This window comes from Caballeronia sp. LZ034LL, assembly GCF_031451215.1.
Taxonomy (GTDB): domain Bacteria; phylum Pseudomonadota; class Gammaproteobacteria; order Burkholderiales; family Burkholderiaceae; genus Caballeronia.
Map to the genome: position 1 here is coordinate 1,688,591 of NZ_JARUXR010000001.1, position 57,224 is coordinate 1,745,814.

Annotated in this window: 50 protein-coding genes and 1 other RNA gene (2 of these 51 running past the window's edge); 17 read left to right on the forward strand and 34 right to left on the reverse strand. The window is 65.6% G+C overall.

Features of this window, described 5'->3' with window-relative positions:
* From hflK to ndk, 11 genes are all read right to left on the reverse strand, one after another.
* Positions 1 to 475, reverse strand: the 5' end (the start) of a protein-coding gene (gene hflK / locus QCE83_RS07750) for an FtsH protease activity modulator HflK (protein WP_309808488.1). The gene continues 917 nt to the left of window position 1, outside the view; the window shows 475 of its 1,392 coding nt (coding positions 1–475); the start codon lies at positions 473 to 475; its stop codon lies off the left edge, out of view.
* A 59-nt stretch (positions 476 to 534) separates the two neighbouring features.
* Positions 535 to 1,863 (reverse strand): GTPase HflX, encoded by a 1,329-nt coding sequence (gene hflX, locus QCE83_RS07755; protein WP_309808489.1) that lies wholly within the window; start codon positions 1,861 to 1,863, stop codon positions 535 to 537.
* A gap of 85 nt (positions 1,864 to 1,948) precedes the next feature.
* Complete coding sequence (gene hfq, locus QCE83_RS07760; protein WP_035930711.1) at positions 1,949 to 2,185, reverse strand: RNA chaperone Hfq; 237 nt, start codon at positions 2,183 to 2,185, stop codon at positions 1,949 to 1,951.
* 232 nt (positions 2,186 to 2,417) lie between these two features.
* On the reverse strand, positions 2,418 to 3,758 hold the full coding sequence (gene der / locus QCE83_RS07765) for a ribosome biogenesis GTPase Der (protein WP_309808491.1): 1,341 nt from the start codon (positions 3,756 to 3,758) through the stop codon (positions 2,418 to 2,420).
* 388 nt (positions 3,759 to 4,146) lie between these two features.
* On the reverse strand, positions 4,147 to 5,292 hold the full coding sequence (gene bamB / locus QCE83_RS07770) for an outer membrane protein assembly factor BamB (protein WP_309808492.1): 1,146 nt from the start codon (positions 5,290 to 5,292) through the stop codon (positions 4,147 to 4,149).
* A 123-nt stretch (positions 5,293 to 5,415) separates the two neighbouring features.
* Positions 5,416 to 6,045, reverse strand: a complete 630-nt coding sequence (locus QCE83_RS07775; RefSeq protein ID WP_309808493.1) for a tetratricopeptide repeat protein — start codon at positions 6,043 to 6,045, stop codon at positions 5,416 to 5,418.
* A 113-nt stretch (positions 6,046 to 6,158) separates the two neighbouring features.
* Complete coding sequence (gene hisS, locus QCE83_RS07780; protein ID WP_309808494.1) at positions 6,159 to 7,508, reverse strand: histidine--tRNA ligase; 1,350 nt, start codon at positions 7,506 to 7,508, stop codon at positions 6,159 to 6,161.
* A gap of 6 nt (positions 7,509 to 7,514) precedes the next feature.
* Complete coding sequence (gene ispG / locus QCE83_RS07785; protein ID WP_309808495.1) at positions 7,515 to 8,843, reverse strand: flavodoxin-dependent (E)-4-hydroxy-3-methylbut-2-enyl-diphosphate synthase; 1,329 nt, start codon at positions 8,841 to 8,843, stop codon at positions 7,515 to 7,517.
* A 142-nt stretch (positions 8,844 to 8,985) separates the two neighbouring features.
* Complete coding sequence (locus QCE83_RS07790; protein WP_309808497.1) at positions 8,986 to 10,113, reverse strand: helix-turn-helix domain-containing protein; 1,128 nt, start codon at positions 10,111 to 10,113, stop codon at positions 8,986 to 8,988.
* 194 nt (positions 10,114 to 10,307) lie between these two features.
* Complete coding sequence (rlmN, locus tag QCE83_RS07795) at positions 10,308 to 11,447, reverse strand: 23S rRNA (adenine(2503)-C(2))-methyltransferase RlmN (protein WP_309808498.1); 1,140 nt, start codon at positions 11,445 to 11,447, stop codon at positions 10,308 to 10,310.
* A gap of 151 nt (positions 11,448 to 11,598) precedes the next feature.
* Positions 11,599 to 12,024: a nucleoside-diphosphate kinase gene (gene ndk / locus QCE83_RS07800; RefSeq protein WP_309808499.1), complete on the reverse strand. Its 426-nt coding sequence runs from the start codon at positions 12,022 to 12,024 to the stop codon at positions 11,599 to 11,601.
* 341 nt (positions 12,025 to 12,365) lie between these two features.
* Here ndk and QCE83_RS07805 point away from each other — a divergent pair, with 341 nt between their 5' ends.
* Positions 12,366 to 13,064, forward strand: a complete 699-nt coding sequence (locus QCE83_RS07805; protein ID WP_309808500.1) for a Bax inhibitor-1/YccA family protein — start codon at positions 12,366 to 12,368, stop codon at positions 13,062 to 13,064.
* An 82-nt stretch (positions 13,065 to 13,146) separates the two neighbouring features.
* Here QCE83_RS07805 and rlmD read toward each other — a convergent pair whose 3' ends face one another.
* The 6 genes from rlmD to surE all read right to left on the reverse strand — a co-directional run bounded on the left by rlmD (position 13,147) and on the right by surE (position 19,363).
* On the reverse strand, positions 13,147 to 14,472 hold the full coding sequence (gene rlmD / locus QCE83_RS07810; RefSeq protein ID WP_404984749.1) for a 23S rRNA (uracil(1939)-C(5))-methyltransferase RlmD: 1,326 nt from the start codon (positions 14,470 to 14,472) through the stop codon (positions 13,147 to 13,149).
* 150 nt (positions 14,473 to 14,622) lie between these two features.
* Complete coding sequence (locus QCE83_RS07815) at positions 14,623 to 15,399, reverse strand: 3'-5' exonuclease (protein ID WP_309808503.1); 777 nt, start codon at positions 15,397 to 15,399, stop codon at positions 14,623 to 14,625.
* A gap of 42 nt (positions 15,400 to 15,441) precedes the next feature.
* The gene (gene rpoS, locus QCE83_RS07820) at positions 15,442 to 16,551 is read right to left on the reverse strand and encodes an RNA polymerase sigma factor RpoS (protein WP_309808504.1); all 1,110 of its coding nucleotides are present in this window, start codon (positions 16,549 to 16,551) and stop codon (positions 15,442 to 15,444) included.
* A 12-nt stretch (positions 16,552 to 16,563) separates the two neighbouring features.
* Positions 16,564 to 17,544: a peptidoglycan DD-metalloendopeptidase family protein gene (locus tag QCE83_RS07825; RefSeq protein WP_309811532.1), complete on the reverse strand. Its 981-nt coding sequence runs from the start codon at positions 17,542 to 17,544 to the stop codon at positions 16,564 to 16,566.
* 5 nt (positions 17,545 to 17,549) lie between these two features.
* Entirely contained in the window at positions 17,550 to 18,635 is a 1,086-nt protein-coding gene (locus tag QCE83_RS07830; RefSeq protein WP_309808505.1) for a protein-L-isoaspartate(D-aspartate) O-methyltransferase, read from the reverse strand.
* The gene (gene surE, locus QCE83_RS07835; protein WP_309808506.1) at positions 18,605 to 19,363 is read right to left on the reverse strand and encodes a 5'/3'-nucleotidase SurE; all 759 of its coding nucleotides are present in this window, start codon (positions 19,361 to 19,363) and stop codon (positions 18,605 to 18,607) included. Before surE ends, QCE83_RS07830 begins: the two co-directional genes overlap by 31 nt.
* 102 nt (positions 19,364 to 19,465) lie before the next feature.
* Here surE and QCE83_RS07840 point away from each other — a divergent pair, with 102 nt between their 5' ends.
* The gene (locus QCE83_RS07840) at positions 19,466 to 20,440 is read left to right on the forward strand and encodes an NADPH:quinone oxidoreductase family protein (RefSeq protein ID WP_309808507.1); all 975 of its coding nucleotides are present in this window, start codon (positions 19,466 to 19,468) and stop codon (positions 20,438 to 20,440) included.
* A gap of 19 nt (positions 20,441 to 20,459) precedes the next feature.
* On the opposite strand, the gene QCE83_RS07845 is transcribed toward QCE83_RS07840, so the two are convergent.
* The 10 genes from QCE83_RS07845 to ffs form a co-directional block, all read right to left on the reverse strand.
* A complete protein-coding gene (locus QCE83_RS07845) occupies positions 20,460 to 21,431 on the reverse strand; it encodes a glycosyltransferase family 9 protein (RefSeq protein ID WP_309808508.1) in 972 nt (323 codons plus the stop codon).
* 288 nt (positions 21,432 to 21,719) lie between these two features.
* Entirely contained in the window at positions 21,720 to 22,544 is an 825-nt protein-coding gene (locus QCE83_RS07850; RefSeq protein ID WP_309808509.1) for an ABC transporter permease, read from the reverse strand.
* 12 nt (positions 22,545 to 22,556) lie between these two features.
* Entirely contained in the window at positions 22,557 to 23,387 is an 831-nt protein-coding gene (locus QCE83_RS07855; RefSeq protein WP_309808510.1) for an ABC transporter ATP-binding protein, read from the reverse strand.
* Between the two features lie 3 nt (positions 23,388 to 23,390).
* On the reverse strand, positions 23,391 to 24,428 hold the full coding sequence (locus tag QCE83_RS07860; protein ID WP_309808511.1) for an ABC transporter substrate-binding protein: 1,038 nt from the start codon (positions 24,426 to 24,428) through the stop codon (positions 23,391 to 23,393).
* Positions 24,429 to 24,489: 61 nt separating this feature from the next.
* Entirely contained in the window at positions 24,490 to 25,695 is a 1,206-nt protein-coding gene (locus tag QCE83_RS07865) for a CaiB/BaiF CoA-transferase family protein (protein ID WP_309808512.1), read from the reverse strand.
* Positions 25,696 to 25,727: 32 nt separating this feature from the next.
* On the reverse strand, positions 25,728 to 25,952 hold the full coding sequence (locus tag QCE83_RS07870; protein WP_309808513.1) for a DUF1653 domain-containing protein: 225 nt from the start codon (positions 25,950 to 25,952) through the stop codon (positions 25,728 to 25,730).
* Between the two features lie 13 nt (positions 25,953 to 25,965).
* Entirely contained in the window at positions 25,966 to 26,562 is a 597-nt protein-coding gene (recR, locus tag QCE83_RS07875; RefSeq protein ID WP_309808514.1) for a recombination mediator RecR, read from the reverse strand.
* 41 nt (positions 26,563 to 26,603) lie between these two features.
* A complete protein-coding gene (locus QCE83_RS07880) occupies positions 26,604 to 26,930 on the reverse strand; it encodes a YbaB/EbfC family nucleoid-associated protein (RefSeq protein WP_014191628.1) in 327 nt (108 codons plus the stop codon).
* Between the two features lie 90 nt (positions 26,931 to 27,020).
* On the reverse strand, positions 27,021 to 29,366 hold the full coding sequence (gene dnaX, locus QCE83_RS07885; protein WP_309808515.1) for a DNA polymerase III subunit gamma/tau: 2,346 nt from the start codon (positions 29,364 to 29,366) through the stop codon (positions 27,021 to 27,023).
* Positions 29,367 to 29,519: 153 nt separating this feature from the next.
* An RNA gene (gene ffs / locus QCE83_RS07890) (signal recognition particle sRNA small type) lies at positions 29,520 to 29,618 on the reverse strand.
* 354 nt (positions 29,619 to 29,972) lie between these two features.
* On the opposite strand from ffs, the gene trxA reads away from it, so the two are divergent.
* From trxA to QCE83_RS07940, 10 genes are all read left to right on the forward strand, one after another.
* Complete coding sequence (gene trxA / locus QCE83_RS07895) at positions 29,973 to 30,299, forward strand: thioredoxin TrxA (protein ID WP_008349330.1); 327 nt, start codon at positions 29,973 to 29,975, stop codon at positions 30,297 to 30,299.
* 260 nt (positions 30,300 to 30,559) lie between these two features.
* Positions 30,560 to 31,825: a transcription termination factor Rho gene (rho, locus tag QCE83_RS07900; RefSeq protein ID WP_309808516.1), complete on the forward strand. Its 1,266-nt coding sequence runs from the start codon at positions 30,560 to 30,562 to the stop codon at positions 31,823 to 31,825.
* A gap of 131 nt (positions 31,826 to 31,956) precedes the next feature.
* On the forward strand, positions 31,957 to 32,793 hold the full coding sequence (locus QCE83_RS07905) for a zinc-dependent peptidase (protein ID WP_309808517.1): 837 nt from the start codon (positions 31,957 to 31,959) through the stop codon (positions 32,791 to 32,793).
* Between the two features lie 148 nt (positions 32,794 to 32,941).
* On the forward strand, positions 32,942 to 33,196 hold the full coding sequence (locus QCE83_RS07910; protein ID WP_050452857.1) for a type B 50S ribosomal protein L31: 255 nt from the start codon (positions 32,942 to 32,944) through the stop codon (positions 33,194 to 33,196).
* A gap of 263 nt (positions 33,197 to 33,459) precedes the next feature.
* On the forward strand, positions 33,460 to 35,223 hold the full coding sequence (locus QCE83_RS07915; RefSeq protein WP_309808518.1) for a glycosyltransferase family 39 protein: 1,764 nt from the start codon (positions 33,460 to 33,462) through the stop codon (positions 35,221 to 35,223).
* Positions 35,224 to 35,263: 40 nt separating this feature from the next.
* Positions 35,264 to 36,625: an MATE family efflux transporter gene (locus tag QCE83_RS07920; protein ID WP_309811534.1), complete on the forward strand. Its 1,362-nt coding sequence runs from the start codon at positions 35,264 to 35,266 to the stop codon at positions 36,623 to 36,625.
* A gap of 101 nt (positions 36,626 to 36,726) precedes the next feature.
* Positions 36,727 to 42,708: an MG2 domain-containing protein gene (locus tag QCE83_RS07925; protein WP_309808519.1), complete on the forward strand. Its 5,982-nt coding sequence runs from the start codon at positions 36,727 to 36,729 to the stop codon at positions 42,706 to 42,708.
* Between the two features lie 4 nt (positions 42,709 to 42,712).
* Positions 42,713 to 44,959, forward strand: coding sequence for a penicillin-binding protein 1C (pbpC, locus tag QCE83_RS07930; RefSeq protein WP_309808521.1), 2,247 nt, complete (start codon positions 42,713 to 42,715; stop codon positions 44,957 to 44,959).
* Between the two features lie 143 nt (positions 44,960 to 45,102).
* Positions 45,103 to 45,672 (forward strand): helix-hairpin-helix domain-containing protein, encoded by a 570-nt coding sequence (locus tag QCE83_RS07935; protein ID WP_309808522.1) that lies wholly within the window; start codon positions 45,103 to 45,105, stop codon positions 45,670 to 45,672.
* Between the two features lie 8 nt (positions 45,673 to 45,680).
* The gene (locus QCE83_RS07940; protein ID WP_404984302.1) at positions 45,681 to 46,322 is read left to right on the forward strand and encodes a YidB family protein; all 642 of its coding nucleotides are present in this window, start codon (positions 45,681 to 45,683) and stop codon (positions 46,320 to 46,322) included.
* Positions 46,323 to 46,354: 32 nt separating this feature from the next.
* On the opposite strand, the gene QCE83_RS07945 is transcribed toward QCE83_RS07940, so the two are convergent.
* The 4 genes from QCE83_RS07945 to QCE83_RS07960 form a co-directional block, all read right to left on the reverse strand.
* Positions 46,355 to 47,713 (reverse strand): HipA domain-containing protein, encoded by a 1,359-nt coding sequence (locus tag QCE83_RS07945; protein WP_309808524.1) that lies wholly within the window; start codon positions 47,711 to 47,713, stop codon positions 46,355 to 46,357.
* A complete protein-coding gene (locus QCE83_RS07950) occupies positions 47,710 to 48,006 on the reverse strand; it encodes a helix-turn-helix domain-containing protein (protein WP_309811538.1) in 297 nt (98 codons plus the stop codon). Before QCE83_RS07950 ends, QCE83_RS07945 begins: the two co-directional genes overlap by 4 nt.
* Before the next feature lie 212 nt (positions 48,007 to 48,218).
* Positions 48,219 to 50,816: an ATP-dependent chaperone ClpB gene (gene clpB, locus QCE83_RS07955; protein ID WP_309808525.1), complete on the reverse strand. Its 2,598-nt coding sequence runs from the start codon at positions 50,814 to 50,816 to the stop codon at positions 48,219 to 48,221.
* Positions 50,817 to 50,958: 142 nt separating this feature from the next.
* Entirely contained in the window at positions 50,959 to 51,465 is a 507-nt protein-coding gene (locus QCE83_RS07960) for an Rrf2 family transcriptional regulator (RefSeq protein WP_309808526.1), read from the reverse strand.
* Between the two features lie 318 nt (positions 51,466 to 51,783).
* On the opposite strand from QCE83_RS07960, the gene QCE83_RS07965 reads away from it, so the two are divergent.
* Positions 51,784 to 52,350, forward strand: a complete 567-nt coding sequence (locus QCE83_RS07965; protein WP_404984305.1) for a group III truncated hemoglobin — start codon at positions 51,784 to 51,786, stop codon at positions 52,348 to 52,350.
* Positions 52,351 to 52,365: 15 nt separating this feature from the next.
* Here QCE83_RS07965 and moaE read toward each other — a convergent pair whose 3' ends face one another.
* The 3 genes from moaE to glp are packed head-to-tail and all read right to left on the reverse strand — an operon-like array spanning position 52,366 to position 54,363.
* Positions 52,366 to 52,830 carry a molybdopterin synthase catalytic subunit MoaE gene (moaE, locus tag QCE83_RS07970; RefSeq protein WP_309811542.1) on the reverse strand — a complete coding sequence of 155 codons (465 nt, stop codon included), beginning with the start codon at positions 52,828 to 52,830 and terminating at the stop codon, positions 52,366 to 52,368.
* Positions 52,831 to 52,843: 13 nt separating this feature from the next.
* Complete coding sequence (moaD, locus tag QCE83_RS07975) at positions 52,844 to 53,101, reverse strand: molybdopterin converting factor subunit 1 (protein ID WP_309808528.1); 258 nt, start codon at positions 53,099 to 53,101, stop codon at positions 52,844 to 52,846.
* Between the two features lie 14 nt (positions 53,102 to 53,115).
* The gene (gene glp, locus QCE83_RS07980; protein ID WP_309811545.1) at positions 53,116 to 54,363 is read right to left on the reverse strand and encodes a gephyrin-like molybdotransferase Glp; all 1,248 of its coding nucleotides are present in this window, start codon (positions 54,361 to 54,363) and stop codon (positions 53,116 to 53,118) included.
* A gap of 283 nt (positions 54,364 to 54,646) precedes the next feature.
* On the opposite strand from glp, the gene QCE83_RS07985 reads away from it, so the two are divergent.
* From QCE83_RS07985 to QCE83_RS08000, 4 genes are all read left to right on the forward strand, one after another.
* On the forward strand, positions 54,647 to 55,192 hold the full coding sequence (locus QCE83_RS07985; RefSeq protein ID WP_309808529.1) for an NUDIX hydrolase: 546 nt from the start codon (positions 54,647 to 54,649) through the stop codon (positions 55,190 to 55,192).
* Between the two features lie 50 nt (positions 55,193 to 55,242).
* Entirely contained in the window at positions 55,243 to 55,974 is a 732-nt protein-coding gene (gene aat, locus QCE83_RS07990) for a leucyl/phenylalanyl-tRNA--protein transferase (RefSeq protein ID WP_309808530.1), read from the forward strand.
* Positions 55,975 to 56,122: 148 nt separating this feature from the next.
* Positions 56,123 to 56,950 (forward strand): arginyltransferase, encoded by an 828-nt coding sequence (locus QCE83_RS07995; protein WP_309808531.1) that lies wholly within the window; start codon positions 56,123 to 56,125, stop codon positions 56,948 to 56,950.
* Between the two features lie 77 nt (positions 56,951 to 57,027).
* Positions 57,028 to 57,224 carry the 5' end (the start) of a quinone-dependent dihydroorotate dehydrogenase gene (locus QCE83_RS08000; RefSeq protein ID WP_309808532.1) on the forward strand. Its footprint extends 826 nt past the window's final position, so 197 of the gene's 1,023 nt are visible here — the first part of the coding sequence; the start codon lies at positions 57,028 to 57,030; its stop codon lies off the right edge, out of view.

Sequence of the window (57,224 nt, forward strand, 5' to 3'; positions counted from 1 at the left end):
CGCGGCCCACTTCCACCGAGCGGATCTGCGAGGTATCGACGATTTCGTTCGACTGGAACGGATACGGCAGGCGCCAGTGAATGCCCTGCTGAACCGTCTGGCGATATTGGCCGAACTGCGACACGACGCCGACATGACCGTCCTGCACGACGAACACGCCGCTGCCGAGATAGATGGCGATCAGCACGCCGATGACGATGCCCAGCCCGATCTTGCTGCCGCGGCCGTTCTCGCGCGGCGCGCCGCCGTTGCCGGGCTTGCGGCCGAACAGGCCGGCCAGGCGCCGGTTGAAGTCGCGCCACATTTCGTCGAGGTCGGGCGGACCGTCGTCCTTGCCGTTCGGACGCTTGCCGTCCTGCGGACGCTTCGTGTCGTTCTTCACGCCATTGCCGTCGCCCCGCCCCCAGCGCGGATCGTTGATCGAAAAGACGGCAGGGCTGGCTTGCCGGTTAGTCCGCTCGTTGTAGTCGTTCACTCAGTGATTCACCATTAGACAGCCGGGTCGATTCCGGGCCGGTTCCATTCCGATGCGGATCACTGTCCGTGTTCGGGAACCGTGTGGTCGTCACGTTGATCGGCAGGCCGCTGGTCGCCGGGCTGCGCGTTCGTGTCGTGTGTGGCGTTTGACCCGGACTGCGTGGATTGCGTTGCTTCGGACTTTGCTGCGGACCTGGCTTCAGACGCCGCCTTGAAGCTCGCACCGGATTCCGCTTCGGATTCTTCCTGCGCGTCCGGGAATTCCGCGAGCACACTGGGAAGGCCCGCTTCCGTTTCCCCGGTCTCCGCGGCGGCAATTTCCGCGATTGCGGCGCGCAGTGCATCGAGTCCCTGACCCGTGCGCGCACTCAAGAAAACGCGCGAAATATTACCATACTCGTCCCTTTCGACCGCCTCGCCGCGGGCCGCGAGCTCCGGCACGGCGTCGATCTTGTTGAAGACGAGAATCTGGCGGATTTCGTCCGCGCCGATGCCGCGCAGCACTTCGTTGACCTGGTCGATCTGATCGAGCCGCACCGCGCTCGAGGCATCGACGACATGCAGCAGCAAGTCTGCGTGAATGGTTTCCTCGAGCGTCGCGCGGAACGCCGCGACCAGCTGGTGGGGCAATTCGCGAATGAAGCCGACCGTGTCCGACACGACCACGTGCCCCGCTTCCTCGCCGAGATACACGCGGCGCGACGTGGTGTCGAGCGTGGCGAAGAGCTGGTCGGCGGCGTAGGCCTGGGCCTTCGTGAGCGCGTTGAAGAGCGTGGACTTGCCCGCATTGGTATAGCCGACGAGCGACACCGACATGGTCCGGTTGCGCACGCGCTGGCGACGCTGCGTGCCATGCTGGCGACGCAGTTTCTCGAGCCGCGCCTTGAGCGCTTTGATGCGCTCGCCGATCAGGCGGCGGTCGGTTTCGAGCTGGGTTTCGCCGGGGCCGCGCAGGCCGATACCGCCTTTCTGGCGCTCGAGGTGAGTCCAGGCGCGAATCAGGCGCGTGGACAAATACTGGAGTTGCGCGAGTTCGACCTGCAGCTTGCCTTCATGGCTGCGGGCGCGTTGCGCGAAGATATCGAGAATGAGGCTGGTGCGGTCCACCACGCGGCGGTTCAACGCGACTTCGAGATTGCGTTGCTGCGCGGGCGCGAGGGCGTGATTAAAAATGACGAGTTCGACGTCGTTCGCTTCGCACTGCAGACGCAGTTCTTCGACCTTGCCGCTGCCGATGAACATCTTGGCATCGGGACTCGAACGGCGGCCGGTGAGCGTGACGGCGGGATGAGCGCCCGCACTTTGTGCGAGCAGACTGAGTTCTTCAAGACTGGCTTCGAAATCGATTTTGCCGAAGTCGATGCCGACAAGCGCTGCGTTGATCAAATTGATATGTTTAATTTTTGAAGCGACCGGCGAGTTGCTTAATATTGAATATTCAAATGGCAATACGCGCCGGTCGCAACATGGTTTAGGACGTTTCGGCGTCCGGGTGGAAATTCACCGGGCGGGCCGGCACGACCGTGGAAATGGCGTGCTTGTAGACCATCTGGGTGACCGTATTTCGGAGCAACACGACATACTGGTCGAAGGATTCGATGTTGCCTTGGAGCTTGATGCCGTTCACCAGATAGATGGAAACCGGCACGTGCTCTTTACGCAGTGCGTTCAAAAACGGGTCTTGTAACAATTGCCCTTTGTTGCTCATAGCAAACTCCGTATATTTTTTTGCAGGTTGGAAGTATTGTGGACGAAGAAAAAGAGATCCGCCGACAATCGCTACACTATAGCTGATTTTCGCTGATTGACGTTTCGGCGCCAGTCGGCCAAAAGGCCAGCAACGCACCGTGCAGCGGGGCTTTCAGCCAGGTTCGCAGACGTCCCGGCAGCAGCCTTGAAACCTCGCCGCCAACGCCGGAACGCCCACTTTCACGCGGCTCTCATTCCTTGTCCGCGTAAGGGTTTCGACTCGATCGAAACTCTATGCGAAGTGGAGTGCCCACCAGCCCGAAAGTTTCCCGGAAGCGCCCTTCCAGATAACGTTTATAGGTATCCGTGATCGCGTCGAGCGCGTTGCCGTGCACGACGATGATCGGCGGATTCTGTCCGCCCTGATGCGCATAGCGCAGCTTGGGACGGACCGGGCCGCGCCGTCGCGGCTGCTGGAATTCGACTGCGTCGATGAGGGCGCGCGTGAGCTTCGGTGTCGGCAGCTTTGCCATTGCCGCGGCATAGGCTTCGTCGACCGATTTCAGCAGCCCGCCGATGCCCGTCTTCTCCAGCGCCGAAACGTAATGGAATTTAGCAAAGTCCAGAAACTTGAGCTTGCGCGTCAGGTCGGCCTTGGTGCGCTCGCGCACATGTGAATCCAGCCCGTCCCACTTGTTCACGCCCACCACCAGCGCGCGGCCCTGCTCCACCACGAAGCCCGCGATGTGCGCGTCCTGCTCGGAGATATCCTGCTGCGCATCGAGCAGCAGGATCACGACATTCGCATCCGAGATGGACTGCAAGGTCTTCACGACCGAGAACTTCTCGATGGCTTCGAACACCTTGCCGCGCCGGCGCAGGCCCGCCGTGTCGATCAGTGTGTACTTGCGGCCCTGGCGCTCGAAATCGACGTAGATCGAATCGCGCGTCGTGCCGGGCATGTCGAACGCAATGACGCGCTCTTCGCCGATCAGCGTGTTCACGAGCGTCGACTTGCCGACGTTCGGACGCCCGACGATCGCGATCTTGACGCCGTGCTGCGCCTTCTCCGCGTCGGTCTCTTCCGGCTGATCGGCATAGGCGATGTCGAGCGCGTCGTTGATCATCTCGGTCACGCCGTCGCCGTGCGCCGCCGAAATCGCGCGCGGGTCGCCCAGGCCCAGCTCGTAGAAATCAGCCGCGACCGCCGAGTACTTCATGCCCTCGGCCTTGTTCACGACCAGGAAGAGCGGCCGGCCGGTCTTGCGCAGATAGTCGGCGATGGCCTTGTCCTGCGGCGCGAGCCCGTTGCGCCCGTCGACGATGAACACGACGATGTCCGCTTCCTCGACCGCCTGGCGCGTCTGGCGCGCCATCTCGTGCAGGATGCCGTCCTTCGCGACGGGCTCGAAGCCGCCGGTATCGACCACGAGGTACGGGCGCTCGCCGCCCACGCGGCCCTCGCCGTAGTGGCGGTCGCGCGTCAGGCCCGGCAGGTCGGCGACGAGTGCGTCGCGCGAGCGCGTGAGCCGGTTGAAGAGAGTCGATTTCCCCACATTGGGGCGCCCGACGAGGGCAATCACGGGTTTCATCTGATGTTGTTCACGGTTGAACGCTAGGCGGACACGGTACGCGCGGCAAAAAGGTGTCGTGCGTGTTTCTGTGCCCCTGCGTTGCTACGCCGCGCAGTGGCTGCGCCTGTCGAAAATTAGCATGGTTTCGGCTTGCCGCACGCACGTCGCGCCGGCCGTTCCGAACTCCGGCGTTCATCAATGCCGGTCGCCTCTCGGGAGGCTTTCTCTCGCTGCTGGACGCGCGGCGGGTGCGCGCGCCTCTTTGCAGTCGTCCCGCTCTTGCGTGCGGGTTGTATCGCGGCGCGCGCACGGCGCAACGCTTGTTTCTCGTGCGGCCCGTCGTGGCGGGCCTGCCGCGCCGCGTGAGCGGCGCGCGTACAGCATTTGCCGGAACGAAGTCTCGCGCTTAGTTGCTCGGACGGAAACCGTAGATGTCGCCGTCGTGCGTCTGCACCACGAGCGTTTCGCCGGCCAGCACGGGCGCCGCGGTGATCGCGCTGCCGTCGGTCGACGCGCGGCCGATCAGCGTGCCGTCGTCCGTGTTCAGGAAGTGCACGAAGCCCTTGTAATCGCCCACCACGACCGCGCGGCCCAGGATGTACGGCACGCTGACGCTGCGGTTCTTCAGCACGTCGGACTTCCACAGTTGCGAGCCGTCCGACGCGCGGAAGGCGTTGACCACCGACCAGTCGTCACCCGCCGCGACCACCTGCTCGCTTTGCGCGAGGCCGCTGTCGCTCGAGAAGTTCTTTTCCCACACCGGCTGGCCCGAGTTGGCATCGAAACAGCCGATACGGCCCTGGAAGGTCACCGCGCAGGTCTGCGCACCAACCAGTCCCGGCGCGCCGGTCACGTCGTTGATGCGCTCGACTTCGGTCACGCCCTTCGGATAGGACACGGGCGCCTGCCAGTAGGCGTCGCCCGTCTGCAGGTTGATGGCCGCGAAGGTGCCGCCCGGGAAGCCCGCCAGCACCGCCTGGTTGCCCGCGAAGGTCATGCCGGCCGCAACACGGAGGTTGAGCGGCACGGCGCGCAGCTGGAACACCCACTTCTGCTCGCCGGTTTGCGCGTTGAAGGCGATCACCTTGCCGTCGATCGTGCGCACGATCACGAGATCATTGCCGACCAGCGGCGGCGACACGATTTCGCCCGGCGCCGTGGCGGTCCACAGCTGCTTGCCGTCGGGACCGAGCACGTCGACCTGGCCTTTCAGGCCGCCGACCGCCGTCAGGTTGCCGTCGCTGCCGACGCCCGCCGACAGGTCGTCCTTGAGCTTGATGCGCCAGACGTCCTGACCGGTCTTCGCATCGATCTTCGCGACCGAACCGTTGGCGCCCGCCGCGTACACGTAGTCGCCCACCGCGACCGGCGAGAACAGATAGCGGCCCGCCTTGCCGACGCTCGCCTTCCACGCCTGGTTGACGGTCAGCACCGGCTTGAAGTCCGCGAGCGGCACCGGTTCGCGGCGTTCATCCTTGGTCGACGAACAAGCGGTCAACAAGACGGTCATCGCGCAGGCGAGCGGTACGGCGTAGCGTTTCAAAAGAGTCATCAGTGGACGCAATGTGGAAAGTTGAACGGATTGGTCGGTGTGCGCGCCGCGCCGCGCGTGCGGCGTTCGGACGCGGCGGCCTGCACACGCGGTCGATGCTTCAGGGACGAACCGGCGCGAAACTTAGCCGCCCAGCGCATCGAGCTTGAACTGGACCAGCTGACGCGCGGACGTGTCGTTCGCGGGCAGCGTGTCGAGCGCGACCTTGTACGACGCGCGCGCATCGTCGCGCTTGCCCTGGGCCGCCAGCAGGTCGCCGCGGCGATCCGCGATGACGCCCTTGAACGCGTCGAGCGGAGCGTCCGCGAGCAGCTTCAGGCCTGCGTCGTAGTTCTTCTCGTCGAGCAGCACGAGCGCCAGGCGCAGCTTCGCGATCTGCTTGTACTCGTCGTCCTTCGCGTGGTCGATGACCCATTGCAGCTGGGTCTTCGCGCCGGCCGCATTGCCTGCCGCGTACAGCGACTTCGCCGCCGCGAGCGCGCCCATTTGCGCGTAGGCCGTGCCGCCGAACTTGTCTTCCATGTCCGACGCCATCCGTGCGACCAGCGCCTGGTCGGGGCCGTTCACGGCCTGCTGCAGATGGTCGTACAGCACGGAAGCCTCGGCTGCCTGGCGGCGCTGCCAGAAATTCCAGCCGTTGTAGCCGGCGGCAACGATGAGCACCGCAAGCACGATCCAGGTCGTGGCGTTACCCCATTTGGCCCACCAGGCTTTTACGCTTTCAATCGATTCTTGTTCGTCGTGATAGCTCATCGTCCAGCTGATCCTTACTGCGTTTCATGACCCGCAACGAGTGCGCGCGCGATGCCGGCGCGGCGCGCCCGGCGGATGCGTACGGCTGACTGACTCCAAACTTTGCCTAAAATTTAGGCAGCGTCGTCATCGGCGGTTGCAACCATCGCATTGATTAGGTATTCGGTCAAGTCTTCGGCCGGCACGTTGACCTGCGCGTTCTTTTGACCGTCGGCGCTCTCCGCGCCCGAGCGGCGCAGCGGCTTCACGCCGATCAGACCCTGCGCCAGTTCGTCCTCGCCGAGCACCACGGCAAACGCCGCACCGCTCGCATCGGCCTTCTTCATCTGCGACTTGAAGCTCGCGGACGCGCCGTCCGGGCTGCAGTGAAGAATCACGTCGAGGCCCGTGTCGCGCAGACGTTCGGCAACGATGAACGCCTGCTCCGCCGCCTGTTCGCCCTGATGCACGACGTACACGTCCGTGCCATCGTCTTCCGGCACGAGCTGCTCTTCCTTCAGCAATTCGAGGATGCGCTCGACGCCCATCGCCCAGCCGCACGCGGCCGTCGGCTTGCCGCCGAGCTGCTCGATCAGCGGGTCATAGCGGCCGCCGCCCGCGACGGTACCCTGCGCGCCGAGCTTGTCGGTGACCCATTCGAACACGGTCAGGTTGTAGTAATCGAGACCGCGCACGAGACGCGGATTGACCGTGAACGGAATGTTGTTTGCCTTGAGCAGACGCTGCACGCCGTCGAAATGCTTGCGCGATTCCTCGCCGAGGAAATCGACGAGCTTCGGCGCGTTCTGCGCGATCTCCTGCAACGCCGGATTCTTCGTGTCGAGCACGCGCAGCGGGTTCGTGTAGAGACGGCGCTTCGCTTCCTCGTCGAGGACGTCGACGTGCTGTTCGAGATAGGCGATCAGTTCCTTGCGATGCGCCGCGCGCTCGTCCGCCTGGCCGAGCGAATTCAGCTCGAGGCGGATGCCGGTCAGCCCGAGGTCGTCCCACAGGCGCTGGCACATCATGATGATTTCGGCATCCGTGTCCGGACCCGCGAAGCCGAGCGCTTCCACGCCGACCTGATGGAACTGGCGATAACGCCCGCGCTGCGGACGCTCGTGACGGAACATCGGGCCGATGTACCACAGGCGCTTCGGGCCGTCGTACAGCAGGTTGTGCTCGATGGACGCGCGCACGACCGCGGCGGTGTTCTCCGGGCGCATCGTCAGATGCTCGCCGTTGAGGGCGTCGGTGAAGCTGTACATCTCCTTCTCGACGATGTCCGTCACCTCGCCGATACCGCGCGTGAACAACTGCGTATGCTCGATGATCGGCGTGCGGATGTTCTGATAGCCGTATGCGCGCAGCATCGACTTGACGGTGGTTTCGAAGAAATCCCATAGCGCGGCATCCTGCGGGAGGATGTCGTTCATGCCCTTCACGCCCGTCAGTTTCTCGAGCCGCTTCTTCTGTTCAGTCATCTGTCTTTAGAGTGATGCCGTGGACGTCTCTTCGCGCGCGCCGGCCTTCTGGCCATAAGTGCGCTCGACGTAGTCGCTGACGATTTGCTGGAATTCCTCGGCGATGCGCTCGCCGCGCAGCGTCTTCACCTTCACGCCGTCGACGAAGACGGGCGCCGCCGGATTCTCGCCCGAGCCCGGCAGGCTGATGCCGATGTTCGCGTGCTTCGATTCGCCCGGCCCGTTGACGATGCAGCCCATCACCGCGACGTGCATCTTCTCGACGCCGGCATATTTCTCGCGCCAGTCGGGCATCGAACGGCGCAGATAGTTCTGGATCTGCGACGCGAGTTCCTGGAACAGCGTGCTGGTGGTGCGTCCGCAGCCGGGGCACGCGATGACCATCGGCGTGAAGGAACGCAGGCCCATGGTCTGGAGGATTTCCTGACCGACGACGACTTCGCCCGTGCGCGCGCCGCCCGGCTCGGGCGTCAGCGAAATGCGGATGGTGTCGCCGATGCCTTCCTGCAGCAGCACCGACAGCGCCGCCGTCGACGCGACGATGCCCTTCGAGCCCATGCCCGCCTCGGTCAGCCCGAGGTGCAGCGCGAAGCTGCAGCGCTGCGCGAGTTCGCGATACACGGCGATCAGGTCCTGCACGCCGCTGACCTTGCACGACAGGATGATCTTGTCGCGGCCGAGGCCCAGTTCGACAGCGCGTTCCGCCGAGCCGATGGCCGACTGGATCAGCGCTTCGTACATCACGCTCTGGAGTTCCCAGGGCGTGGCGCGCGCGGCGTTCTCGTCCATCATGCGCGCGAGCAGATCCTGGTCGAGGCTGCCCCAGTTCACGCCGATGCGCACCGGCTTGTCATACTGGATCGCGGCTTCGATCATCTGCGCGAACTGCGTGTCGCGCTTGGCGCCCTGGCCGACGTTACCCGGATTGATCCGGTATTTCGACAGCGCTTCCGCGCACGCGGGATGATCGCGCAGCAGCAGATGGCCGTTGTAATGAAAGTCGCCGACGAGCGGCACGCTGACGCCCATCCGGTCCAGCTGGTCGCGCACGTGGGGCACGGCCGCGGCGGCTTCGGGCGTGTTCACCGTGATGCGGACCAGTTCCGAACCCGCCTGCGCGAGTTCCTTGATCTGGATCGCGGTGCCGATGGCGTCGGCGGTGTCGGTGTTCGTCATCGACTGCACGCGCACCGGCGAATCGCCGCCGATGGTGACCAGCTGGCCGCCCCAGCGCACGTCGACCGCGTGCGACGCGCGGCGCCGCAACGGACCGCCGAACACGGGTTCGGCCGAACAGATCTTGCTGCTGATCAGGGATTGAGCTTCGGATTGCATCGCATGACCCTTTGGAAACCTTGCCGCCCGTTGCGGCATCCGGTTACGCCTGTGGAACCTTGAACGGGCGGCGCGGCTTGCGCCGTGACGCCCCTCTGTCTTGTGTCTCTTGCGCTTGTTGCTTCGCGCATGCTCAGGGTGCTCAGGGCAATGAAAGACGCGCGACGTTGCCGCGTGCGGCGCTGTAGCGCTTGGCGTCGACGGGCTCGTCGTCCAGCGACAGCGACTCCACGCCCTTCACATTGCCGACGGTCACCTTGAACGGCGGCTCGCCCTGCACCCGCTGCGCATTGCCCGCGCGAACGAGTCCGGAGTACAGCTCCTTCCCGTCCTTGCCGCGCACGCTGAACCAGCTGTCTTCCTTGACCTTCAGTTCGACCGCGCCCGAGCCGCTGCCGGCCACTGCAGGCGCGGAACCCGCCGCGGCCGCCGCGGGAGCTGCCGCCTTCGGTGCCGATGCGGGCGTTGCCGCAGCCTGATTGGCCTGGCTCTGCACCGCCGACAGCGCCGACGACGACGCCGGCAACGGGTTCGTGCCGAGCGGACGCGGCATCGGCTGCTCGACGGGTGCGGCGGCGACTTCCGGCAGCGAGGCTTCGCCCGTGTTGGCGGCGGCGGCTTCGTCCGGCGTGGCCGCCGACGACGAGGCGGCGTGATCGGCCGAATCCGCGCCCGCCGTAGCGCCGACGCCCGTGGCCGACCTGAGACGCGCGAGCCAGTTGCTCGACTCGCCGCCGGTATGCCAGGTGACCAGCGCGGCGAGCACGACGAGGACGGCCAGGATGCCCCACATCCACGAGCGCTTGCGGCCTGTCGAATTGCCGAGCGGCACCGAAACGCGGCCGCGCGGCATGTCCGCGCCCGCCGAGACCGGCACTTTCAGATTTTGCCCGACCGTGCCGGCGTCGCGCCGGAAAGCCTGCGTGAACGGCGCGGGATCGGCGCCGAGGATTTTCGCGTAGCTGCGCACGATGCCCGCCGCGAAGGTGCGGTCGGGCAAATGGCTGATGTCGCCGGCTTCGAGCGCGAGCAGTTTCGGCGTCGAGACCTTGAGGCGCGCGGACACGTCGTCGATCGACCAGCCCTTCGCCTGCCTGAGCTGCGCGAGACGCGCGCCGACTGCCGGAATGGAGTCCAGTGCCCCCGCCTGGCCCGCATTCAATGCCGCGCCTTCCGCTCCGGGCTGTCCGTCGCGCGGATCATTGCGCTGCGCGTCGGACGAACTGCCGGAATGGCTGCTGAAAGGCGTCGGATGTTGCGGCTCACTCATGCCAAATTCCTCGCATCGATTCTTTTATATAGCGCCGCGATGATGTGCGTTTCGAAACTACGTGAACGATACAGCCCGGGCGTCATGGCAGACCGCTTTATAACAAAATGTTCGGCTTCGCGTTGTCCGGCGTCCGCTTTCGGCCCACCGGCTTCGCGCCGCATCGGACACGCATCGGACACGCGTCGGACACATCAGACAGCCCGTACCTCGATGACCTTGCCCTGGGCCCGGCTCGTACGCTCCGCCAGCCGCGTCCGGTCCTGCACCGCGCCCGCGAGCTGGCCGCATGCCGCGTCGATGTCGTCGCCGCGCGTCTTGCGCACCGTCGTCACCACGCCGGCGTCCATCAGGACCTGCGCGAACCGCTTGATCTGCTCGTTCTTCGAACGCGTCAGACCCGACTCCGGGAACGGATTGAAGGGGATCAGGTTGAACTTGCACGGCACGTCGCGCGTGACGGCGAGCAGTTCGCGGGCATGCGCTTCGGTGTCGTTGACGCCGTCGAGCATGCAGTATTCGAACGTGATGAAATCGCGCGGCGCCACCTTCAGGTAACGCTGGCACGCGGCCATCAGTTCGCGCAGCGGGTACTTCTTGTTCAGCGGCACCAGCATGTCGCGCAGCGGATCGTTCGGCGCATGCAGCGACACCGCGAGCGCCACCGGCAGGTCGGCCGCGAGCCGGTCCATCATCGGCACGACGCCCGAGGTGGACAGCGTCACGCGACGGCGCGACAGGCCGTAGGCGTTGTCGTCGAGCATCAGGCGCATGGCCGGCACGACGGCGTCGTAATTCAACATGGGCTCGCCCATGCCCATCATCACGACGTTCGTGACGACGCGCTCGCCCTTGCCCGGGCCGCCCACGTCGCGGCCGAGCGACTTGCGCAGCGCGAATTCCGCCATGCGCAGCTGGCCGATGATCTCGCCCGTGGTGAGGTTGCGGGAAAAGCCCTGCTTGCCGGTGGAACAGAAACGGCAGTTGACCGCGCAGCCCGCCTGCGACGACACGCACAGCGTGCCGCGCGTTTCTTCGGGGATGAACACGGTTTCGACCGCGTTGCCGTTGCCGACGTCGATCAGCCACTTGCGGGTGCCGTCGGCGGAAACGTGGTCCTGAATGATGTCGGGCATCGCCATGTTGGCGCGGCCCTTGAGTTTTTCGCGCAGCGATTTGGCCAGGTCCGTCATGCCGTCGAAGTCGTCGGCACCGTATTGATGGATCCAGCGCTGCAATTGCTTGGCGCGAAACGGCTTTTCGCCCAGGCTGTCGCAGTAGGCGACGAGTCCGGCGGCGTCGAGATCGAGAAGGTTGACGGTGTTGCTCGTCATGTCGAGATGTGCCATTTCAGATTGCGAAGCCCGGGCGGCTTCGTGGAAGTTTGGCCCGGGACCGTTCGCGCCAGTTCCTGCGGTATTACGACTTCAGTGCGTCGCGGCGCGATGCCGCGCCGATTGACCGGCGCGGCGACGTACGCAGCAATTAACGCGAGTAGACGTTCACTTCCGGGAAGAAGAAGGCGATTTCCTGACGCGCGGTTTCAGCAGCGTCCGAACCGTGCACGGCGTTCGCGTCGATGCTGTCGGCGAAGTCAGCGCGGATCGTGCCCTTGTCGGCCTTTTTCGGGTCCGTTGCGCCCATCAGGTCGCGGTTCTTGGCGATGGCGTTTTCGCCTTCGAGCGCCTGGATCATGACCGGGCCCGAAACCATGAACTCGACCAGATCCTTGAAGAACGGACGTGCAGCGTGCACGGCGTAGAACTTTTCCGCGTCGGCGCGCGACAGATGAACCATGCGCGACGCAATGATCTTGAGGCCCGCGTTTTCGAAACGGCTGTAGATCTGGCCGATAACGTTCTTTGCCACTGCGTCCGGCTTGATAATCGACAGGGTGCGCTCGATCGCCATGAAAAACTCCAAAAAATGAACGGTTTACGAATTAAAACGAATCGACAATTGTAGCACGAAGCAAGGTATGATTGCGATTGAAACCTTACGCTGCCGTAAGCATCAAACCCCGGAGGACCTGAACGGCGGCATTGCTCCGTTTTGGCCTTTCGGGCTATTGAATTCATCGTGCTGCGGGGCCATATTGGAGCGAAACGCCGCAATGCAACAGGGCACGGCAACCTGCCCCACGCCTGCAGCGGCGCTGTCCTAATGCAGGTTTAAGTCCGCGCACCTTATCATTGGTGTGTGACGGATGTGGCGGGAAGCCGAATCACAGACAATTGGAGCAAGGAGAAACCATGAACGAATCCCCCTACGGCTTCGGCCGCAACGGCAGCATCACTTCGGTTGAGACGCGCAACCGGGTGCTGCGCAACACGTACTGGCTGCTCGCGCTCTCCATGGTGCCGACCGTGCTGGGCGCCTGGGTCGGCGTCGCAACGGGCTTCTCGCTGTTCGCGGCGTCCAGCCCGGCCATGAGCTTCATCGCGTTCCTGGCCATCGCTTTCGGTTTCATGTTCGCCATCGAGAAAACGAAGAACAGCGGCGTCGGCGTCGCGGTACTGCTCGGCTTCACGTTCTTCATGGGCCTGATGCTCTCGCGTCTGCTGAGCTTCATCCTCGGCTTCTCGAACGGACCGCAACTCATCATGATGGCCTTCGGCGGCACCGGCGTGATCTTCGCCGCCATGGCGACCATCGCCACGGTCAGCAAGCGCGACTTCTCGGGCCTCGGCAAATTCCTGTTCATGGGCGTGATCGTCATCCTGCTGGCGGCCTTCGCGAACGTGTTCCTGCAATTGCCCGCGCTGATGATGACCATCTCGGTGCTCGCCATCGTGATTTTCTCGGCGTACATGCTGTTCGACGTGCAGCGCGTGGTGAACGGCGGCGAGACCAACTACATCAGCGCGACGCTCGCGATCTATCTCGATCTGTACAACGTGTTCACAAACCTGCTGGCGCTGCTCGGCATCTTCGGCGGTAACCGCAACTGATCGATCAGCGGCGATACAAGGAAAAACGGCCTGCGATTCAAATTCGCAGGCCGTTTTTTTACGTCTGAGCGAAGCGCTCGAATCAGTCCCGCTCGAACAACGCGATCGATTCAACGTGCGACGTGTGCGGGAACATGTTCACCACGCCCGCGCCCTTCATCCGGTAGCCGGCTTCGTGCACGAGCAGGCCGGCATCGCGCGCGAGGGTCGCCGGATTGCACGAGACGTAGACAATGCGCTTGGGCAGCGGTCCGTCGCCGCTCTGCGCGATGTCCGCGAGCGCCTTCGACACCGCCAGCGCGCCTTCACGCGGCGGATCGATCAGGAACTTGTCGAAGTGGCCGAGCGCGCGCAGGTCGTCGGCGGTGACTTCGAACAGGTTGCGGCACGCGAACGACGTATGGCCGTCGACGCCATTGGCCTTCGCGTTCTCGAGCGCGCGCGTGGTCAGCGCTTCGCTGCCTTCGATCCCCACCACTTCCCGCGACACCCGCGCCAGCGGCAGCGTGAAATTGCCGATGCCGCAAAACAGGTCGAGCACCCGGTCCGAGCGCTCCGGCGCCAGCAGCGACAACGCCCGCGCCACCAGCACGCGATTGATCTGGTGATTCACCTGCGTGAAATCGGTCGGCTTGAACGGCATGCGTATCGCGAACTCCGGCAGCGTGTACGCCAGTTCCTGATCGAGCGGATAGAACGGCACCACCGTGTCGGGGCCTTTCGGCTGGAGCCACCACTGCACGCCGTGCTCGTCGGCGAAGGTGCGCAGCAGCGCTTCGTCGGCCTCGGTCAGCGGCTCGAGAATGCGCAGCACCAGCGCCGTCACATCCGTGCCCACCGCCAGCTCGATCTGCGGCATGCGATCGCGGATCGACAGCGACGCCACCAGGTGACGCAGCGGCACGAGCATCGCGGAGACGTGCGGCGGCAGCACTTCGCAGCTCGTCATGTCGGCGACATAGCTGCTCTTGCGCTCATGAAAACCAACCAGCACGCCGCCCTTCTTCTCGACATGCCGCACGGTCAGGCGCGCGCGATAGCGATAACCCCACGACGGTCCGTGGATCGGCCGGAACATGGTTTCCGCGCGCAGTTTCGACAGGTGTTCGAGATTGTCCTCGAGCACGCGCTGCTTGACGGCGATCTGCGCGCGCACGTCGAGATGCTGCATCGAGCAGCCGCCGCAAATGCCGAAGAACGTGCATTTCGGGCGGGTGCGAATCACGCTTTCGCGCAACACCTTGACCACCTGCGCCTGCTCGAAGCTGGGCTTCTTGCGGTAGCTCGAATAGCTCACCCGTTCGCCCGGCAGCGCGCCCTCGACAAAGATGACCTTGCCCGGCTCGCCGTCCTCGGTCACGGTGCGGCCGACGCCGCGCGCTTCCGCGTCGAGCGAAACGATCTCGATCTCGGGCGCGACGAAGTTCGGATCGGGGGTGACGGATTTCGCCGGCGCGGCGCGGCGGCGATGCGAAGTTTTTCGAGCGGTTTCAGACACCTGCGTACTTCCTGACTGATCGAGTGAGCAAAGGCGGGATTGTAGACGAACGCCGCGCGATCACTTCGCAAACGCCGCCAGATATTCCTGCCAGTGCGGCGAAGTCTCCTTCGCGAGCGCGGCTTTCACGAGGCCGATTTCGTCCGCATACTCATCCGCCGTCAGGCCGCCGCGCATCAGCTGGAAACGGCAGTACATCAGGTAGGTATTGACGACGTCGGTCTCGCAGTAGTTGCGGATGTCCTCAATCTGCCCGTCGCAGTACGCGTCCCACACCTTGCCGCCGTCCATGCCGAGCTTGCCGGGAAAACCGCACAGCTTCGCGAGCGCATCGAGCGGCGCGTTGGCGCGCGCCTGATACATCGCGAGCACGTCCATCAGGTCGGTGTGCCGCGTGTGATAGCGGCTGAGGTAGTTGTTGAACTTGAAATCGCGGTCGTCCTGGCCGAGATCCCAATAGCGCGGCGCCGCGATGCCATGCACCAGTGCCCGGTAATGGAGCACCGGCAGGTCGAAACCGCCGCCGTTCCACGACACGAGCTGCGGCGTGTACTTCTCGATCACGCGATAGAACGACTGGATCAGCGCGGCCTCGCCGTCGTCGGTCGTGCCGAGCGAGCGCACGCGAAAGCCGTGGTCGTCGCGGAACACGCAGGAGATGGCGGCCACGCGCTGCAGATGATGCGGCAGGAAGTCATTGCCGACGCGCTCGCGACGCGCTTCGAACGCATGTTCGGCGACTTCGCGGTCGGACAGGTCTTCGGGCAGGTCTTCGAGGCGGCGAATGCCGTCGACATCGGGGATCGTCTCGATGTCGAATACGAGAATCGGTGTCATTGAATCCTGGAACGCGGCGCCCCTTGGACGCCGCCTAGAGCGTTAAAGCACGGCGTCCTTGCGAACGCCGTTGGAAGCGAAAAAGCGCTTGAGCCGCACGAGCGCCTCTTGCTGGATCTGGCGCACGCGTTCGCGCGTCAGGCCCATTTCGTCGGCGAGCTCTTCGAGCGTCGCGGGCTCGATATGGTTCAGCCCGAAGCGCCTTTCTATCACATGACGATGCTTGTCGGACAGCCGCGACAGCCACAAGCGCGTCAGCGATTCGAGTTCGCGGTGCTGCACTTCAGCATCCGGCGACTGGCTCTGGTCGTCCGACAGCAAGTCCAGCAGGCTGCTGCCCGGATCGAGGTCGAGCGGCGCGTCGAGCGACGCGGTGTGTTCATTGAGCGCGAGGATATCGGTGACTTCCTCGGGCGTCTTGCCGGTCAGGTAGGCGATGTCGTCGATGCTCGCGTCGCGGCGTTCCGGCGCGACGGCATCGTTCGAATTGGCCGAATTCCTTTCCAGATGACGCTTCGCGCGCAGCACCTGGTTCAGTTCGCGGATCACGTGCACCGGCAGACGCACCGTGCGCGCCTGATTCATGATCGCGCGTTCGATACTCTGGCGGATCCACCAGGTGGCATAGGTCGAAAAGCGAAAACCGCGCGTCGGGTCGAATTTCTCGATGGCGTGCATCAAACCCAGATTGCCTTCCTCAATCAGGTCGAGCAGCGGCACGCCGCGATTCAGATAACCCTTTGCAATGCTCACGACGAGCCGCAAGTTGCGCTCGATCATGACTTGCCGCGCGTCGAATTCACCGGCCTTGGCGAGACGCGAATAGCGCTGCTCCTCTTCCACGGTGAGCAGCGGCTTCACGCTGATGCGATTCAAATAATGCTGGATGGTGTCGGCCGTGAGTTCGGCCTGCATCAGCGAGCGGAAGTCGTCGGGGTCGGGCGCGGAATCGTTTGCGCCTTCAGCCGCGTCTTCGCCGCGCTTGCCGCGGCCCGACGTTTCTTCCTCGGATTCGGACTCTGAGTCGACTTCGACATCGACATTGTCGGCGTCGTCGTCAGTATTCGAAGCACCGTCTTCCACCGACACTTGCAAAGGTCGGCTGATCGTCTCAGTCTCGGCTTGCGGCAGGCGGCGCTTCGTTTTTGGCATGATGATTTCGCTCTATTGCGGCGGCAAATACTTCAGTGGGTCAACAGGTTTACCCTGCCGGCGAACTTCGAAATGCAACATCACGCGATCCGAATCGCTGTTCCCCATCTCAGCGATTTTCTGCCCTTTAGTGACCGCGTCTCCCTCTTTTACCATCAAAGCGCGGTTATGTGCATACGCGGTGAGAAAAGTTGCATCGTGCTTGATGATAATGAGGTTGCCGTAGCCGCGCAGCCCATTTCCGGAATACACCACCCGGCCATCCGCCGACGCATTGACCGGATCGCCCGCCGCGCCGCCGATGTTCAAGCCCTTGTTGCTCGCCTCGCTGAACGTGTTGAGAATCGGCCCACGCGCCGGCCAGATGAAGGCCGGCTGACCCGCCGGCGCCGTCGCGCCCGCATCGGCGCCCGGAACGCCCGGCGTCGAGCCGGCCAGCGCACCCGCCGCCGTGCCTGCTGCCGTTCCCGCTGCCGCTCCCGGCGCCGCGCCCATGCCCGAATTCGGACCGTAGTACGGCGGCTGCGCCATGGCACCCGGCTGGGGTGTCGTGGCGTAGCCGTTGGCGCCGTTGAGCGGCTGGGCCTGCACGCCGCCGCCGGTGATCGGCGCGGTCGCTACACCCGGCGTCGCGGCTGCCAGATTCGCGCCCGGCGGCGCCACGCGCACCAGCTGCCCGACTTCGATCTGGTTCGGGTTGGTCAGGTTGTTCCACGTCGCGATGTCGTGATAATTCTGACCGTTTTCGAGTGCGATCCGATATAGGGTGTCGCCCGGCTTCACACGGTAGAAGCCCGGCGGCGGCGGACCGTTGTCCGGCGTCTGCGCCGCCGTCGTGCTGAGGGGCGCACCGGTCTTGTCGACGACCGGCGCCATGTCCATGCGCGTCGAACACGCCGCCAGCACGGACAACGCCAGCACGCATACGCTGCGCTGCGCCGCGCTCACGCGTTGGTCTGCCGTTCCTTCTCGCAAAGCACGCAAGATACTCATCGGTGTCAAATCACTCCGGATTTTAAGGGTACAAAGAAAACGCGATCGAGCTGCTCTTCCCGCCATTGCGTGGCCGAGACGCGGGTGACGAGCGTCAGCACCTGCGACTGCGCGGCCTGCGATCCGACCGGCGCGACGAGCCTGCCGCCCACCGCCAGTTGTTCGAGCAAGGCCTGGGGCACGTCGAGGCCCGCGCAGGCGATGACGATGGCGTCGAACGGCGCGGCGGCGGCGAGTCCCAGCCGGCCGTCGCCGTAATGCAGCCGGATGTTCGGCACGCGCAGCGGCCGCAGATTGAGCTTGGCACGCTCGGACAGCGGACGCACGCGCTCGATCGAATACACCTCCGCCGCCACCTGCGACAGCACTGCCGCCTGATAGCCGCAGCCCGTGCCGATCTCCAGCACCTTGCTCAGGCTGCGTCCGGTCGCGACGAGTTCGATCATGCGCGCGACGACCGACGGCTTCGAAATAGTCTGGTGATGACCGATGGGCAGCGCGGCGTCTTCATAGGCCTGCGCGGCGAGACCGGGATCGACGAACATGTGGCGCGGCACCACGGCCATGGCGTTGAGCACGCGCGGGTCGGTCACGCCGTTCGCGCGCAGCCGTTCGACCATGCGCGCCCGCACCCGTTCCGATGTGAGCGTCTGCGTGCTGGCCAGCGCGACGTTGGGCGCGCCTTTCTTCGTGCCCGGCGACGCGGCGTTCAGGTCGCGTGCGGATGCGCGCGGCGCGTGTGCTCCATGTGCCGCATGCGCCGCGTGATGCGTGTGGGCCGCCGGATGCGTCTTCGCCCCGCTCCGCCCCGCGCCCGTCGCCGACGGCGCACCGCCGCGCGCGGGAAACACCGACGTGGCCGGCTTCGCGGACGCCGCTGCCGTCGCGGGGTTTTTCATCGTCGCGTTCGCGGTGCGCGCGGGCGCCGGCTTCGGCTGCGCGGCGGGCTTGAGCGTGGCAGCGGGTTTCGCGCGCGCATCGGCGGCGCGGCTCGCGGGCTTGCGCGGCTCGCGAACCAGATCCGCGAGCGCCAGCGGAAAGCGCTTGGCGCGCTCGTCGCTCATGTGCGGCCGCTCCCGGCACGCGCCCATTCGCGCGTCTCGGCCAGAAGTTTCGTATGCGTGAGATCGAGTTGCAGCGGCGTGATGGACACATAGCCGTTCGCCACCGCGTGGAAATCCGTGCCTTCGCTGGCGTCGAGCGCGTCGCCCGACGGACCGATCCAGTAGATCGGATTGCCGCGCGGATCTTCCTGGCGGATGACCGGCTGCGACGGATGGCGCTTGCCGAGCCGCGTGACCTTCCACTCGCCGAGCTGGTCGTACGGCAGGCTCGGGATGTTCACGTTGAGCAGCGGATGACCGGGCATCGGATGCTCGAGAAAATGCGCGACGATCTCTGCCGCCACGCGCGCCGCATCGTCGAGATGCAGCCAGTCGCGGCCGACCAGCGAAAACGCGATGGCCGGAATGCCGAACATGAAGCCTTCGGTGGCAGCCGCGACCGTGCCGGAATACAGCGTGTCCTCGCCGACGTTCTGCCCGTTGTTGATGCCCGACACCACCAGGTCCGGCTGCTGCTCGAGCATGCCGGTCAGCGCGATATGCACCGAGTCAGTGGGCGTGCCGTTGACGAAATTGAAACCGTTGGGCGCCTGATGGATGCTCAGGGGCCGCGACAGCGTCAGCGAGTTGGACGAGCCGCTGCAGTTCTGCTCCGGCGCCATCACGGTGACTTCGCCGAGCGGCTGCAACACGTCGTGCAGCACGTTGATGCCGCGCGCCAGATAACCGTCGTCGTTGCTGAGTAGGATTCGCATCCGGCGATTGTAACCGAGGAACCCTGACGCGACGACGCCCTCCAGGCTCGCTCCAGACACCGTCCCTGCCCTACACTGAAGCCTCTTCAACGAGGAGATGCCATGCGCGCCGTACGCTGCAACGAACACGGATTGCCCGCCACGCTCGCCATCGAGACGCTGCCCGACCTGCATCCGGAAGCGGGCGAACTCGTCATCGACGTGAAAGCCGCCAGCGTGAACTTCCCCGACGTGCTCATCATCCAGCACAAGTACCAGTTCAAGCCGCCGCTGCCCTTTACGCCGGGCGCCGAGTTCGCGGGCGTCGTGCGTGCAGTGGGCGCCGGTGTCGCCGGCTTCTCGCCGGGCATGCGGGTGGCCGCCTACACGGCGCAAGGCGCGTTCGCCGAACAGGCGCGCGTCAGCGCAGCGGACGTGATCGCGCTTCCCGACACGCTCGATTTTTCCGCCGCCGCCGCGTTCATGCTTGCCTATGGCACGTCGTATCACGCGCTGGTCGATCGCGGCGCATTGCAGGCCGGCGACACGCTGCTCGTGCTCGGCGCGGCGGGCGGCGTCGGGCTCGCGGCGATCCAGATCGGCAAGCTGGTCGGCGCGCGCGTGATCGCGGCGGCGTCGAGCGCGGAGAAACTCGCGTTCTGCCGCGAGCACGGCGCCGACGAGGTCATCGACTACGCCCACGAAGACTTGCGTGAACGCATCAAGACACTCACCAGCGGCAACGGTCCGGATGTGATCTTCGACCCCGTCGGCGGCGCGTACGCCGAACCGGCGTTTCGCAGCATCGGCTGGCGCGGGCGCTATCTCGTGGTGGGCTTCGCCAACGGCGAGATTCCAAAGCTGCCGCTCAACCTTGCATTGCTGAAGGGCGCGAGCGTGGTCGGCGTGTTCTGGGGCCATCACATGAAGCACGAGCACGCGCTCGCCGAGCAGGAATTCGCCGCGCTGATCGAGTGGATCAAGACCAGCAAGCTGCGTCCGGTCATCACGAAGCGCTACACGCTAGAGCAGACGCCGCAGGCGCTCGACGACATGATGAACCGTCGCGTGACGGGGAAGATCGTGATCGAGATGTGAACGCGGTGGAACGAAGAAGCTAAGCGTCCGGGAGGATGCGCGCGTGGGCGCGGTCGACGTCACGCCGCATGTAGAGCGGGTAATCGGCGGGACGCAGATGAGCGCCCTGCAGATCGCTGAATGCCGACATCACCCGATGCACCGTCAGCAACTGTTTCCACAAGCGTTCCTTCAGGGCCGCGAACGGCACCACCGACGGCGGCAGCACCACCGCGCCCGGTCCCCAGCCGGGTCGCCAGGAGCGCGCAAGTCCGCGCCGCATGAACAATGTGAGCGTCGGCACGCCAATGGCCGACGCAAGATGCCCGAGCCCGGAGTCGTTGCCGATGAACCATCCCGATTCCGCGATCCACGTGGCGACATCGCCCAGGCGCGTGAGCGCATTGAGTTCGTGGCCGTCGCGCGGAATGTCGTCCCAGCCGGCGAGTTCGGCGGGCGCGACGAGGAAGCTGGGCAGCAACTGACGGCGGGAGAGCGCGCGGGACAACGCCAGGAATTTGTGACGCGTCCACATCTTTTCGGGATGACTGCCGGTGGGATGGATGACCACCCGATGCGCAACTCTTCCACGCACGACGCCGGGCGGCACGACGAGCCCGTTGGACCGCGTGACGTCGCGCAGCTGCAGCACGTTGACGCCGATATCGACGACGCGGTCCACCATGTGCTTCGAACCGCCGTACTCGGGCAACTCCGACAGACAGAGGGTGCGCCCGGTGCGGCTCAGCGCGGGACCATAACTGGTGGGCCGCAGCTCGATGACCGTATCGAATGCGCCGCGATGCACAGCGGGACAAGCCTCGGCCTGCGCCCCTGCCCGTCCGACTTTCACATGAGGCAGCCAGTCCGCGAGCTGCTCCGCCACCCAGCCGAACACCACTGGACGATAGCCATTGCGGACGAGATTATTGACGAGAACGAGCCCGATCAGGCTGTCTCCGATCGGCTGTGGCAAGGCCACGGCAACCGTGATGTCGGCTGGCAATCTCATGCTGGACGGGCGCAAACACGTGAGTGAACGCCGCGCCAGCGGATGACACGCTGCGGTCAGGACTGCGGCAGGCGTGGGGTCGCTTCATGGCGCGGTAAGTGAGCCGAACCTTGCAGCGATGCGCCGGACGTATGCAGCCTCGCCGCCGATTCAGTCTCACTCAACGACCATAACCGAATTGCGCCGGACAAACTGACATGTTTTGTCGCGCCCGTCGGCAGATAGGGCGACCGCAGCTACATCGCGGCCGCTATCTGACCATCCCTATGTGACACGCGGCATCACGGCCTAAAGTTTTTCCGTGTCGCCGCTCTTCGGCTGCCACTTCATGAGGCGCCGCTCGGCCAGCGCGACGAGGCCGTCGAGCACGAGCGCGAACGCCGTCAGCACGAGAATGCCCGCGAACACCGTGTTGATGTCGAAGGTGCCTTCGGCCTGCAGGATCAGATAGCCGACGCCGCGCGCCGAGCCGAGATACTCGCCGACCACCGAGCCGACGAACGCCAGCCCCACCGACGTATGCAGGCTCGAGAACACCCAGCTGGTCGCGCTCGGCAGATAGACGTGCCGCAACAGCTGCTTGCGGTTCGCGCCGAGCATGCGGGCGTTGGCGAGCACGACCGGGCTTACTTCCTTCACGCCCTGATAGACGTTGAAGAACACGATGAAGAACACCAGCGTGACGCCGAGCGCCACCTTCGACCAGATGCCCAGGCCGAACCACACTGCGAAGATGGGCGCGAGAATCACGCGCGGCATCGAGTTGGCGGCCTTGATGTAGGGATCGAGGAGCGCGCTGGTCAGCGGCGCGAGCGCGAGCCACAAGCCGACGCCGAGACCGGACACGGTGCCGATCACGAACGCCAGCACGGTCTCGATCAGCGTCACCCACAGGTGGACGTAGATTTCACCGCTGGTGAACCACTCCCAGATGCGCACCAGCACCTTCTGCGGCTCGCCGAAGAAGAACGCGGCCTTGGAGGCGTCGTCGAAATAGAAAGGCGGCAGGAGCGTCGGGCTCGTCAACACGTACCAGAGCACGAAGCAGGCGAGCAGCAACAGCCATTGCCACACGATGAGATTCCCGCGATTCGGGCGCAGCTTGTTCCACATGGTCGTTTGGTCTTATTCGGCGGCGGCGGGCTTCAGCTGCTGCTGGTAGCCCTTCAACACTTCCTCGCGCAGCACGCCCCAGATCTGCGCGTGCAGTTCGACGAAGCGCGGATGCGAGCGGATCTCGGCGACATCGCGCGGACGCGGCAGGTCGATCCTGAACTCGCCGATCGGATGCGTGCCCGGCCCCGCCGCCAGGACGACGACGCGGTCCGACATCGAGATCGCTTCGTCGAGATCGTGCGTGATGAAGAGCACGGCCTTGCGCTTGGCGGCCCACAGGTCGAGCAGCTCGTTCTCCATCAGCTGGCGCGTCTGGATGTCCAGCGCGGAGAACGGCTCGTCCATCAGGATGATGTCGGGATCGAGGATCAGCGTCTGCGCCATTGCGACGCGCTTGCGCATGCCGCCCGACAGCTGATGCGGATAACGGTCGCCGAAACCGCCCAGGCCCACGCGCTTGAGCCATTCCTCGCCGCGCGCGTCGGCGTCGCGCTTCGACATGCCGCGGAACACGAGGCCCGCCGTCACGTTGTCGAGCGCGGAGCGCCACGGCATCAGGCCGTCGGCCTGGAACATGTAGCCCGCGCGCCGGTTGATGCCGTCGAGCGGCTCGCCGAACACCTTCACGGCGCCCGTCGAAGGCGCCAGCAGGCCCGCCGACACGTTCAGCAAGGTCGACTTGCCGCAGCCGGTCGGCCCGACGACGGAAACGAATTCGCCCGGCGCGATCGCGAGGCTGGTATCGCGGACCGCGGTATAGCGGTCCTTGCGGCTCGCGCGCGACACGAACGTGCAGGTGACGTCGGCCAGTTCGAGCGCGGGTGTGGAAGACGAGGACATCGGTCAGGCCTTGACGTTGGCAAGCGCCTTCTTGACGAAGTCGTTGGTCCAGGTCTTCGAGAGATCGATCGGCTTGCCCTTCACGGTTTCGTCGAAGGCCTGCAGGGTCTTGAGCGAGGTCGCGGGGCCGTCGGCGGGCATCAGGCCGTCCGGCGAGAGCGCTTCCTTCACGTGCTGCCAGGAGTCGAGATAAAGCGCGCGATCGCCGAGCAGATAGCTCTCCGGCACCGTCGTGATCAGGTCCTTGCCCGATGCGCTCTGCAGCCACTTGAGCGCGCGCACCATTGCGTTGGTCAAGGCCTGCGTGGTGTTCGGATTCTTCGTGATGAAGCTCTGCGACGCATACAGGCAGCCGGCCGGCATGTTGCCGCCGAACACCTTGACCGTGTCCGCGAGCGTGCGCGTGTCCGAGACGATGCGGATCTCGCCCGCGCGTTCGAGCTTGGTCATGACCGGATCGAGGTTGGCGATGGCGTCGATCTGCCCCGACTCCAGCGCGGCGATCGCGCCCGCGCCCGCGCCGACGCCGATGAACGCGACGTCGCTGGCCTTGAGGCCGGCCTGGGCGAGCACGAAGCTCGCCATGATCGACGTGGACGAACCCGGCGCCGTCACGCCGATCTTCTTGCCCTTCAGGTCCGCGACCGACTTGTAGTTCGGCATCGTCTTCTTCGAGACGGCGAGCACGATCTGCGGCGCGCGTCCTTGCAGCACGAATTCGCGGAAATACTGGTTCTTGGCCTGCAACAACAGCGTGTGTTCGAACGCGCCGGACACGACGTCCGCGCTGCCGCCGACCGCTGCCTGCAATGCCTTCGCGCCGCCGGCGAAGTCGGAGATTTCGACTTCGAGCCCTTCGTCCTTGAAGTAGTTGCGACGCTCGGCGATGGTGAGCGGCAGGTAGTAGAACAGGTTCTTGCCGCCGACGGCGATCGACACCTTGCTCTGTTCGAGCTTGGCCTGGGCGAAGGCGAGCGGCATGTTCGAGAGTGCGCCACCCGCGAGCACGGCGCCGCTCGCGAGGAAGGTTCTGCGTTTCATCGTTTTAGTCTCCTGGACGTTGTTGTTGTCTCTCGCGTGCGAGAACGCATTCAGGCCGGGTTCAGATCACCTTGGCCGCGCGCAGCCGCGCAATATCGTCGGCATGATACCCGAGCGTATGCAGGACTTCATCCGTATGTTCGCCTAGTTGCGGCCCGAGCCAGCGGGTCTCGCCGGGCGTTTCGGAGAGCTTCGGCGTGACGTTCGGCAGCGTGATCTCGCGGCCGTCCTGCCACGGAAAGCGTTGCAGCATCTGGCGCGCGATGTACTGCGGATCGGTGAACATGTCGGCCACGCTGTAGATGCGGCCCGCCGGCACCTCGGCCGCGTTGAGCACGGCGAGCGCCTCGTCGATGCTGCGCGTCGAGAGCCATGCGGCAATCGCCGCGTCGATTTCCTGCGTGCGCGGCACGCGGCCGTCGTTCGAGGCGAGCGCCGGGTCGTCGGCGAGATCGGCGCGCTCGATGGCGTTCATCAGTCGCTTGAAGATCGGGTCGCTGTTGCCGCCGATCACGATGCTGCCGTCGCGGCACGGATACGTGTTCGACGGCACGATGCCCGGCAGCGACGCGCCGGTGCGCTCGCGCACCATGCCGTACACGCCGTATTCGGGCACCACGCTTTCCATCATGTTGAAGACGGCCTCGTACAGCGCGACATCGACCACCTGCCCCTTGCCGCCGTTCACCTGCTTGTGATGCAGCGCCATCAGCGCGCCGATCACGCCGTGCAGCGCCGCGATGGAATCGCCGATCGAAATGCCGATGCGCGGCGGCGGCAGATCGGGATAGCCGGTGATGTGGCGCAGGCCGCCCATCGATTCGGCGATCGCACCGAAGCCGGGCCGGTCGCGATACGGGCCGGTCTGGCCGTAGCCCGAGAGCCGCACCATCACGAGTCCGGGGTTCTCGGCCGAGAGCGTCTCGTAGCCGAGCCCGAGCTTTTCGAGCAGGCCGGGACGGAAGTTCTCGATGACGACGTCAGCTTCCTTCGCGAGCCGCCGCACGATCTCCTTGCCCTCTTCGGCCTTGAGATTCACCGTGACGGATTTCTTGTTGCGCGCCTGCACCGCCCACCACAGCGACGTGCCGCCGACTTCCGGATAGAGCTTGCGCCATTTGCGCAGGGGATCGCCGCCGTTCGGGTCTTCGATCTTGATGACCTCGGCGCCGAACTCGCCCATGAAGCGCGCGGCGAACGGGCCGGCGATCAGCGTGCCGAGTTCCAGCACTTTGACGCCGGCAAGCGGTCCGGACGTGGTGCTCATGACGTGTCTCCTTCGATTGTTCTTGTGCGGGCTCAGAGCGGCATGTCGAGCGGCTTGAAGCGCGGAGTGCCGTCGGCGAGGGTTTCGTTGAACATCGCCGCGGGGCGCACCCACAGGCCGCGTTCATGCGGCCACAGATGTTCGTAGACGATCATCGCCTCCTCGGTTTCCGAGTGCCGCGCGACGCCGATCACGCGATACAGCCCGCCCTTGTAATGACGATGGGTGGCGAGCGCGAGGGCTTCGGTTTCAGTCATCGGATCAGGTCCTTCATACGGAGCGCCGATCGAGCATCGCACGCGCGATGGTGCCCGCATCGACATATTCGAGTTCGCCGCCCACCGGCACGCCGCGGGCGAGGCGCGTCACTTTCAGGCCGCGCGCCTTGAGCGTCTGCGCGAGATAGTGCGCGGTGGCCTCGCCTTCGTTCGTGAAGTTGGTCGCGAGCACGACTTCCTGCACGATGCCGTCGAGCGCGCGGCCAATTAGACGTTCAAAGTGGATTTCCTTCGGTCCAATGCCGTCGAGCGGGCTCAGCCGGCCCATCAGCACGAAATACAGCCCCTTATACGTGAGGGTCTGCTCGAGCATGATCTGGTCGGCGGGCGTTTCGACCACGCACAGGAACGTGGGGTCGCGCTCTTCGTCGCTGCAGACTTCGCAGATCTCGGCTTCGGTGAAGGTGTTGCACTTCGCGCAGTGCTTGAGATGCTCGGTCGCGAACAGCAACGACGCGCCGAGTTTCTCGGCGCCGGCGCGGTCATGCTGCATCAGGTGATACGCCATGCGCTGCGCCGATTTCGGGCCGACGCCGGGCAGCGCGCGCAGCGCCTCGACCAGCGCCGCCAGGGCGGAAGGTTGTTTCATGTGTCCTCGTGACGCGCCGGCCAGGCGTCCGGCGCGCGGGTTCAGAACGGCAGCTTGAAGCCGGGCGGCATCGGCATGCCGGCCGTCATGCCGCTCATCTTTTCCTGCGTGGTGGCCTCGGCCTTGCGCACGGCGTCGTTGAACGCGGCGGCGACCAGGTCTTCGAGCATGTCCTTGTCGTCGGCGAGCAGGCTCGGGTCGATCGAGACGCGCTTGACGTCGTTCTTGCAGGTCATCGTCACCTTGACGAGACCGGCGCCCGACTGGCCCTCGACCTCGATCAGCGCGAGCTGGTCCTGCATCTTCTTCATGTTTTCCTGCATCTGCTGGGCCTGTTTCATCAGCCCGGCGAGTTGGTTCTTCATCATGGTTCGGCTCCTTCCTGGAAAACGTGTGGCGGACGGGTGCGCGCGCGATCGCGGCGCCCGGTATTCAATGCGGCTGCACGGCGTGCTTCGTCAAGACGGATTCGCGCCCGTCGCGGCGATCGGCTTGATCGATCCCTGCACGATGCTCGCGCCGAAATCGCGGATCAGCGACTGCACGAACGGATCCTGCGTGATTTCCTGCTCGGCTTCCTGCTGGCGCCGGGCGCGCGCGGCGGCATCGAGCGCGGCGGCGGTGCGGCGTGCGGGCCCGACGTTGACATTGACTTCGAGGGTGCGGCCGAGTTTCTCCGCGAGCGCGGCCTTGAGCTTCGCGACGTGCGCGGCGTCGGTGTACATCTGCACCGGCACCGCGAGCGTGAGCGACGAGGCGTCGCAGGCGGTGAGTTCGCTGTTGAACGCGAGCTGGTACGCCACGCCCTTCAGCGGCAGATCGACCGCGAGCGCGGCCCATTCGAGCGTCAGGCCGAGCGCATCGAGCGGGACGGCGGGCGGCAGCGGCGTCGTGTCGATCTTGGGTTGCGGCGCCGGCCGCGCGGACGGCTCGCCGCCGAAGTGCAGGTCGTCGGGACCGCTGTCGAACGCGGGGACGAAGCCGTCGTCGGACGCCATGAAGTATTCGTCTTCCGAGACCGGCGGCGGGTAGTCGTCGGACGGCATGTCTTCCCACGGCGGGACGACTTTCGACTTGCCGGCGGGGGCTGCTACTGGCTTGGCTTCGGGCTGCGCGGGCTGCCCGGCTGCCGCGACGGCCTCGCGGCGCGCGGCGGGAACCGGCACGGGCGCTGCGGGCTTCGGTGTGGCCTTCGGTGCAGGCTTCGGCGCGGCTTCCGCCGCAGCGGCCCCACGCGTACCGCGATCCGATGAAAGGCGCATGCCCGCGCTGCGCAGCACTTCGAGCGCTGCGCTTGCACCGCCCGCCGCACGCGGCGCGGCGGGTTCGGCACGCGAGGCGCGAGCGGCAACAGGCGCCGCTTCCTCGATGGCTTGCCGCGCCGCTTCGGGCACCGGCTTGTTCGCGACGGGCACCGCTTCGGGCTCAGGTTCAGTCGCTAGCGGCACCGCTTCGCGTGTTTCGGCGGCTTCCGGCTGTTCCATGGGCGCCTTGGCCGGCGCAGCTGCCTTCGGCCCAGTCGCCGGTTGCTCACGCTCCACAACAGGCGCCTTGGTTTCCGCAACCGGCGCCGCCGTCTTCGTCTCGACAGACAACGCAGGCTTCGGAACCGGCGCCGGGCTGACCGCGCGCTCGGCCATCGCGCCGGCCAGCGCCGCGCCGCGAACCGGCCTGGCGGGCGCGGGCGCGCTCACCGCGACACCGCCGCCGCCCGGACCGCCGGCGGGCTCGAATGCGAGCATGCGCAGCAGCGTCATCGTGAAGCCGGCGTATTCGTCCGGCGCGAGGCCGAGTTCGCCGCGGCCCACCGTCGCGATCTGATAGAAGAGCTGCACCTGTTCGGCGGACAGCATCTCGGCGAAGCGGCGGATGTCGGCGCCTTCCGGCCATTCGTCCAGCACCGACGACGGCGCGAACTGCGCCCACGCCACGCGATGCAGCAGGCTCGCCAGATCCTGCAGCGCGGTGGAGAACGACAGGCTGCGCAGCGCCATTTCGTCAGCGATGTCGAGCACCAGCGCACCGTCGCCGGCGGCGAGCGCGTCGAGCAGACGGATCAGATAGCTCTGATCCAGTGCGCCGAGCATGCCGCGCACGGCTTCTTCCGTCACCTGGTTGGCCGAATAGGCGATGGCCTGATCGGTCAGCGAGAGCGCATCGCGCATGCTGCCGTCCGCCGCGCGCGACAACAGCCGCAGCGCCTGCTGCTCGAACGCGATGCCCTCTTCCTTGAGGATGTTCTCCAGATGCCCGACGATATGCCCGGCCGGCATCTGCTTCAGGTTGAACTGCAGACAGCGCGACAGCACGGTGACCGGAATCTTCTGCGGATCAGTCGTGGCGAGGATGAACTTGACGTGCGGAGGCGGTTCTTCCAGCGTCTTCAACATGGCGTTGAAGGCGTGGTTCGTGAGCATGTGCACTTCGTCGATCATGTAGACCTTGAAGCGGGCATCGACGGGGGCGTACACGGCGCGTTCTAGCAGCGCCGCCATTTCATCGACGCCGCGATTGCTCGCCGCATCCATTTCCACATAATCAACGAAGCGCCCTTCGTCGATTTCCCGGCACGCACGGCACACGCCGCACGGCTTCGAGGTCACGCCGGTTTCGCAGTTGAGCGCCTTCGCGAAGATCCGCGAGAGCGTCGTCTTGCCGACGCCGCGCGTGCCCGTGAAGAGATAGGCATGATGCAGGCGGCCGCCGTCGAGCGCGTGCGTGAGCGCACGGACGACGTGCTCCTGGCCGACGAGCGACTCGAACGATTTCGGCCGCCATTTGCGTGCGAGAACTTGATAGGTCATGCGCGAAATTGTATCAGCAACGACCTGGCGCAACGCCCGTTCCGACAGGGCCCGCGCGGGCGCAAGCATGCCGCTCGCGGACGTAGCAATGCCGCACGAGCGAGAGCCCAAAAAACGCGAAGGGAGGAAAAAACGAGAGGAGATAAAGCGGAAGGTGACGAGCCTGACCCTCGGCACTGGTGGAAAGCGGCTGTGGCTGCTTCGTTCCCGACCTGACCAGGTTGACCACGCCACCATGCGAGGAGGCCCGTCACGTCGAATTGTATCATGCAACGTCGAGCGCCCGGAAGGCTTCACGCGAAACGCATGCATCGACTCAATGTTTCAGAATGCCTCTTGTACTCGGGGATTTCACCCTCAGATCATCGCTATCGGCACCCGGCAACGGATAGCAAAGTAGGCTAAGATGATGAGTGAATCATCCACAGGCGACACGCATTGGTGCATCGCGGCCCTCTGATGGAACATTTGCCGCCGTTCGCCCTCTGTTTCGGCGCACGGCGAGCCGGTTTAGTCGCGCTCAGCGGCGACGTGGTCTCCTTAAGTTTTGATCTATCGTGGCGAGCATTCAAACGCGGGCCTCGAATCAATAGAGGTATTCAGACAATGAGCGAATCAATCAAGCACATCAGCGACGCTTCTTTCGAACAGGATGTCGTCAAGTCCGATAAACCTGTCCTGCTCGATTTCTGGGCCGAGTGGTGCGGTCCGTGCAAGATGATTGCCCCGATCCTCGACGAAGTCGCGAAGGATTACGGCGATCGCCTGCAGATCGCGAAGATCAATGTGGACGAACATCAGTCGACGCCGGTCAAGTTCGGCGTGCGCGGCATCCCTACGCTGATCCTGTTCAAGAACGGCGCAGTCGCCGCGCAGAAGGTCGGCGCATTGTCGAAGTCGCAACTCACCGCGTTCCTCGACAGCAACCTGTAACAGCGTCACCGGCGGGCGCGGTTTTACACAGCGCCCGTCCATGCCACCCGCGTCCTTACTAGCGCGCGCTCGTGGTACAGCCGATGTTGTCGCACGACAACATCGGCCGAAAAGCCCCGCCCAACGCCCACCCGAGGCTCAAGCGGCGTGTGCTATGCTAGAATCACAAGAGTTCAAGAAGTATTAAGTCTCGAGCGGTTCCGCTCACCTCTTCTCCCAAATCTTTTCGTCGCACCTCTTCTCCCTGGCGGGAAATCCGTATGCATTTATCCGAGCTCAAGTCTCAGCACGTATCGGCACTGATCGAGATGGCCAATGGCCTCGAGATCGAAAATGCGAACCGCCTGCGCAAGCAGGAATTGATGTTCGCGATTCTTAAAAAGCGCGCCAAGGGCGGCGACACGATTTTCGGCGACGGCACGCTCGAAGTGCTGCCCGACGGCTTCGGCTTCCTGCGTTCGCCCGAGACTTCTTATCTTGCGAGCACGGACGATATTTATATCAGCCCGTCGCAAATCCGCCGTTTCAATCTGCACACCGGCGACACCATCGAAGGAGAAGTGCGCACGCCGAAGGACGGCGAGCGGTATTTCGCACTGGTGAAGGTCGACAAAGTCAACGGGCAGCCGCCCGAGGCCTCGAAACATAAGATCATGTTCGAGAACCTCACGCCGCTGCATCCGAACAAGCCGCTGCCGCTCGAACGCGAAATGCGCGGCGAGGAAAACGTCACGGGCCGGATCATCGACATGATCTCGCCGATCGGCAAGGGCCAGCGCGGCCTGCTGGTCGCGTCGCCGAAGTCGGGCAAGACCGTGATGCTCCAGCACATCGCGCACGCCATCAAGCAGAACCATCCGGACATCGTGCTGTTCGTGCTGCTCATCGACGAACGTCCTGAAGAAGTCACGGAAATGCAGCGCTCGGTGAAGGGCGAAGTGATCGCCTCCACCTTCGACGAACCCGCCGCGCGTCACGTGCAGGTCGCCGAAATGGTCATCGAGAAGGCCAAGCGCCTGGTCGAGATGAAGCACGACGTCGTGATCCTGCTCGACTCCATCACGCGTCTCGCGCGCGCCTACAACACCGTCGTGCCGGCTTCGGGCAAGGTGCTGACGGGCGGTGTCGACGCCAACGCGCTGCAACGTCCGAAGCGCTTCTTCGGCGCGGCGCGCAACATTGAGGAAGGCGGTTCGCTGACCATCATCGGCACGGCGCTGATCGAGACCGGCAGCCGCATGGACGACGTCATCTACGAAGAGTTCAAGGGCACCGGCAACATGGAAGTGCACCTCGAGCGCCGCCTCGCGGAAAAGCGCGTTTATCCGTCGATCAACCTGAACAAGTCGGGCACGCGTCGCGAAGAACTGCTCATCAAGCCGGACCTGCTGCAGAAGGTCTGGGTGCTGCGCAAGTTCATCCACGACATGGACGAAGTCGAAGCCATGGAATTCCTGCTCGACAAGATTCGCCAGACGAAGAACAACGCCGAATTCTTCGACATGATGCGCCGCGGCGGCAGCTGATCCACCGCGCTGCACACACCAGAAAAACCGCCTGCCCCGTCAGGCGGTTTTTTTACGCCCGGCGCCGGCCGGCCTCCGTACACTCCGTACTCTCCGTACAATCCGGTCTGTCGAAGCCAACCGCTCATCCGATGGCCAACCTCCTTTCCCGCTGGTTCGGCGCGCAACGCCGCGAGCGCGCGCTGCGCAAGTACGCGATCGACGACACCCTGTGGCAACGCACGCTCGACACCTATCCGTGCTTCGGCCATCTGGACGACGCGGATCTCGGCCGCCTGCGTGAAACCGCGAGCCTGTTCATCGCGCAGAAGGAATTCTCCACCGCGCACGATCTCGAACTGACCGACGCGATGATCGTCTCCATCGCCGCGCAGGCCTGCCTGCCGGTGCTCAATCTCGACCTCGACCTGTATCGCGGCTGGGTGGGCGTGATCGTCTATCCGGGCGAGTTCGTCATCCGCAAGACGGTGGAGGATCAGGACGGCGTGGTGCACGAGATCGAGCACGATGCGAGCGGCGAAGCCTGGGAAGGCGGTCCGGTCGTGCTGTCATGGGAAGACGCGCAGATGGCTGACGGCTCGGACGCGTACAACGTGGTGATCCACGAGTTCGCGCACAAGCTCGACATGGTCACGGGCGAAGCCGACGGCCATCCGCCGCTGTTCCGCCGCTGGCATGCGCCGCTCGACACCGCCGCTTTCGCCGATATCTTCGACAACGCTTACGACCAGTTCTGCGCGCGCGTGGACGCGGTGCCCGAGCGGCGCTGGAGCCGCTTCGAGCGCGAATCGCTGATCGATCCTTACGCGGCGGACCATCCGTCCGAATTTTTCGCGGTATGCAGCGAGGCGCTGTTCGTCACGCCGCGGGCCTTCGAGGCGGAGTATCCGGAGCTCTACCGGCTGCTGGCGCGCTATTACCGGCAGGACCCGGCGGGCACGGGCGCGCTGGACTCCGCCGGCGCCTGACGAAAAACCTCGCAAAGAAGTGTCAACCAACTGATTTTCTGGCATAATCGCCGTTTTTCGACCCTAGGCAAGTGACTCGCGCCGGACGCTTCAGGGCGTTCTCAGACAAGCGCAGCGGGTTGGCTACCGCCAGATACCAGGAAAGACAATGAAAGAAGGCATTCACCCGAATTACCGCGAAGTCCTGTTCATCGACATGTCGAACGACTTCAAGTTTGTGACCCGTTCGACCATCCAGACGCGCGAAACCGCCGAATTCGAAGGCAAGACCTACCCGCTCGCGAAGATCGAAGTGTCGTCGGAATCGCATCCGTTCTACACCGGCCAGCAGAAGATCATGGACACGGCCGGCCGCGTCGAAAAGTTCAACAACAAGTTCGCACGCTTCTCCACCAAGAAGTAAGTCGGGCTTCACGAACTCAGCAAAAAGGGCAGCTCTCGCTGCCCTTTTTTGTCGCCGGACGCTTTGTGTTCCGGCCTGCATCGGCACTGCGCGCGGCATCGTCCTTGCTCGGACAGTCACGATTGCATCACCCCGTTACGGCAAATTCCATCGCAACGCCGGTAATGCCGCCGCGCGACTACAATGCCGGTTGCTCGAGCCCTGCTGCGCCTGCGGCCGAAGCCAGCGCCGCCACCGGGACCGTTTTCCATACAGCCTATCGCATGCGATCCGTCGTTCGTCTGACTGCCTCCGCCACCAGCGCCCTGCCGCGCTGGCTCCTGCTTGCCATCTGCATCGTCTATGCGTCGTTCGGCCTGTTCGGGCGCGATCCGTGGAAGAACGAGGACGCGGCCGGCTTCGGCGTGATGTGGACCATGGCCAACGGCGATGCCCGCGACTGGCTTCTGCCGAATCTCGTCGGCAAGGCGCCCACCGCCGATGGCCCGCTGATGTACTGGCTCGGCGCGTCCGCCATCCGCCTGCTGAGCCCGTGGGTCGACGCGAGCAACGCCTCGCGCGTGGTCACCGGCCTGCTCTTCTGTCTTGCCTGCGCCTTCGTCTGGTACTCGGCCTATCTGCTCGGCCGCCGCGACGAAGCCCAGCCGTTCAAATACGCGTTCGGCGGCGAACCCGAGCCGCGCGACTACGGCCGCACGCTCGCCGACGGCGCCCTCCTGATCCTGCTGGCCTGCTTCGGTCTTGCCGAGCGCGGCCACGAAACCACCGCACAGCTCGCGCAGTTCGCCGGCACCGCGATGCTGCTCTACGGCCTCGTGCGCAGCCTCGACAAGCCCATCCACGGCGGCCTGGTCTGGGGCGCGGCGCTGGGCGTCGTGGCGCTGTCGAGTTCGCCGGTTCTGGTGTTCGCGCTGCTGCTCTGCACCCTCGCGATGACGATCATCGTCAAGCAGGTGCGCGCCCGGCCGCTGATCGTGTACGGCCTGCCGGTCGCGGTGCTGCTGATCGCTGCCTGGGTGCTCCCCGCCCTGCACTTCTATCCCGACGACGGCGAATGGTGGCTGCGCCAGTGGTGGCGCAACAGCTTCTCCTTCTTCTCCGGCACGCCGGGATCCATCTTCGGCTACGCGATCAAGAACCTGCCGCTCTTCACCTGGCCGGCCTGGCCGCTCGCGCTATGGGCCTTCGTCAGTTGGGGCGGCATGCGGCGCTCGCCGCACGTGGGCGTGCCGCTTTCGATCATCGGACCGTTGCTCGTGCTGGTCGTGCTGCAGGCGCATGAAACCAACCGCCTCTTCATGCTGCTGCTGCCGCCGCTCTCGGTGCTCGCGACCTTCGCGCTGCCCACACTGAAGCGCGGCGCGATCAATGCCATCGACTGGTTCGCGATGTTGAGCTTCACCGTCATCGGCACGCTGGTCTGGCTCGTGTGGACCGCCGGCATTTTCGGCTTCCCGGCGTCGATGGCGCGCAATCTCGCGCGTCTCGTGCCCGGCTTCCATCCCGAGTTCAAGCTCCTTTCCTTCGTGTGCGCCGTGGCCGTGACGGTCTGCTGGTTCCTGCTCGCCCGCTGGCGTCTCGCGCGGCATCCGAAGGTGCTGTGGCGCAGCGTCGTGCTGTCCAGCGCAGGCACCACGCTGATGTGGGTGTTGCTCATGACGTTGTGGTTGCCCGTGGTCAACTACAGTCGGACGTATCGCGATGTCGCGGAGCAGATCGCGGACCATCTGCCGCCGGACTACACCTGTATCTCGCCGGTGCGTCTCGGCGACGCGCAGATCGCGACCTTCGCTTATTTCGGCGGCATGCATTTCGCGTTCGACGAGGATTGCGACGTGATCCTGCGCCAGGACCGCGCGGATTACGGCGAACCGTCGTCGCTGTCGGCATTCGAGTGGAAGCTGGTCTGGGAAGGCCGGCGCGTCGCCGACCGGGACGAGCGCTTCCGCCTGTACGTGCGCATCGAGCGTCCGACGCCGCCGCCGCCAAAGCCGCTGCGTCCGAGAAGCCTGCGCCGGAAGCAGTAACGCGATGTCCCCGCTGACGCCCCCGGCCAGCACGACCGGCATGCTGAGCGACGTGCGCAAGATCGCCGCGCTCGCCTGGCCTGTGCTGATCGGCCAGTTGGCCATCATTGCGTTCGGCGTGATCGACACCGCGATGGTCGGCCGCTTCTCCGCCACCGATCTCGCCGCGCTCGGCCTCGGCGGCTCGATCTATATCTCGGTGTACATCGGCCTGACGGGCATCCTGGTGGCCTTGCAGCCGATCGCCGGCCAGCTCTTCGGCGCGGGTCGCGAAAGCGAGATCGGCGAGGAGACGCGTCAGGCGCTGTGGCTCGCCGCCGCGCTCGCCGTGATTGGCTTCGTGCTGCTCTATCACCCCGAACCGCTGCTCTCGCTCGCCAAGGCGCCGCCCGCGCTGCACGACCGCACGGTCGACTATCTGCGCATCCTGTCGTTCGGCCTGCCCGCGAGCCTCGCGTTCCGCGTCTACAGTTCGCTCACCAATGCCGTCGGCAAGCCGCGCCTCGTGATGTTCCTGCAAGTCGGCGGGCTGCTGCTCAAGTTTCCGCTCAACAGCTGGTTCATCTTCGGCGGTGCGGGCGTGCCGGCGCTCGGCGGTCCCGGCTGCGCGCTCGCGAGCACGCTCATCAACTGGGCGCTGGCGATCGTCGGCATGACGGTGCTCGTCCGCTTCGAGTTCTTCCGCCCGTTCGGCATCTTCTCGCAGTTCTGCTGGCCGGTCTGGCGGCGTCAGCTCGCGCTGCTGCGCCTCGGCATTCCGATGGGTCTCTCCTATCTCATCGAGGTGACCTCGTACACCTTCATGGCGCTGTTCATCTCGCGCTTCGGCACGACCACGCTCGCCGGCCACCAGATCGCCGGCAATCTCGGCGCGGTGCTGTACATGACGCCGCTGTCGATCGGCATTGCGTCGTCGACGCTCGTGTCGCAGGCGCTCGGCGCCGGCCGCTACGACGACGCGCGCTCGATCTCGCGTCACGGCATCGGCGTGGCGTGCGTGCTGGCGCTGGTCTATGGCGTGATTCTGGTCGCGGCGCGCCCGCTGATCATCGCCGCCTACACGCCGGATGCGCACGTCATCGCGGCCGCCATGCCGCTCGTGCTGATCATCTTCTTCTATCACCTGTGCGACGCGCTCCAGGTCACGACCGCGTTCGTCCTGCGCGCCTACAAGGTGACGCTGGTGCCGACGCTGATCTATGCGGTCGCGCTGTGGGGCATCGGGCTGGGCGGCGGCTATCTGCTCGGCTTCGACATCGGCGGCGGCGTGCCGGAATGGCTGCAGGGCGCGCGCGGCTTCTGGATCGCCAACTCGGCGAGCCTGGGCGTTGCGGGCATCGGCCTCTTTCTCTACTGGCGGCGCGTCAGCCTGCGGCGCGTCGCGCATGTCGATGCGGACTGACGCAGCCGGAGCGTCAAAAAACACAACCTGGATCGATTGGTAGAAAGAATGACGTAAGCGTCCAGTAGAATTTCGCGTCGAGAGCATCTCGGAGCGAGTGGATGAGCCGCATAACAACGTCACAAAAAAAGTGGATTCTGGCTGCAACCGGGTTGATCGCCGCGCTCGGTTTCGGCGCGTCGATGCATCGGGCCGATGCCGCGCGCATCGCGAGCGTGTCGCCGCAGGGTAAGGTCGCGCAGGTGCGCCAGGTCGTCGCCAAGTTCGACGAACCGATGATCGCCTTCGGCAACGCAGCCGCCGCCGCGCCGGGCAAGCTGGTGTGCAGCGGCGCGGCCACGGCGGGTTCGGGCCGCTGGATCGACGCCCGGACCTGGGCCTTCGACTTCGAGAACGACCTGCCGCCCGGCGTACGCTGCACGCTCGATCTCGCCGACACCCTCAAGTCCGTCGCGGGCAACGCGCTGTCCGGCCCGCGCCATTTCGCCTTCCAGACCGGCGGTCCGTTCGTCACGCGCGTCCTGCCGGGATATGGCGACATCGAAGAGAACCAGGCTTTCGTGCTGCGCCTGAACGGCCCGGCCACGCCGGCTTCGGTGCGTGAACACGTGTGGTGCGAATCCAGTGCGCTCGGCAACCGCATTCCGGTGCGCCTGCTCGACGACGCCGCCCGCACCGCCCTGCTCAAGTATTTCCGGCTGGAGAAGGAAGCCGGCAACGTGCTGACGCTCGCCTGCCAGCAAACCCTGCCCTCGGCAGCCAAGATGCAGCTGGTCTACGGCGCGGGCGTGACCGGTCCGAGCGGCATGGCCAACGAAGTCGAGAAGCGCTTCGACTTCACCGTGCGCGAGCCCTTCACCGCGAGCTTCTCGTGCGAGCGCGAAAACGCGCAGGCGCCCTGCACGCCGCTGCGTCCACTGCGCCTGAACTTCAGCGCGCCGATCACGCGTGCGGACGCGCAGAAGTTCGTGCTGCGCGGGCCGAAGGAAACGGCCGCCCCGCATTTCGACGACACCGACAAGGACGCGGAAGTGAGCGCCGTCGAGTTCGCGGCGCCTTTGCCCGAGCACGCCGATCTCACCATCGACGCCCCCGCGAATCTCAAGGACGTCAGCGGCCGCACGCTCGCCAACGCCGACCTGTTCCCGCTCAAGACCGCGACCGCGCCGATGCCGCCGCTCGCCAAGTTTTCGTCGGGCGCGTTCGGCATCATCGAGCGCTTTGCCGAGCCCGGCATGCCCGCGATGCTGCCCGTCACGCTGCGGCACGTCGAAGCGGATCTGCACGTGCAGGGTTTGAATTCCGGCACTTCCCGGATCACCAAGCTCAAGCTCGATGCCGACCGCGACATCCGCCAATGGATGCGCGCCGTCGATCAGTTCGACGGCATCTCCATGTCGCGTTCGATGATCGAGGAGCGCATGCCGGAGATGCTGCGCAACGGCATCCGTCCGGTCGTGATTCCGAACAGCGACGGCACGGTGTCGAAGGATCCGCAGATCGACGTCCGTTCGCTGTCGATGCTCGCCGGACGCGCGGGCGTCGAGACCTTGACGCTGCCCGCCGCCGATCCCAAGGCGCTGCGGCCCTTCGAGGTAGTCGGTATTCCGCTCACCAAGCCGGGCTTCTATGTCGTCGAACTGCATTCGCCGGCGCTGGGCGCGTCGCTGCTCGGCAAGCCGCAGCCGATGTACGTGCGCACCTCGGTGCTCGTCACCAATCTCGGCGTGCACTTCAAACAGGGCCGCGAGAACAGTCTGGTGTGGGTGACGTCGCTGGATCACGGCAAGCCCGTCGCCAATGCCGATGTGCGCGTGACCGACTGCAACGGCGATGAAATCGCCACCGCGAAGACGGACGCGCAAGGCATCGCGAAGATCGGCAAGACGCTGGCTGCCGCGCGCGAATGCAACGAGAACAGTCTCGCGTGGAGCGGCTTTTTCGTCTCGGCGCGGGTGAACGATCCGGTCACCGGGCCGGACATGGCGTTCGTGCTGTCCGACTGGAATCGCGGCATCGAGTCATGGCGCTTCAACGTGCCGACCGACATGAGCACCACGCGCAGCGTGCGCGCGCATACCGTGTTCGACCGCACGCTGCTGCGCGCCGGCGAGACGGTGTCGATGAAGCATCTGCTGCGCGTCGAGACGCTCAACGGCTTCGCGTTTGCGCCCGACAATCCGGGCCGCGTGACGATCCGGCACACCGGCAGCGGCCAGACCTGGCACATGCCGCTCAAGTGGACGGCCGACCACAGCGCCGATTCCACCTTCACGGTGCCGGTCGCGGCGAAGCTCGGCGAATACACGGTGACGCTGGATAACGGCGCCATCGCCGCGCCCGGACAAAAGAACGGAGACGATGACGCCGACGACGCCGAAGACAGCGGCGTCACCCGGTCGTATGAGTCGGGCAGCTTCCGGGTGGAGGAATTCCGCCTGCCGGTCTTCAAAGGCTCGATCACCGCCGGCGACGGCGCATCGCCCGGTCTCGTCGCCGCGCAGGACGCGCCGGTCGCGGTGCGGATGGAATACGTGCAAGGCGGACCGGCATCGAATCTGCCGGTGCAGGTGTCGGCGCTGGTGCGTGACGTCACGCCGCCGTTCGCCGCGCAGTACGACGCGTACAGCTTCGCGCCGTGGCGCAAGCCGTCCGGCGACGGCGCCAGCGCCCCCGCCGAGGACGAAGCCAGCGAGCAGCAGGCCGACGCCACGACGAAGCTCATCGCCGACAAGCTGCGCATGACGCTCGATCGCGACGGCGCCGGCAAGCTCACCATCAAGCCGCTGCCCGCGGTGGAAGCGCCGAAACGCCTCGCGCTCGAAGCGAGCTTCGCCGATCCGAACGGCGAGATCCAGACCATCAGCGGCGGCACGACGCTGTGGCCCGCCGCCGTGGCGGTCGGCGTAAAGGCGGGCCATTGGGTGTCGGTCGGCGGCAAGCTGCCGGTGCAGGCGCTGGCGCTCGATCTGCAAGGCAAGCCGCGCGCGGGCGTCGCCGTGGAAATCAAGGCGGTGGCGCGCATCATGTCGAGTTCGCGCAAACGCATGGTCGGCGGCTTCTATGCGTATGACAACCACACCGAAATCAAGGATCTCGGCGCGCTGTGCAGCGGCAAGAGCGACGATCACGGCATCGTCTCGTGCGACGTCGCCATCAAGGAGCCCGGCAATGTCGATCTGATCGCCATCGCGAAAGACAGCGACGGCCGCGCGGCCAACGCCAGCACCTCCGTGTGGGTCACGCGCGCGGACGAACTGTGGTTCGGCGGCGAGAACACGGACCGCATCGACGTCCTGCCCGAGAAAACCAGCTACGAGCCCGGCGAGACCGCGCGCTTCCAGGTGCGGATGCCGTTCCGGTCGGCCACGGCGCTCGTCGCGGTGGAGCGCGAGGGCGTCGTCGAGACGCGGGTGGTCGAACTCAATGGGCGCGACCCGACCGTCGAACTGAAGGTCGAGGATTCGTGGGGGCCGAACGTGTACGTGTCGGTGCTCGCGATTCGCGGACGCATCCGCGACGTGCCGTGGTACTCCTTCTTCACGTGGGGCTGGAAAGCGCCGCTCGACTGGGCCCGCGCCTTCTGGTACGAAGGCCGCCAGTATCAGGCGCCGACACCGCTCGTCGATCTGTCGAAGCCCGCGTTCCGCTACGGGCTCGCGTCGATCAAGGTCGGCACGGCGTCGCACCGGCTCGCGGTCAGCGTGACGCCGGACGCGAAGTCCTACACCGTGCGCGGCAAGGCCCACGTGCAGGTCAAGGTAACGCTGCCCGACGGCAAGCCCGCGCCCGCGGGCACGCAGATCGCCGTCGCGGCGGTGGACGAAGCCCTGCTGGAACTGATGCCGAACCAAAGCTGGGACGTGCTCGACGCGATGCTGCAGCAACGCGCATACGGCGTCGAAACGGCGACGGCGCAGATGGAAATCATCGGGCGGCGTCACTTCGGACGCAAGGCGGTGCCGGCGGGCGGCGGCGGCGGTCATGCCGCCACGCGCGAGCTGTTCGACACGCTGCTGCTGTGGAATCCGCGCGTCACGCTCGATGCACAAGGCGAAGCCAAGGTCGACGTGCCGCTCAACGATGCGCTGACGCGCTTTCGCATCGTCGCGGTCGCTGCGGTGGGCGCGGGGCGCTTCGGCACCGGCAGCGCGTCGATCCAGAGCACGCAGGACCTGCAACTGATCTCGGGATTGCCGCCGCTGATTCGCGTCGGCGATGCGTTCCGCGCGCAGTTCACGCTGCGCAACACCACGCCGCGCGCGATGCGGGTCGTCGTCACGCCGCACGCCGGAGCGCTGGCGCTCGACGCGCGCACCGTGGAGCTCGGCGCGAACGCGTCGCGGGACGTGGCGTGGGACGTCACAATGCCCGACATCCCGCGCGTTGCGCCATCCGCGAGTCTCGCGTGGGAGGTCAGCGCGGCGGAACAGGCCGGCCCCAAGGCCAGCGACGCCGTGAAGATCACGCAGCGTGTCGTCCCGGCCGTTCCCGTCACCGTGCAGCAGGCGACCCTCGCGCAAGTGGATGGCTCGCTCACGCTGCCGGTCGCGCCGCCCGCCGATGCCCTCCTCTCGGGCAACGGCGCGGCGCGCGGCGGCATTGCAGTGTCGATGCAGCCGAAGCTCGCCGACGGCTTGCCGGGCGTGCGCCGCTGGTTCGAGCGCTATCCGTACAACTGCCTGGAGCAGCAGACCTCGCGCGCGCTCGGTCTGATGGACGCGGCGCAGTGGCAGGCGGTGCTCGCGAAGATGCCGACCTATCTGGACCGCGATGGCCTCGCGAACTACTTCCCGCCCGCCGATGACGAACGTCCCACCGGCAGTCCCGCGCTCACCGCGTACCTGCTGGCCGTGTCCGACGAAGCAGCGCGGCTGGACAGCCGCTTCGCCCTGCCCGCCGACCTGCGCGGACAGATGGCCGCGGGCCTGGCGAATTTCGTCGAAGGCAAGATCACGCGCACGTTCTGGGCGCCGCGCAACGACCTCGACTACGAGAAACTCGCGGCTATCGAAGCGCTGTCGCGCTACGGTCTGGCGCAGCCGCGCATGCTCGGTTCCATCACGGTCGCGCCGGATCAATGGCCGACCTCCGCCGTGCTCGACTACTACGCGATCCTGTCGCGCGTCGACGGCATCCCCGAGCGCGACGCGAAACGCGCGCAAGCCGAGCAGATCATCCGCGCGCGGCTCACGTATCAGGGCACGCGCGTCGGCTTCTCGACCGAGCGCGACGACGATCTCTGGTGGCTCATGACCGGCACCGAAACCAATGCCGCGCGCACGGCGCTGCTCTTCGCCGATGCGCCGGGCTGGAAGGAGGAGATGCCGCGCATCGTCACGGGGCTGCTCGCGCTGCAGAAGAACGGCGCGTGGCAGACCACCACGTCGAACCTGTGGGGCACGCTGGCCGTGAGCCGGTTCTCGCAGGTGTTCGAGAGCACGCCCGTCACCGGACACACGTCGATCAAGCTGGGCACGGCCACGCAGGACATCGGGTGGAACGGCCCGGGCAAGCCCGAGAAGGCGCGCAGCGTGTTGTTGCCGTGGACCACCGGGTCGCTCGCGCTGACGCAGGACGGCACCGGCAAACCCTGGGCAACCGTCGAAAGCCTCGCGGCAGTCGCGTTGAAAGCGCCGTTCGCGGCGGGCTACCGCATCTCGAAGACGCTGACGCCCGTGGACCCGGCCGTGAAGGGCAAGCTCTCGCGTGGGGACATCGTGCGCGTGCATCTCGACATCGACGCGCAAAGCGACATGACCTGGGTCGTCGTCAACGATCCGATACCCGCGGGCGCGACGATCCTCGGCTCCGGGCTCGGCCGCGATTCGGCTGCCGCGACCTCGGGCGAGAAAACCGCGGCCGGCGCGTGGCCGACGTTCGTCGAGCGCGGCTTCGAGGGCTATCGCACGTATTACGACTATCTGCCGAAGGGGAAGATCCAGGTCGAATACACGATGCGGCTGAACAATCCGGGCACCTTCGGCCTGCCGCCGACGCGCGTCGAAGCGCTCTACGCGCCCTCGGCGTTCGGCGCGCTGCCGAATGCGCCGATGGTGGTCGAGCCGCTCGCGGCGAAGTAAGCCCATGAGACGCGCCGCGCTCCTTGCCCTCTTCACGCTGCTGAGCGCGGCGGCGCATGCGGCGCCGCGCTTCGATGAAGTGCGCGCGGCATGGCGCAGTTCCGACTGGGTTCTGCTCGCCCGCGACGGCACGCCGCTGCAGCGTACGCGCATCGACACCCGCGCGCGGCGCGGCGACTGGGTCGCGCTCGCGGATGTGTCGCCGGCCCTGCGCGAGGCGATCGTCGTCTCGGAGGACAAGCGCTTCTACGACCACGCGGGCGTCGACTGGCGCGGCGCGGCGGCGGCAGCGTGGGGCAATCTCTGGAACACGCGCACGCGCGGCGCATCGACGGTGACGATGCAGCTCACCGGCCTCATCGACGACAACGGCAAGCCGGCCGGACGGCGCTCGATCGGCGAGAAGGCCGAACAGACCATCGGCGCGCTGTGGCTTGAACGCAGTTGGCGCAAGGACCAGATTCTTGAGGCTTATCTCAACCTCGTGCCGTTTCGTGGCGAGCTTGTCGGTTTGTCGGCGTTGTCGCAGACGCTGTTCGGCAAGGCGCCCTCGGGGCTCGACGAGCGCGAGTCCGCCCTCACCGCCGCGCTGATCCGCGCGCCCAATGCGTCCTACGCGAAGGTCGCGGCGCGCGCCTGCGTGATCCTGCGCGACATGCAGACGCTGCACGGCGCGGGCAAGACCGCTTCCGCCGATCCGTGCATCAATCTTCCAGCCTACGTGCAGCTGGCGTTGAGCCGCACGGCCTCCGCGCCCGCGTTCGCACAGGGCGACGATGCCCTCGCGCCGCATCTCGCGCGGCGCATCGCGGGCGAAACGCATCCGGCGGCGGGCGCGCGCGTGCGCTCGACGCTCGATGCGCGCCTGCAGCGTTTTACCCGCGACACGCTTGTACGCACGCTCGCCGAGCTGAATGCGCGCGCGCATCCGCGCAACGTGCATGACGCGGCGGCGGTCGTGATCGACAACCAGTCGGGCGACGTGCTGGCGTGGGTCGGCTCGGCGGGCGCGCTCTCGAACGCGCCCGAAGTCGATGCGGCGCTGGCCGCGCGTCAGGCCGGCTCGACGCTGAAGCCGTTTCTCTATGCGCAGGCCATCGACGAAAAGCGCGTCACCGCCGCGACGCTGCTCGACGATGCCCCGCTCGATCTCGCCACCGGCGGCGGCCTGTATATCCCGCAGAACTACGATCACGACTTCAAGGGCTGGGTGAGCGTGCGCACGGCGCTCGGTTCGTCGCTGAACGTGCCGGCGGTGCGCACGCTCGTGATGGTGACGCCGCACCGTTTCGCGAAGACGCTGGTCGCGCTCGGCCTGCCGCTCACGCAGGCCGGCGATTACTACGGCTTCAGCCTCGCGCTCGGCAGCGCGGACGTGACGCTGGCTTCGCTCGTCAACGCCTATCGCACGCTGGCGAACGGCGGCGTCGCGCGGCCTTTCTTCGATGTCGCCGACCACGCGCCCGCGCCTGCCGGCACGCGCGTGTTCAGCGCGGACGCGAGCTACATCGTCACCGACATCCTCGCCGACAACAACGCGCGCACCCGCACCTTCGGCTTCGACAGCGTGCTCGCGACACGAAGCTTCAGCGCGGTGAAGACCGGCACGAGCAAGGACATGCGCGACAACTGGACGGTGGGCTTCACGTCGCGCTACACCGTGGGCGTGTGGGTCGGCAATGCCGACGGCCAGCCGATGTGGGACGTCTCGGGCGTGACCGGCGCGGCGCCGATCTGGAACGGGATCGTCAACTATCTGAACCGGCGTTCCTCGAGCCGTGCGCCGCAGGCTCCGGCTGGCGTGGTGCGGACCACGGTCAGCTATCAGGACGATGTCGAACCGACGCGTGGCGAGTGGTTCGTGCGCGGCACGCAGATGAGCAGCATCGGGCTTTCGGCCAGTGCGCTGCAAAACGGGCAAGGCACGGCGAGCGGCGTGGATGCGCAGGCCGCTCGCATCGGCGCGCCGACGAACGGCACCATTTTTGCGCTCGATCCGGACATTCCGCCCGCGCGCCAGCGCGTCTGGTTCGAACGAAGCGCAAGCAGCGCCCGGCTCGCATGGCATCTCGACGGCAAGCCGTATGGCCAGGACGCGCGCGCGGCGTGGCTGCCGTGGCCCGGAAGGCACGTGCTGGAACTCGTGGATGCACATGGACAGCCGGTCGACACGGTCGCCTTCGAAGTGCGCGGCGCGTTCGCGCGGGCGCAGGAACCGCCGCGTCATCCGTCGGGCGCTTCGCCGCGTTAAGAAAAATGCGGGAGCGCGGCAGAACGTGCGCCGTGCGAGCCGTCATCGTCCGGGACGGATTTGCCCTATTCTTAACGGCATCGTCTTTTACGGCCCGGACCTATCGATTCGTCATCTGTTTCTCTCAAGCCTGGAGTGCCGTCATGCTGAAAAAGCTGCTGATGTTGTGCTTTGCGTTCATGCTGTCGATCGGGGCGGCCTTCGCCGCGGTCGACGTCAATACCGCCGATCAGGCCGCGCTGGAATCGGTGAAGGGACTCGGGCCGGTGAAGTCGAAGGCGATCGTCGACGAACGCACGAAGAACGGCCCCTTCAAGGACGCCGACGATCTCGCGACGCGCGTCAAGGGACTCGGCACCAAGTCGGTGGCCAATCTCGAGCAGAATGGCCTGACGATCGGCGGATCTTCGCTTCCCCCGTCCGGCGAGACTGCCAGGCCGACCACGACCCAGGGCGGCAGCGCCGCGCCGAACTCGACGGTGAAGTCCTCGACGGCGGCCACCGCCGCAACCTCGCCCGCCGCGACCACCGCGCAAACGCCGGCCGCCGCGCCGGCATCGGGCACGAAGGCATCGAAGAAGTCAAAGAAGGACAGCGCAGCGGCGGCAGCGGCGGCATCGGGCCCGGCGATGGCGGCCAGCGAAGCGAAACCCGCCAAAGCAAAACGCAGCAAGAAGGACAAGGCCGCCAGCGCCGCGGCCGCAAGTCAGTAAGCGTAAGCTTGTACCGGGAACCTTGGCGAAGGCCTGCTGCCTCTGTCGATGAACCCCGGCTGATCGTCGTCACGCGGCCCGAAGGACAGGGCCGCCGCCCGCGCCGCCGCGGATCCCAGTTCTTCCGGGCTGCGGCGCCGCATCCCTCCCTCAACCCCTTCAGTGAGACCGTCATGAGCCTACTCGATATCCTCGCCTCCTCCCTCGGCAATTCAGCGCAACCGAACGGCCAACCCGGCCAGCCCGGTCAACCCGGCCAGACGGGGCAAGCCACGCTGATCGCGGCGGCGCTCGAATTCGTCAACAGCCAGCCGGGCGGCATCATGGGGCTGATCCAGCGCTTCCACGAGCACGGTGCGGGCGATATCGTCCAGTCATGGATCGGCACCGGCGAAAATCAGCCGATCAGCCCCGACACGCTCACCAACGTGCTCGGCCACGACAATGTCGGCGCGCTGGCGCAGAAAGCCGGCGTGTCCGGCGATCAGCTCTCGGGCATGCTGGCGGCCGTGCTGCCGCATGTCGTCGATCGCGCGACGCCGAACGGCGAAGTGCCCCCGGAAGGCAAGCTCGACCTCACCGGCGTGCTCGGCTCGCTCGGCGGTCTGGCAGGCTTGTTCGGCAAGAGCGAAGAACCAAAGCAAGGCTGAAGGGCGCCTGCTTCGCGCCGTCCGCGCATGGCTTAGCGCGCGGACAGCCTGCGCGTCATGTCCGCGATGATCGTATGGCGGATCACGCGCAGGCAGGTCAACTCGCCGCCGAGCGTTGCGGCCAGCGCCGGCCGTTCGGCCAGCAGCGCCGCGTTCTCCTGCTCGACCCGCGCGTAGAGCCCGGCGGCGGCGTCGATGATGGCGTTCGTCAGCGCGTCCAGCAGGCGCTGGGCGGTCTTGCCCGCGATGCCCAGAACCTCGCCCGCCCGCAACAGCAGCGCGCGATCGAAATCCTCGTAGTGACGCGCGCCGAGTATGTCCCAGGCAAACACCGCGCGCTTCGGCCAGTCCGTCTTCTGATAGGACGGCGTGGCATAGGCCGCGACGCTCAGCAAGTCGTAAAACGGCGCAAGCTGGATGCCCTCGCTCGACACGAGGAAGCTCAGGTTCTTCAAATGCGCGTCCGAATTGCCGACCAGCACGTTGAACACCAGCCATGAAAACAGGCGGGTCCGCGCCGCCGCCTGATTGCGGCAACGCGCGGCGAGCGTCGCGAGTTGTTCGACACTGCCCTGCTCGTACTTGAAGGTGCGCGCGAGATCGAGCAACTGGCATGCGTCGATGCTATGCAGCCGGCGCCACGCACCCGCGCGCGACTCGCGGTCGAAGCGGTCGATCAGATACACGGGCGACGGCACATAGCGCCGGTGGACTTTCGGCACGCCGAGCCGAAGCATGTCGGCGAGCGTCATCACGAACCATTCGTTGATGACCGAATGGGGATAATCATCGGCATCCTGATGATTCGGCTTCAGGATATGCGTCGACGGCGTGCTTCCGGCGGGTTCATGCAGCGCGCCGTCGTGCAACATGACGGCCAGCTTGTGCTGCGCACCCGCCAGCGACATGCGCTTGATGGCGCCGTGCGTGAGCGGCACGCGCGGCAAGGCATCGATGCGAGCCTGAAGGGCATCGTCGGGCAGCGGGCGCGCCGTTGTCTCGCTCGTCTCGCGCACGCCCGGAGGCGTGAGCGTGACCGACCCCGCCGATTCCGCGCCATAGTGCGCGAGCAGTGCGAACGCGTCGGCTTCGTTGCGGATCGACGCGTCGCGCGCGAGCAGCGTACGCTGACCTCCCTCCGGCAACAGATTGTCGAAGTACCACTGCACCGCGCGGCGCGTGCTGCCGTCGCGCAGCGTCTCGGCCTGCAACGGCAGCGCCGGACTCAACGGATAACTTTCCGCATGGTCGCGCCATGAAGGCAGATAGGTGAACGACCAGATGTCGTCGTCGGCGTTGAGCAAGCCGACTTCCGTGTCATTGATGCTCGCAATCAGGCTGCGGCGCGCCTGGGACGGCGCATCATCCGGCGCTACGGCTTCAGGACTCATCGTTGTCCTCGCGCGCGCCGCCGTTGCTCACGTCCGTAGCGCTTGATCGCTTCGCCGGCGAACAGCTCGCCGGCTTCGTCGGGGATATCGACCGTCAGGCGCACGCCCAGACCTTCCAGCACCTGGAACAGCTTGCCCCATTGCACGCTTTCAGCGCCGCTCTCGATCTTGCCGAGAAAGCTCTCGCTTACGCCGATGCTGCCGGCAGCGTCGTCCTGGCGCAGCCGCTGGGCCTTGCGGGCCGACCGCACCGCCACGCCGATGTCATGTGGATTTCGGATATCGATTTTCATGAAAATCCTTTCGATCGAAGAGATTATACCGTCGATCGCCTGACACACTTTAAAATCTCGTCGATCGAAGAGATTTCTGGCTTCTCACAAAGCCAAACCATCAAAATCCCTTCGACCGCATGGAATCTCAGCCCAAATAAAAAAGGCAACAAATCGCTTCGTTGCCTTTCTTCGGTCAACACGAACCGTCCCGCAGGACGGCCCGCCTGTCTTCAATGAATCACGCGGTCGAACACGAACTTGCCTTCCCGCACGTCCACCGGAATCACATCCTTCGGCCCGAATCGCCCTGCGAGGATCAGCTTGGCGACCGGATTCTCGATCTCCTGCTGGATGGCGCGCTTCAACGGCCGTGCGCCGAACAGCGGGTCGTAGCCCACTTTGCCGATCTGCTCGAGCGCCACATCGGACACTTCCAGCTGCATGTCCAGCTTCGCAAGACGCTCCTGCAAGCGCTGCAGCTGGATCTTCGCGATCGATTCGATGTTGCTGCGATCGAGCGCATGGAACACGACGACGTCGTCGATCCGGTTCAGGAATTCCGGCCGGAAGTGCAGCTTCACTTCTTCCCACACGGCGTCCTTCACCTTCTCCTGCGGCTCGCCGACCATGCCCTGGATGACTTGCGAACCGAGGTTCGAGGTCATCACGATCACCGTGTTCTTGAAGTCGACGGTGCGGCCCTGGCCATCGGTCATGCGGCCATCGTCGAGCACCTGGAGCAGCACGTTGAAGACGTCCGGATGCGCCTTCTCGATTTCATCGAGGAGGATCACGCTGTACGGCTTGCGACGCACGGCTTCGGTCAGGTAACCGCCCTCCTCGTAGCCGACGTACCCCGGCGGCGCGCCGATCAGCCGCGCGACGCTGTGCTTCTCCATGAACTCGCTCATGTCGATGCGGATCAGATGGTCTTCCGAATCGAACAGGAACGACGCGAGCGCCTTGCACAGTTCGGTCTTGCCGACGCCCGTCGGCCCGAGGAACAGGAACGACCCATACGGCCGGTTCGGATCCGACAGCCCCGCGCGCGAGCGGCGAATGGCGTCCGCCACCGCGCCGATGGCCTCGTCCTGGCCGATCACGCGTTCATGCAGCTTGGACTCGATCTGCAGGAGCTTCTCGCGCTCGCCCTGCATCATGCGCGCCACCGGAATGCCGGTGGAACGCGACACGACTTCCGCGATTTCCTCCGCGCCGACCTGCGTGCGCAGCAGACGCGGCCGGGTGGGGTTGTTCTGCTCCTGCGACTCGGCCTGCGTCACCTGCTTGAGCCGCGCCTCGAGTTCCGGCAGCTTGCCGTATTGCAGCTCGGCGACCTTCTCCAGCTTGCCTTCGCGCTGCAGACGAGTGATGTCGGCGCGCACCTTCTCGATCTCTTCCTTCAGTTGCGCGCTGCCCTGCACCGCGGCCTTCTCCGCCGTCCAGATTTCCTCGAGATCGGAATATTCGCGGTTGAGCCGCTCGATCTCTTCCTCGATCAGTTGCAGGCGCTTCTGCGACGCTTCGTCCTTCTCCTTCTTCACCGCTTCGCGCTCGATCTTCAACTGGATGAGACGGCGGTCCAGCTTGTCCATCTCTTCGGGCTTCGAATCGATTTCCATCTTGATGCGCGACGCGGCCTCGTCGATCAGGTCGATGGCCTTGTCCGGCAGGAACCGGTCCGTGATATAGCGATGCGACAGTTCCGCCGCCGCGACGATGGCCGGGTCGGTGATTTCCACGCCGTGATGCAGTTCGTACTTCTCTTGCAGCCCGCGCAGGATGGCGATGGTCGCCTCGACCGACGGTTCGTCGACGAGCACCTTCTGGAAACGACGCTCCAGCGCCGCGTCCTTCTCGATGTACTTGCGGTATTCGTCGAGCGTCGTAGCGCCGATGCAATGCAGTTCGCCGCGCGACAAGGCCGGCTTCAGCATGTTGCCCGCATCCATCGCGCCTTCGGCCTTGCCGGCGCCGACCATGGTGTGGATTTCATCGATGAAGACGATGGTCTGCCCTTCGTCCTTCGCGATGTCGTTGAGCACGGACTTGAGGCGTTCCTCGAACTCGCCGCGATACTTCGCGCCGGCGAGCAGCGCCGCCATGTCGAGCGACAGCACGCGCTTGCCCTTGAGCGTCTCCGGCACTTCGCCATTGACGATGCGCTGCGCGAGCCCTTCCACGATGGCCGTCTTGCCGACGCCCGGCTCGCCGATCAGCACCGGATTGTTCTTGGTGCGGCGCTGGAGGATCTGGATGGAGCGGCGGATTTCGTCGTCGCGGCCGATGACCGGATCCAGCTTGCCCGCACGGGCGCGTTCCGTCAGGTCGACGGTGTATTTCTTGAGCGCCTCGCGCTGGCTTTCGGCGTCCTGGCTGTCGACCTGGGCGCCGCCGCGCACCGCGTTGATGGCCGCTTCGAGCGCCCGGCGCGTGAGGCCGTGCTGTTTCGCGAGGCGGCCCGCTTCGCCACGATCGTCCGCGACGGCGATCAGGAACATCTCGCTCGCGATATACGTGTCGTTGAGTTTCTGCGCTTCCTTGTCGGCGGTGTTGAGCAGGCCGGCCAGGTCGCGGCTTACTTGCACGTTGCCGTCGGTGCCTTGCACCTGCGGAAGGCGGCTGATGGCGTCATTGAGGGCGGTCTGAAGCGCCTGAACCTGCACGCCCGCGTGCGACAGCAACGAACGCGCGGAGCCGTCCTGCTGCGCGAGCAATGCCGACAGCAGATGCACCGGCTCGATGTATTGATTGTCGTGCCCGACCGCCAGGCTTTGCGCATCCGAGAGCGCTTCCTGGAATTTGGTGGTGAGTTTGTCGATTCTCATTGGGTTGAAGCTCCGATTCTGAATACTTCCAAAATGAGGCGCTTCGGGCCGGTTTCAAGCACGAATTCGCTCGTTGGCGGCGTTTTTTTGTTTTTTTACGATCGACGGCGGGCCCGCTCGCAATGAAAGAAGACTGCTGCGTTCAGGTTTCGTTCAGCGAAGAATGGCGGATCGGAATGAACTCCCCCGCCGGGATGGGCGTTCGGACCGGAATGTTCAGCAACCGCGCGAGATCGTTGGCCGGATGGGCGAGTTCGCCGATCGTGTGCTTGTCCAGTTCGGCGAGGAAGGCGTCGCGGGCGGCCGCGAATACGCCCTGCAAGCGACAGTGCGACTGGATCACGCAGCCCTTGTGACCTTCGTCCGTCGGCCCGAAGCAGCCGACGATCGCAAAGTCATTCTCCGTCTTGCGCACGATCTCGCCCACCGTCAGCGCGCGCGAATGTTCCGCCAGTCGCAGCCCGCCGTTGCGGCCCCGTACGGTTTCCACCCAGCCCAGTTCGCCCAGCTGCTGGACGATTTTCATCAGATGATTCTTCGAGACGCCATAGGCGTCGGAGATTTCCTGGATCGTCGAAAGACCGGCGGGACGGACGGACAGATACAGCAGGACTCGCAATGCATAATCGGTGTAATCGGTCAGTCGCATGTTCGCGCGAAGTGGGTGGCGCCGAGCGGCGCGCTAGTTATTCGAGGCCAGGCCTGGCCGGAAGTCCGCACACGGACAAGGGACGATTCCTTGCGGCAAGGTCTCGAGCCTTAACATCGGCACGCGGCGCCCAGACGAACGGGCGAGCCTGACAAGAGTGACGCAAAAGCACGCCAAACAAACGATCCGGCATGCAATTCGGACACTTCTGGCTGCATGGAGCCGTCTGAGGACGAAAGCGCCATTCTGCTTCATCTTGAAATAGTTCGTCAGAAAATTCTATTTATCGAACCAGTACCAAGGGCGCACCATCGCACGATGGAACCGCTGCCCGCACCACTCATGACCGATTCCCCGACTCCCCAACCCGTCCCGCGCGAACGCGAGCCCAGTGCAGACAACGTCCGCGCGCTCGTGGAGGCGTTCTACCGCCGCGTCGACGACGATCCGCTGCTCGGCCCGATCTTCTCGAACGCGCTCGAAGGCCGCTGGGACGAACATCTCAGCAAGATGACGAGTTTCTGGTCGAGCCTCGTGCTCGGCACGAAGGACTATCGAGGGAACGTGCAGGAGGCGCACCGGCCGCTCGACGGCATCGAGCCGCGTCATTTCGCGCGCTGGCTGTCGCTGTTTCTGAACACGGTCGAGGCGCGCTACGAACCCGGCGCCGCCGTGCAGTTCATGGAACCGGCGCTGCGCATCGCGCAGAGCCTGCAATTGAGCAAGTTCGGCTGGGACTATCAGGTGCCTGCCGAGCAGCAGGATTTGCTCGCGGCGCTCAAACGGCGACGCAGTGGCGACCAGCCCGAACCGCGCTTCCCCGAGCGTCCCGGCGCCGAGGCGTTTCCGGCCCGCTTCGTCGGCAAGCCCGTGGACCGCTCCTGACGGCGCTCGGTCCGCTCAGGTCTGCCAGCGGGTGAGCGCGCGGTCGTCGGACTCGCGTGCATCCACCCAGCGCTCGCCGGCTTCGGTCTTTTCTTTCTTCCAGAACGGCGCCTGGGTCTTCAGATAATCCATCACGAACGCGCACGATTCGAACGCGTCCGCCCGATGCATCGCGGTGGTCGCGACGAGCACGATCTGATCGAGCGGCTTCAGCTTCCCCACGCGATGCACGATCAGCACGTCCGAACCCTGCCAGCGCTCGCGCGCCTGGGCCGCGATGGCTTCCAGCGACTTTTCCGTCATGCCGGGATAGTGTTCGAGCTCCATGGTTTCGACGACGCTGCCTTCGTTCAGGTCGCGCACCGTGCCGACGAAGCAGGCGACCGCGCCCACCTTCGGATTGTCGGCACGCAGGGCGGCGACCTCGGCGCTGATGTCGAAATCGGCTTCCTGTACGCGGATTCGCGCGAATGTCGTCATGGATGTCGTCATGTCAGCCGCCCGTGACCGGAGGAAAGAACGCTACCTCGCAGCCTTCGGTGATGCGCTGCGACGGATCGGTCATCACGTGATTGCACGCCATGCGCAACGCGCGGCCCTCGGCCAGCGTGTCCGCCCACGCGCCGCCGCGCAGGCGCAGCCACGTGCGCACATCGCCGACATTGACCACGGATTCCGGCACCGTCACCGTTTCGTTGGCGACGCCCAGCGCCTCGCGCACACTCGCAAAAAATCTCAGTTCGACTTTCATGTCCAGCCTGATCCTTACCGCATGAGTTCTGAAAACGGGATGAAGCGCACGCTCTCGCCGGCGCGGATGGCGTGGTCCGGCGGGTTGTCGATGAGACCATCGCCCCAGACGGTCGAGGTCAGCACAGCCGAGCTCTGATTGGGAAAGAGATCGAGGCCGCCCGCTTCGTTCACGCGCGCCCGCAAAAATTCGTTACGGCGATCGCCTTTCTTCTGGCTGAAGTCGGCGCGCATCGAATAGACCCGCGGCGCGACTTCGGTCACGCCCGCAAGCCGCAGCAGGAACGGGCGCACGAACAACAGGAAGGTGCAGAAACTCGAGACCGGATTGCCCGGCAAACCGATAAAAAACGCTTCGCCGCCGCGCTCTGCCGCCGCGCCTTCGCGCCGCACCGCGCCGAAGGCGAGCGGCTTGCCGGGCTTCATGGCGATCTGCCACATCGAGATATGGCCTTCAGCCTCGACCGCGGGCTTCACGTGATCCTCCTCGCCAACCGACACGCCGCCGCACGTCAGGATGAGATCGTGACCGGCGGCCGCGCGCCGCAGCGTCTCACGCGTGGTGTCGAGCTGGTCCGCGACGATGCCGAAGTCGGTCACTTCGCAGCCCAGCCGGCCGAGCAGCGCTCGCAGCGTAAAGCGATTCGAGTTGTAGATCGCGCCGGGTTCGAGCGGCTCGCCGGGCATGCGCAGTTCGTCGCCGGTGAAGAAGATCGCGACACGCACCGGCCGCACCACGTCCAGTTGCGCGCAGCCAACCGACGCAGCCAGACCGAGCGCCTGCGGCGTCAGGCGCGTGCCTGCCCGCAGGATGACCGAACTGCGCTCGATATCGGCGCCCTGCCGCGTGATCCATTCGCCCGCCGCCGGCGTCTGCGTGAAGGTGGCGCGGCTGCCGGTATCGGTCTGCGTCGCCTGCACCATCTCCTGCATCACGATGGCATCCGCGCCGGGCGGCACCGTCGCGCCCGTGAAAATGCGCGCCGCCGTGCCCGCCGCGAGCGGCTCGGCGGCCTGTCCCGCCGGAATGCGCTGCGACACGTCGAGCGTCACGGGCGCGCCGTCGGCCGCGCAGGCGAGATCGGCGGCGCGGACCGCGTAGCCGTCCATCGAACTGGTGTGCATCGGCGGGACGTCGAGCGGCGAGATTACATCGGCCGCGAGCACGCGATGGGCGGCGTCGAGCGTATCGATGCGTTCATCGCCGTCCACGCGGCGCGCGGCGTCGAGCAATCGACCGAGCGCGTCGGCGGTGGCGAGCATCGGAGGACGGGAGGAAGCGGCAGGCGTGGATGACATGGAGATCGCTCCGGGCGCGCGACGCCCGCGTGAGGGTCGGGCGGCCGGCGCCCGCATGGATGAATGGATGAGTGGAAGCACTGATTCTGGTCAACTATTGTAACGACAAGCCTGACCACCCGGCAGGCGCAGGCGCTTCCGCATCAAGCCTGCCGGGCCGATCCCGCATCCGCGCGCCGCCGCGACCCGTGCCTTGAACGCCCCGGTGCGGTGATACACTCGCACCACACTTTCCACCGCCATTTCCATGAAATTCTGCTCCGTCTGCGGCCACGAAGTCGGCCTCGCCATTCCGCCGGGCGACAACCGCGAGCGTTACGTCTGCGAGCACTGCGGCACCATTCACTATCAGAATCCGCGCAACGTCGTGGGCACGGTGCCGGTGTGGGACGACAAGGTGCTGCTGTGCCGCCGCGCGATCGAGCCGCGTTACGGCTACTGGACACTGCCGGCCGGCTTCATGGAAATGGAAGAGACGACGAGCGAAGGCGCGTCGCGCGAAACGCTGGAGGAAGCCGGCGCGCGCGTCGAGATCCAGAGCCTGTTCTCGCTGCTCAATGTGCCGCACGTGCATCAGGTCCATCTGTTCTATCTCGCGCGCCTGCTCGACCTGGACCTGGACCCCGGCGAGGAAAGCCTGGAAGTGAAACTGTTCGCGGAGAGCGAGATTCCGTGGGACGAGATCGCTTTTCCGACCGTCGGCCAGACGCTGCGTTTCTTCTTCGCCGACCGCGCCGCCGGCAATTTCACGCTGCATACCGGCGACATCTTCCGCACGCTGCGCGACGGCTGATCTTCACTTCGTAGCGACCTCGCTCCCGCCCGCCGCCTCCTTTCGAGAACATGGTTCCCTGGCTCGTTGACGACGATCCCTTTCCGCCCGTCGAACGTGCGCTCGGCGCGTCGAGCGGCGCGCCTGGGCTGCTGGCCGCGAGCGCGGACCTGCTGCCGTCGCGGCTGATCGATGCCTATGGACGCGGCATCTTCCCGTGGTATTCGGATGGCCAGCCGGTGCTGTGGTGGAGTCCCGATCCGCGCATGGTGCTGTATCCGGCGGAGTTCAAGGTGTCGGATTCGCTGCGCAAGACGCTCAAGCGCGTGCTGCGCGATCCGCTCTGGGAAGTGCGCGTGGACCACGATTTCGCCGCGGTAATGCGCGCCTGCGCCGACACGCCCCGCGACGGCCAGCGCGGCACCTGGATCACCAGCGATATCGTGGACGCCTACACGACGCTGCACCGCGCGGGCAACGCGCACAGCATCGAAACCTGGCATGACGGCGTGCGCGTGGGCGGGCTTTACGGGGTGTCGTTCGGGCGCATGTTCTTCGGCGAATCGATGTTCGCGCACCGTACCGATGCCTCGAAAATCGCGCTCGCGGCACTCGTCGGACACTTGCGTCGTCACCAGATTGTGATGATAGACTGCCAGCAGAACACGTCGCATCTGGCGTCGCTCGGGGGCCGTGAGATTGCCCGCCGTGCGTTCGTCACGCATCTGAGGCGCGCGGCGGCGGAACCGGCCATCGGCTGGCGCTTCGACAAATCCGTCTTGCTCGAAGTGCTGGCACGCTGAATGCCTCCAGCGTGATGACCCGGTCATGTCCGGGTTGCTCGTTGAGAATTCACCGCAACGCAAACACTGAAACGCCGTCACCGCACGCGCGCCCGCAGCGTGCGCCATGGCTGGCCTAGACGAGACGACGCCTGCGAGAGCCGCTAACGTGACACATCCGAACGAGCTGCCGCTGTCACCGCTTTCCGCGCTGCAATTCTATGCAACAGCGCCTTACCCGTGCAGTTATCTGGACGGGCGCGTCGCACGCTCGCAGGTCGCCACGCCAAGCCATCTCATCAACTCCGACGTCTACACCGAACTCGTCAAGGCCGGCTTCCGGCGCTCCGGCGTGTTCACCTATCGTCCCTATTGCGACGGCTGCCGCGCCTGCGTGCCGGTGCGCGTGCCGGTCGCGCGTTTCGTGCCGAACCGGGCGCAGAAACGCGTGTGGAAGCTGCACGGCAACCTGATTGCGAGCGTCGCGCCGCTGCACTACGACGAGGAACATTACGCGCTCTACATGCGCTATCAGTCGGCGCGGCATGCCGGCGGCGGCATGGACCGCGACAGCCGCGACCAGTACGAGCAGTTCCTGCTGCAAAGCCGGATCAATTCGCGCCTGGTCGAATTCCGCGAGCCGGCGCATCCGGGCCACCCCGACGAACCCGGCGAGCTGCGCATGATCAGCATGATCGACATCCTGGGCGACGGGCTCTCGTCCGTGTACACCTTCTTCGAGCCGGACCAGCCGAAGACCAGCTACGGCACCTTCAACATTCTGTGGCAGATCGAGCAGGCGCGCAGCCTGGACCTGCCGCACGTCTATCTCGGCTACTGGATCCGCGAAAGCGAGAAGATGGCCTACAAGGCCAATTTCCGGCCGCTCGAAGGCCTGATCGACGGCGCCTGGAGCCTGCTCGATCCGCTCAACACGCAGTCCGCCGGCACCTTGCCGATGCCCGGACGCATCCACGCTCCGGGACAGCCCCGCTAGGCGCTAAAAAAGCCGCCGGCAGAAGCCGCTAAAATAGCGGCCTCAAACAATAATTCGCCCTCGCCGGCGTTCCTTTCGTGTTCAGTTCCCTTTATCCGCTCGCGCGTTCGCATCTGTTCAAGATGGACGCGGAAGACGCACATCACCTGACGCTGCGCATGCTGGGCGCGGCCGGCCGCACCGGCCTCGCCAGCGTACTCGCCACCCGTGGCGCCGATTCGCCCCGCACCGTCATGGGCATCACGTTCCGCAATCCGGTCGGGCTCGCGGCCGG

What these genes read in the sequence shown, in the direction of transcription:
- surE (WP_309808506.1), bottom strand. Translation starts at nt 19,363, where the DNA reads ATGCGAATCCTACTCAGCAACGACGACGGTTATCTGGCGCGCGGCATC.
- aat (WP_309808530.1), top strand. Translation starts at nt 55,243, where the DNA reads ATGGTTCCCTGGCTCGTTGACGACGATCCCTTTCCGCCCGTCGAACGT.
- QCE83_RS07985 (WP_309808529.1), top strand. Translation starts at nt 54,647, where the DNA reads ATGAAATTCTGCTCCGTCTGCGGCCACGAAGTCGGCCTCGCCATTCCG.
- QCE83_RS07925 (WP_309808519.1), top strand. Translation starts at nt 36,727, where the DNA reads ATGAGCCGCATAACAACGTCACAAAAAAAGTGGATTCTGGCTGCAACC.
- QCE83_RS07880 (WP_014191628.1), bottom strand. Translation starts at nt 26,930, where the DNA reads ATGATGAAGAACCAACTCGCCGGGCTGATGAAACAGGCCCAGCAGATG.
- QCE83_RS07825 (WP_309811532.1), bottom strand. Translation starts at nt 17,544, where the DNA reads ATGAGTATCTTGCGTGCTTTGCGAGAAGGAACGGCAGACCAACGCGTG.
- recR (WP_309808514.1), bottom strand. Translation starts at nt 26,562, where the DNA reads ATGAAACAACCTTCCGCCCTGGCGGCGCTGGTCGAGGCGCTGCGCGCG.
- bamB (WP_309808492.1), bottom strand. Translation starts at nt 5,292, where the DNA reads ATGACTCTTTTGAAACGCTACGCCGTACCGCTCGCCTGCGCGATGACC.
- QCE83_RS07950 (WP_309811538.1), bottom strand. Translation starts at nt 48,006, where the DNA reads ATGAAAATCGATATCCGAAATCCACATGACATCGGCGTGGCGGTGCGG.
- QCE83_RS07840 (WP_309808507.1), top strand. Translation starts at nt 19,466, where the DNA reads ATGCGCGCCGTACGCTGCAACGAACACGGATTGCCCGCCACGCTCGCC.
- QCE83_RS07775 (WP_309808493.1), bottom strand. Translation starts at nt 6,045, where the DNA reads ATGAGCTATCACGACGAACAAGAATCGATTGAAAGCGTAAAAGCCTGG.
- clpB (WP_309808525.1), bottom strand. Translation starts at nt 50,816, where the DNA reads ATGAGAATCGACAAACTCACCACCAAATTCCAGGAAGCGCTCTCGGAT.
- hisS (WP_309808494.1), bottom strand. Translation starts at nt 7,508, where the DNA reads ATGACTGAACAGAAGAAGCGGCTCGAGAAACTGACGGGCGTGAAGGGC.
- hfq (WP_035930711.1), bottom strand. Translation starts at nt 2,185, where the DNA reads ATGAGCAACAAAGGGCAATTGTTACAAGACCCGTTTTTGAACGCACTG.
- QCE83_RS07905 (WP_309808517.1), top strand. Translation starts at nt 31,957, where the DNA reads ATGGCCAACCTCCTTTCCCGCTGGTTCGGCGCGCAACGCCGCGAGCGC.
- QCE83_RS07935 (WP_309808522.1), top strand. Translation starts at nt 45,103, where the DNA reads ATGCTGAAAAAGCTGCTGATGTTGTGCTTTGCGTTCATGCTGTCGATC.
- moaE (WP_309811542.1), bottom strand. Translation starts at nt 52,830, where the DNA reads ATGACGACATTCGCGCGAATCCGCGTACAGGAAGCCGATTTCGACATC.
- rpoS (WP_309808504.1), bottom strand. Translation starts at nt 16,551, where the DNA reads ATGCCAAAAACGAAGCGCCGCCTGCCGCAAGCCGAGACTGAGACGATC.
- QCE83_RS07805 (WP_309808500.1), top strand. Translation starts at nt 12,366, where the DNA reads ATGAACGAATCCCCCTACGGCTTCGGCCGCAACGGCAGCATCACTTCG.
- QCE83_RS07830 (WP_309808505.1), bottom strand. Translation starts at nt 18,635, where the DNA reads ATGGGCGCGTGCCGGGAGCGGCCGCACATGAGCGACGAGCGCGCCAAG.
- QCE83_RS07945 (WP_309808524.1), bottom strand. Translation starts at nt 47,713, where the DNA reads ATGAGTCCTGAAGCCGTAGCGCCGGATGATGCGCCGTCCCAGGCGCGC.
- dnaX (WP_309808515.1), bottom strand. Translation starts at nt 29,366, where the DNA reads ATGACCTATCAAGTTCTCGCACGCAAATGGCGGCCGAAATCGTTCGAG.
- QCE83_RS07965 (WP_404984305.1), top strand. Translation starts at nt 51,784, where the DNA reads ATGGAACCGCTGCCCGCACCACTCATGACCGATTCCCCGACTCCCCAA.
- rlmN (WP_309808498.1), bottom strand. Translation starts at nt 11,447, where the DNA reads ATGACGAGCAACACCGTCAACCTTCTCGATCTCGACGCCGCCGGACTC.
- der (WP_309808491.1), bottom strand. Translation starts at nt 3,758, where the DNA reads ATGAAACCCGTGATTGCCCTCGTCGGGCGCCCCAATGTGGGGAAATCG.
- QCE83_RS07915 (WP_309808518.1), top strand. Translation starts at nt 33,460, where the DNA reads ATGCGATCCGTCGTTCGTCTGACTGCCTCCGCCACCAGCGCCCTGCCG.
- QCE83_RS07815 (WP_309808503.1), bottom strand. Translation starts at nt 15,399, where the DNA reads ATGACACCGATTCTCGTATTCGACATCGAGACGATCCCCGATGTCGAC.
- QCE83_RS07790 (WP_309808497.1), bottom strand. Translation starts at nt 10,113, where the DNA reads ATGAGTGAGCCGCAACATCCGACGCCTTTCAGCAGCCATTCCGGCAGT.
- QCE83_RS07870 (WP_309808513.1), bottom strand. Translation starts at nt 25,952, where the DNA reads ATGACTGAAACCGAAGCCCTCGCGCTCGCCACCCATCGTCATTACAAG.
- QCE83_RS07920 (WP_309811534.1), top strand. Translation starts at nt 35,264, where the DNA reads ATGCTGAGCGACGTGCGCAAGATCGCCGCGCTCGCCTGGCCTGTGCTG.
- QCE83_RS07910 (WP_050452857.1), top strand. Translation starts at nt 32,942, where the DNA reads ATGAAAGAAGGCATTCACCCGAATTACCGCGAAGTCCTGTTCATCGAC.
- pbpC (WP_309808521.1), top strand. Translation starts at nt 42,713, where the DNA reads ATGAGACGCGCCGCGCTCCTTGCCCTCTTCACGCTGCTGAGCGCGGCG.
- QCE83_RS07960 (WP_309808526.1), bottom strand. Translation starts at nt 51,465, where the DNA reads ATGCGACTGACCGATTACACCGATTATGCATTGCGAGTCCTGCTGTAT.
- moaD (WP_309808528.1), bottom strand. Translation starts at nt 53,101, where the DNA reads ATGAAAGTCGAACTGAGATTTTTTGCGAGTGTGCGCGAGGCGCTGGGC.
- trxA (WP_008349330.1), top strand. Translation starts at nt 29,973, where the DNA reads ATGAGCGAATCAATCAAGCACATCAGCGACGCTTCTTTCGAACAGGAT.
- ndk (WP_309808499.1), bottom strand. Translation starts at nt 12,024, where the DNA reads ATGGCGATCGAGCGCACCCTGTCGATTATCAAGCCGGACGCAGTGGCA.
- QCE83_RS07855 (WP_309808510.1), bottom strand. Translation starts at nt 23,387, where the DNA reads ATGTCCTCGTCTTCCACACCCGCGCTCGAACTGGCCGACGTCACCTGC.
- QCE83_RS07865 (WP_309808512.1), bottom strand. Translation starts at nt 25,695, where the DNA reads ATGAGCACCACGTCCGGACCGCTTGCCGGCGTCAAAGTGCTGGAACTC.
- QCE83_RS07850 (WP_309808509.1), bottom strand. Translation starts at nt 22,544, where the DNA reads ATGTGGAACAAGCTGCGCCCGAATCGCGGGAATCTCATCGTGTGGCAA.
- glp (WP_309811545.1), bottom strand. Translation starts at nt 54,363, where the DNA reads ATGCTCGCCACCGCCGACGCGCTCGGTCGATTGCTCGACGCCGCGCGC.
- ispG (WP_309808495.1), bottom strand. Translation starts at nt 8,843, where the DNA reads ATGCAATCCGAAGCTCAATCCCTGATCAGCAGCAAGATCTGTTCGGCC.
- rho (WP_309808516.1), top strand. Translation starts at nt 30,560, where the DNA reads ATGCATTTATCCGAGCTCAAGTCTCAGCACGTATCGGCACTGATCGAG.
- QCE83_RS07860 (WP_309808511.1), bottom strand. Translation starts at nt 24,428, where the DNA reads ATGAAACGCAGAACCTTCCTCGCGAGCGGCGCCGTGCTCGCGGGTGGC.
- QCE83_RS07845 (WP_309808508.1), bottom strand. Translation starts at nt 21,431, where the DNA reads ATGAGATTGCCAGCCGACATCACGGTTGCCGTGGCCTTGCCACAGCCG.